Raw genomic sequence first — 47,983 nt, 5'->3', positions numbered from 1 at the left:
AAGAGACACGCTTCGAACGCGGTTACCTGGTAGCGACGGCATAATTGGGTCGGAACATGCTATCGCACACGTAGCCCAATGAGGTTTGCAGGAAGGATCGTGAAGATGGCCTGACAGTCGATCGGCGTTTGGAAAGCCCGGTTTAAAAAATGGCACATGATGCCGAGAAACTTATGGGGCTCTAGACGCGCGGATGTCCATCTTGGCCATGGGGGCGACCCATGAGACCGTATACGTTGACGCAGACTGATCAGAACACCGTAAAATCTTCTTGCAGACGGGCGGGCCATACGTTTTTTAAAATCCTCCACCGCCAATTCGTTCTGGGCATAGTGGCGAGGACGGGCAGACAGCTTGGCAAAGCCCATGGCCTTCAACTCACGTCCCACGGTGCTTTCGTCCAGCGATATCCGATAGTCCTCGAATATCAAGCGTGCCAGGTCCTTCAACCGCCAGCGCACAACGCCGTGAATCGCCGGGATCGGCCCCTTCTCCACAAGACGACGAAGCTCCTGGCGCTGATCGTCGTTGAGTTTCGGACGCTTGCCCGGAGCCTTCACGTTTAAAAGACCCTCAGGGCCTTGCGTGTTAAAGCGCTCGACCCAGTCCCGCACGATCTGCACAGTCACGCCACCAACTCTCGCGGCCTCGCCGCGCGTCGCTCCATCATAAATCTGCGCGAGAGCCAGAAGCCGCCGCGTCTGAGCGGCATCTTTCGACAGCCGCGCCGCCTTGCGCAAGTCATCGCCAACATAATCCGTCCGAAGCCGAAGTGCTGATCCCATGGCAAACCTCCCGTTTGCACCATGGATTCAGATTCATCGCGTTTTGTGAACCCTCAAGAGTCAGCAGCAATGCCGATTGGTATTACCATAGGTAGTGCGGACAAAGCAGCAGAATACATGTTCGAGGAGTGGCCGGGAAATGTCACGATGGATTTACTTCAATTAGCGCAACGCATTTCGGTCATTTGCTGCCGTCAATTTGCTTACCAATTGCGATTTCGACACCATTGCGGCATTCAGGATCGCCTACTGTCTGGCCATCATTTTGGCCGCAGGTCTCGCCTATGCGACCTAACAAGCTGAAAACATCTCGCAGAGTCTCTTCGTCCAAGGTCCGCAACTTTTCGATTGAGGCCAATAGCAGAACCGCTTTTGCTTCAGTCCCACCCCAGAGATGGGGTGCTGCTGGCGCGATAATTTCCTCCGGAGTGGCGTCCAGAACCTCACAGAGATGAATTAGCCGGCATACCGTCAGGCGGGAGATCTTATTTTCGTAGCGGCCGTAAACCTGTTCGCTCAGCCCAAGCAGGGGCGCAAGTTTCGATCGAGGCAGTTTTCGTCTGTCGCGGGCGCCGCGAAGACTGGTGCAGATCTGTTCTTCCAGTTCGGCGCTAAGCACAATTCGCCCATCAAAAGGCTTCCGATAGACAGGTTTGTCTATGCGTGGGTCAACGACCTGCTGTAAACCGAGTTCTTTAATCCATTGCTTCAAAGATGGACCTGCCATTGCTGAGACTGAGGGTTAACGCGCAAGATCTCTTTTATACGGAAAAACGTTAAGGTTAAAACCTGTAACGTTGCATTTTTGATCATTTTTGGCGCATCTTTCTATCAAGCGAATTCGTCAAACGTGCACTAATTTCGCATATTATTATTGTTTTTCAATACATAATTGAAATCGGCACTGGTTTCTCTTGGTGCAAGAAAAAACACAATCGCACCAAATTGGCTATCGCCAGGTTACGCACCGCACTGGCATGGCGTTCCCGACCGATCCGATATCGTGAGAAACGCATCAATGCGATGTCTAGAATCTGTAGGGTGGTTTTCCTGTGGTTTTTGTTCACTGCGACCCCGAAGCGGCTCTCTGTCGCTTAGGTCTGATGATCGACATGCGGGAACGCGAGATAGGCCATCAGCCTCAGAGGGGATCGCCGAAACCCGTTCATAGATGGGCTCCTCCAGATCGTGTTTTTTTGAGGTCACAAGTCGGGACGGGCGATCGGGTTATCCAGCGCTCTCCACGCGTTACGCTTACTGAAAATTGCATACTCAGCTCAAAAAATGAGTCGACTGACATAATGCTTTCCATTTTTTTGCCGAAAAAACGCAAAATATATTTGGCTCACCTTCAAGCGTTCTCACTAAAGGTATCCTATGAAATACCAGCTCGATTCAACTGATTTCAGTACAAATCTTTAGAATTTCAGCCGACCCGGAAAGCTGTCCAGATTGCGAAACACGTGCCAAATCGGCGCGTACGGCAATTTACAACGCCCTATGAGAACAGCATATTGCGTCGCGCCGCCGCTATCTATGGTTGGTATCACAGCTCTCCCTTCTCCCTCATCTCTGTGGGCACGAGATCGCTTCAAATAGGAGGCTAAAGCAAATGAAAAATATCGTGTACGTGTTAGAGTCGGATACCGCCCGTTTTGGGGCGGTTGAGCTTCAGGATGGAAGCATTGCTCCGATCTATGACTTGATTGGTAGCAGGCTAATCGAGATGATCCGCTTTGACGATATGCACTCGCTGTTCGTAGATGAAGAAGCGTTGCGTGACGGGCTAACCGCCTTTACAATCTTTGATGGCTGTCCAAAGCCTCTGGCGGGGAAAATTGTCCTTGTGGGAGGCGACTGCGGACAACCTTATCGTGCCCCATTGATCACGATTGCGGATGCGGCGGCACGCTTCCGATGTTGCCGGCCGGTGCTCGATCCAGTCTTTGCCACGGCCGGCGATATGACGCCAAAGGGTCTTATAGTTGCCGGGGCACTGGCAAGCTTGCAAGTCCGCATTGATCGTCGCTCTCCCGTGCTCGAAGAGAGCGAAAATCGCGGTTTGATACAATAAATCCGACCGCCACGCTCGCGAAAGATCGCGCGGGCATGGCGGCAAAAGCTTAGGTATTCGGTTTCAACTCACTCACTCATTTGCCAGGCGGCAACCCCTTAATGAATTTGCTGCGGTGGCGCTGCCGCTAAATAGGCTGGCAGATCTCAGGGAACTCCGGAAAACGCGCGCACCGTTTGCAGGTCTGAGATGGCGATCCAACGCACCTCGGGTAATCATTGCTCCAGGAGATCAGATCTCAAAACCCAAAATGAGGGGATGGAGTTTACGTCGACCACGCACGGCACAATCCTCCCGCCTCTTGTGATAGCCCCCGGGTCGATGATGACCAGCTGGGAAAGCGGGCTGTCGCTATTCATCCAGCCATCCACGTTTCGCACGCTGATCCTCAACGTCAAGTACGGGAGGAGCATTGCGTTTTCGGTCAAGCGTCATTGGCTCCATGTCCGAGCATCGGCCAATTTGAGAATTTTGTCCGTAAGGCGAACCAAATTTGATCGGTCGAAACGGTATCGAAATGGCATTTAGACTTTCAAAACAATTAATAAAATCAATGCGTTAGTTTAGTCACTATCCCGCTGCGACCTCAAGTAGCAGCTCAAACTCGTACATATCTTGCGCCAAATTGATTTGTTGGGATATGCTTTTCGCGTATCGACCGCAAACATCCCGACGCGTGCGTCGGGTTTGAAATGGAGAGAAAAAACCGGCCAGAAAAAGAAAAACCGCTCCCGAAGCAATCCGGAAGCGGGTCTGTAAGAGAATAAATTAGCCAAAACCTTTCTCGCAGACCCTTCCTTCCTTGTCAACAAAAAACATCACTTTGGTGAACGGCGGAGCTTTGCCTGGTCCCGAACGGAGACGAGGACATGGAAGATATGACCACCTGCCAACGGCCGGTCGGCCGTAAGATAACGCCCCAAAGGGCTGAATTCCGGCGCTGGGCAAAATCGGCAGAAATCGGAATGGTGACGCGTGCCCAATTGGCTGTGCTTGCTCAAAATCTGACCTGCACAGGCCTGATAAATGGAACGGAAAGCCATCTGTTGCTAATATTGATCAACACCGCCCCCGCCGATACTTTCGATACGTCGGGGCGGCCAATCGTGTTCAAATCGAACCGACAATTGGCATTTGAGGTCGGGCGTTCGGCCGGCCGGGTCAGTCGAATGCTTTCCAAGCTTTTCGATCTGGGTTTGATCACGATGCAGGACAGTGGAAACTATAAGCGATATCCCGTCAGAAACAGCGATGGCGTCATAACGGATGGATGCGGGGTCGATCTTCGAATATTGGTCCTGCGATATGGCGAGCTTACTCGCCTCGTAAAAGACATCCGAGCGGAGAAGAGGGCGACCGAAGCTGCCTTGCGACGGTACCGAGGCGCCTTGCGCAATATCCGTTGTGCCCTCGCTGCTGTCGCTGATGTAAGTGCAACAATGCGCCAACGCATTGCCGACCGGGTCGAGCGCATCAGCAATTATATCGGAATTGCTGCCAAAGCATCCAACCGGATGCTGCGTCGTGCGACTGTCCTTCTTGAATGGTCTATGGACCGACTGATGCGGCTTGACCCGCGACCTCAAGACCAACTCGGCGCAGGGAAAACGACATGCGTGCCTGTCGAAAACGACATGCAGAAACAGACTACACCTCCTTATCAATCAAAACGTAGTAGTAATGTTCGAGAGGGTTCGGCTCATGTCGGACAATACAGTTTTCCAAAAGCCAGCGCCGCCAGCAGCTCGGCTTTTGAAGAAACCGCGACCCTTTGGCGAGGCTCAGTCAGCGAGCGAGAACCTCAGCGGCAGGCTCTAATCGCGCTTAAGGATGTCTTGCGGGCGGCCCCGGCCCTCGCGGAGCTTGGATGCACTCCCAAGAGCTTCCAGGAGTTTGTTCGGCTGACTCCGATGCTGTGCCGCTTCGTCGGGATCTCAGAGGATGCCCGCCGTGGCGCCGTGGAGGCAATGGGCGAACAGCAAGCAGCGGTGGCGGTGGCAGTTATTCTGGAAAAAGCAAATCGGCAGGAGGTCAGTTCGCCCGGCGGATATCTGCGCGCAATGGCCGAGCGCGCAGCCGCGGGCAGATTGTATCTTACCCGCTCGGTCTTCGGTCTGGCGGCTCGCCGCGACCTTGAGCAAAGGACTCGAATGGCCGGGCAAACTTAACTGGTGGGTCACGCTCTTAAGCGGTGCAGCGTTCTAGTCGACACTGTTCATGCGCCACGATCAAAGTGAGCGACGATGTCGGCGCATGCGGTGACCGACCGGAAAACGAGTGAGTGTGAGGTCCAGGATTCTATAGTTGTGGCGCTGGTTCCTTTAAAAAGATGATCATGAAAACCACTTTGCGGCGAGATCGCGGTGAAGACCGACGCTGTCCGTTGCCGGAGTGCCTACCAGACAGCCAAGCTTACCTGCGATTGATGTCTCATTAGCTCCCGTTATCTTGAGGCACCATACGCTTCAGCAGCCGAACGAGATCGCGCTTTGCCTCGCTCGGAAGGGTTCTGATAATTCGGTCCAGAGTGAGACGATCCTCGGCTTCCTCAGGCGTGCGCCCCCAAAGATGGGGCGCCGCTTCAAAGAGCATATCTATGGGCATAAAGCCGAGAATTTCACAGAGATGGATCATTCGGGTGACCGTCATCCTTGAAAACGCCCGCTCGTAACGTCCGTACACGGGTGTCGACAGACCGAGCATTGGCGCAAGATCCGCGCGAGCGAGGCCCTCGGCCTCGCGCGTTTTTTTTAAAAATGCGCTGATCAGTTCTTCCATATCTCCTAGCGTCGCAACTTTCCCGTCAAAACCGGGCTTGCGGTAGATCGGCTTGTCGACTTCCGGATCGGTGGTATCTACGAGGCCTCTCGCACTTTTGTAACTTTCTAGATCTTGCGTCACCGCCTGTCCCTATTTTTCAACAATCGCCGGTCAGCGTGGATCGCCGTGGACGGACTTGAACTGCTTGCCTTTGCCCCTTTGAGGTCGTCTTCTGTCCGTTCCGAGGGGAACATTGTCAGGTTATAACAACTTTAGAGAGCTTAGCCAATTTGCTTCAGTAATCCGATGCACGATGAAGTCAAATCACGGCTGCGAGATCGGCGATCTAATTTAATCAGCGACAAACGATTGCTCGCTGGGACCATTTTCAAACCACCACGATCCCCTTGAAATTCAGCGAGAATTCGCGAATACATCCTTCAAGCTCCTTAATGAAGTCAGCGGCAATCGTCATTGGTTCCGATGTGAACGGCCGAGCCAAGGGTCGGCGCATCTTCGTGTCCGCTTATATCCCATTTGGTTAGCAGGAAAAGTAGGACCGTACCCTGGTGATGATTTTCCCAGAGAGCCTTATCGGCTATCCCTCTCCGGTTGTTGCGTAAAACCAAGCGATTTGTGATGGCCGGCTTGCTCGCGCGAAGCGGACGGGATAGTGCCTGTCTTTAAATGACGGAACCGGTCGTCGAGCGCATCGTAAAGCTCGCAGAGCGTCAAAGCGAAAGGCTTACTGCGGCTTTCTGGGGGCTGGGCGGCTATCAGGGAAGCGCTCGTCTTCTCTGGTAGGTCTCGGCCATGCGGTGCCCGATTGACGCGTCAAGAATGCCCGGATTGAATCGGGGCTCGGCCTTGAACCCGACTGAATCGCGCGCCGGATCGGCATCCCCGCGCCACTGGCTTGACGATGCCGAGACGCTCAGCGGACGTGCGGCGAAGGCCGCTGAGGCTGCCGTTGAGGGCTGCGGCATCGTTCGTAACGACACCGCGCTGACCCTGCTCGCACACCGCATCGGCCTTCGAAATAGCAGGTGCGATCGATCTTGCCGGGACATGTTCCGGCTTCCGCTACGCTCGCGGACGGCGCTGTTCGCAGGCAGGGACGACAGGCCATGGTGGCGGCCAATAATCTCAGCCACCGGATCAATCCAGCCGAAGGGCGACCTCTTTTCTTTTCCAGACGCCGCCGGCGCCGGCGTCTTGAGGCCATTAGGCAATACGGAGAAGCCATTCTCGGTTTGGATCTCGCGGTGGACGACAGCCGCTACGATCTGATCTCCTTCCTGTTGGGGGCAGCACCTGGCCCCTCGCTCCAGGCATGGTGGCGGAGGGTTTCCTGATGATGATGCGGGACGGTCGTGCCGTTCAGGCCAATGCCCGAATGTCCGATGTCGTTACCAACGGGATCGGCATCGATCCACAAAACTCCTGCTGACAGGCTCTGAAGCGCGCCTGACGGAAGGTGACCGTCGTTTACGGGCCACGCCATCAGTTCCAGACAAGGACCTGAAACAAGTTGACGTGGGCCCGCAAGACAATGTCCCAGATGAAATGACACGCGGGCGCAAATCGCGATTTTCCGCCCGAAGGCCGCAACGTCCTGCATTGCACAGGTCGCGCCGAGCTAAGATAGTCCGGCAACATGGCCACAGAGCGAACGAAGTGCATCAGGCTTCCGAATGTCGACCATTCGCGCATGTCGCAGGCTGATTATGCTTTGTTCCTTCAACTCGCTCATGGCACGCGATACCGTCTCGATCGTCAAGGCGAGATAGTCCGCAATGTCCTGCCGCGACATGGCCAATCTAAACTGCCGAGTGCCTCCCAGGCGCTCGCAGAGATCCAACAAAAATGTGGCCACCCGTTCAATCGCAGACTGCCGTCCGATAAGCAGAAGGTGTTCCTGAGCACGTTCCATAGCTTCAAGAGCAAGTGCAAGGAGTTCCGGCAAATGCCGCTGCTGAGCAAGGCCCTGTTCAAACGCCACTATTCTTGTCAGGGCGAGCGCTTCGGCAAAGTAACGATGCTGAGAGCCAGCTTCGAAGCCGAACATTTCCCCCGCGACATGGAAGGAGACGACCTGCCTCCCCCCGTTGGAAAGGATGCGACATACCTGAACAGCTCCGGTAGAAACCCGATAGCACTTATCGGCGCTCCCGCCCTGAGCGTATATCTCTTGGCCGCGCTCATATGTGACGGCGATGTGCGCTCCCCCAATTTGCGGCCCCACAATTTTCGTCGGCGAGGTCCAAGGCTGTGCTGCGGGCATGAATTTCGGCTGCATCTGGTATTCCCCATGTTCCGGGGCAAGATTGCCGGTTCTTATGGGAGCGATAAATTCGGTTTTATCACTAAGGGTAAACACTTAACCGGCATCTCGTGCGAATTGCCGGCGATTTATTCCGATCCCTTTCGAAGGGTGTTCATCACTAGAGGCAGCAGCTTGTCGTCGTCATAAGAAATCGTGGCGCCGCCCGGTCAGAAAATAATGCGGGCGAGTCTTTCGGCAAAGACGTCTCGACGCGCAGGATGGGCCCGCTAAGTCCGCGAAAGCGCCTCCAAAGTTGCCTTCGATTATATAATCCCGTCATCGAGCAATGACGATCAATTTAGAGTTTTTGGGAAAACAGATGCCATGACGACCCTTCCCGTTCGCAAGGTTACGGCAGGACCCCGAATGCGGCGAGATCAACACTACGAAGCTAGAAGGGCCCCATCTCCACCGCAACAGCCATACGAACCAGATGCGGGATGCTTTTTGCTCTCATTTTCGACATGACGCGGGCGCGATGAACCTCCACCGTGCGGCGGCTAATATTCAGATCATGTGCAATCGACTTGTTCGGAAGGCCGACCACGACGGCAAGAAGCACTTGGCGCTCCCTCTCGCTCAAGGTTTCGATGCGCGCTTGAATGGCAAGGCTCTCGTCGACGTTAGCGCCATTAACATGTAAATGGTCCGACGCTCGTTCGATCGCCTCAATGATAACGGCGTCTTCGCAGGGTTTCTCTATGAAGTCGACCGCACCGGCTTTCATCGCCTCAACTGCCACCGGCACATCGCCATGTCCGCTGATCACGATTGACGGAATTGAGATCTTTTTCACGCTAAGCTGACGGATGAGATCTATACCTGACATCTCTGGCATTCTGAGATCCGTAACAAGAATTCCGTTGTGGATGCCCGGCGCAAAGGAAAGAAACAAGGCTCCCGATTGATGCACCTTGACGGCATAGCCGTTCATGGTCAGCATGAAGGCAAACGATTTGCGCGCCGGCTCTTCATCATCGACAATATGGATCGTATAGTCAGTCGGTTTCACACGTTTGTCCTTCCGTATAGGCGGGAAGCGTGAACTGGAAAGTAGCTCCGCCAGCCGCGTTTCTTGAGACCGTCATTTCACCTCCATGGGCCTCGACAATACGTTTCGAGATCGCAAGGCCGACACCCATTCCACTTGGCTTTGTCGTGACGAATGGCTCGAAGAGCTCCGCGGCAATTTCTTCCGGAATGCCTTTGCCGGTGTCTTCCACGATAACGGCGACTTCATCCTCCTGCGTGGGCATCGTGCGGATCGTAAGCTCACGATGCTCGACGTGGCGCATAGCTTCTATGGCGTTTCGCATCAAATTAATGATGACCTGTTCGACCTGAACACGATCGACCATCACCATCTCGGCGCCGGGCACGTATTCGAAGACAGTCCTGACGCCTTTTTCTCGGGAACCTACAAGCGCAAGGACGCCTGCTTCCTCCACCAGCGTGCGGATATTTTCGAGGCCCTTTTCCGTTTCACCTGTCGTGACGAACTCTCTGAGATGTTTGATAATTTTTGCCGCTCTAAGGGACTGACGTTCAATCTCCTGCAAAGCGTTTCTCATGACCGTTGGGACATTGTTGTCCATGTCGCTCAAGAGCTTCGTACACCCGAAAGCGTAATTTGCGATCGCCGACAGCGGTTCGTTCAGCTCATGCGCAAGGGCGGATGCCATTTCGCCCATTTCGCTCAGGCGGGCCAATCTTGCCAATTCCGCCTGGATCCGCTGCTGGTGAGCAGCAGCCTCTTCCCGCTCCGTAAGGTCTCTTAGGAAGCCGATGAAAAATAAGCCACCACCCGATTCCAGCTGGCTCGCGGTTAACTTGAGGGGAAACGTCGATCCGTTCTTCCTGCGTCCGACAACTGCTTGATCTGCGAGAACGCGCTTTTCGCCCCTTCCAAGTTGCCGTTGCATATGGCTGCCGTGGACGGCGCGAAAAGGATCAGGCATCAGCAGTCGCAGGTTCGCGCCAACGAGCTCTTGTTCTGCATACCCGAACTGCCGCAAGACGGCGGCGTTGAAGGACACAATTTTACCGTCGCGGGTCGTGATCACCATCGCATCGGGCACTTTGTCCAATATCGATGTCAGATGCGCAGTGGGGGCAATCTCACTCTCGATGATGGCATGTCTCGTCGCCTGCAACACCTCTCCCAGACAAGCAATCAGAAGCACCGCAACGCCAAAGGAAACCAGTTCAAAGACCGTCGCGTAAGCCGCATCGCTCAGCCGCTGAACAAGGACATCAGCGCCAAGCGACATGCCCGCCGCTAGAGAAATCGGCTTTCCGCCGCCGATGATTGCGACCACGAGAATAGCGGGAATGAACGGCAATAGGGTAAGATCGTCGCTGGTGAACTGCGACAGGGCCAATCTCAGTGCGAGGACGCCGAATGGAGCAGCGGCGGCGACACTATAGGCGACGATCGGTCTGCCCCGCCACCGGACAAGCATCCAAGCGAGCCCGCCAGCGCCTTGTGAATGCATTTTGTGATCCACCAGGGAAAAAGGTACTGTCATCATGCCGCGCATCTCGCTGGCAGATCAAAACTAAGCTGAACTCTTTTCATCGAGTATGCTGCGCCTCCTTTGCCTCGGCGCCGCGATTTTGAAAATAATTCAAAGAAATCCGTCGCGCTCTTTGTTGAAGATCAAAGAGCCATGCAAAGCGTGTGCCTAGAATGGCCGCATTCTAGCCAGTACTCCGTAGAAGGATTTCGCATGCAATCGGCACTTATTGAAAAATACGGCGATGAGCGCCTACCCCGCTACACTAGCTATCCGACATCGCCGTGTTTCTCCCCCAACGTTGACGATAGCACTTATGAGAATTGGCTTAGCGCTGTCTCGCTGGAGAAAGCGGCATCGCTTTACGTGCACATCCCGTTTTGTCCGTCGATATGCTGGTATTGCGGATGTCACACCACGAATGCGCGCAATAGCCGACCGATCGTCGACTACCTGCGGATGCTGCGCGAGGAAGTACGCCTCGTGTCCGCAAGGACCGGGGCGCCGGTTAGGATCGACCATCTGCATTTTGGTGGAGGAACGCCAACGACCATCGGGCCGAAGAAAATGTTTGAGCTTATTGAGCTTCTGCACAAGCAGTTCGAGTTCACCGGTTCGGCCCAAATCGCGTTGGAGATCGATCCGAGGACGCTAGATCAGGAGATGGCGACGGTTCTCGGGGAAGTAGGGGTGCACCGCGCTAGTATCGGGGTACAGACCTTTGATCCGACGGTCCAAAGGGCGATCAACCGCACCCAAAGTAAAGAACAGACAATGGAGGCGGTTTTTAAGCTGCGCCGGGCGCGCATCGCCAGCATCAATTTCGATCTTATGTATGGCCTGCCAAACCAGACGGTTCAATCCTGCATCGAAACGGCCAAGGCAGCGATCGAGATGCGGCCGGACCGTTTCGCAGTCTTCGGTTATGCGCATGTACCTTCCTTCAAGAAGCATCAACGGCTAATCGACGAAGCCGCTCTCGCCAATGCGCAAAGCCGTATTTCCCAGGCAAAGGCAATTTCGGAACACCTTGTTGCGGCAGGCTACCGCCGCATCGGGATCGATCATTTCGCCAGGCCGCACGACAGTTTAGCAACCGCGCAGACAGACGGGCAATTGCATCGCAACTTTCAGGGCTATACGACCGATGCTTGTGAGGCACTTATCGGCTTGGGTTCGTCAGCTATTGGCCGCATGCCAGGCGGCTATGTTCAAAACGAGGTACTTCCCAATCGTTACGGAAAGCGGATCGCATCCGGCCGCTTGGCCACAACGAAAGGCTGGCGCTTGTCGGCCGAAGATCGCCTGCGGGCAAGTATCATCGAACGCCTGATGTGCGACTTGCAGGTCGACGTCCCGGCGTTGGCCGTCACATACGGTTTTGACCCACACGCGCTTCTTAACGGCAACCCCAGGCTCTCGATGCTCGAGAGCGACGGAATAATCGAAAACGCGGGCGGCATCATTCGTTTGCGAGAAGACGGGCGCTTCCTGATCCGCGCCGTTGCAGCAGCTTTCGATGCCTATGTGAGGGAATCGGGGCGCCATTATAGCAAGACGGCCTGAGGTTTCTCTTTGCAACAATGCAACGGGAGCCCTTCGGCATGTTATACCGCCGGCAAACCATCTCGTCTTAAGCGACTTGCCGGCCGGCTGGATGAAGAGTTGTTAACAGCCATCTTGCGGGATACCACAGACGAACGCAGATGGAACTCAATACTAATTGGCCGCAGCTCTTCGAGCGAGAGCCATAACGTAGTCATCTGCGATGTCGGCCAAGGTCAAAGCGACCTCCGGCTCCTTCCAACCGGCAGCGACGGCCGTCAGCACGAATTCACGGAATGCCACGGAAAGCACCTCCTCGCCCTCGATGACGCGATATGGATTATTCGCGGCATGTTGAGGGGCGCTGATCTGTATTGTTGTGGGTAGATGAGGTTCCATGAGACGTCCCCTGAAGGTTGACTTGTTGTAGACCTGTCCTGCATTTCTCTCTTAACTGCACTGCGATTATGCTTATTTTCTAAAAGATTAACCGTGACGTGTCGTTAGCCACGCATCCCGAATTTTGCCGCAGCGTCCATTTTGTTTGCTGGTTCAAAATTTTTTCGTTTCAGGCATGGGTGCAGTGTCTCGGCGCTTCGGCTCCCAATGCGCGATGTTGTTTAGGGCACCTCTAGGCCTCTTTACTCCGATCCATCGCCTGGTTCAGCTTAGCATTACAGTTGCGCATTTATCCATGGTCTGAATCTATAGGTCTCCATGATTCGGAGGTCATGGATGATCGGTGCATCAATCGAGACGACGCTGGAGCTTTGGGCATCCTCACTGCGCGAGGTGAAGGGTCGTATGAGCGGATTGTTTACGCAGGAGCGCGTTGCCGCATCGGCAAACCTTTTTCTGGACGGCTTGCTGGGTGACGAGCGGCGCAAGACGGGATGGATGCGCGCGGAAGCGGCTGGCGATCCCGGCCCGTGGCGGCAGCAGGCGATTTTGGGCCGGGGACACTGGGATGCGGATGCTTTGCGCGACATCGTTCGTGTCTATGCGCTTGAGACACTGGCTGATCCTGATGCAGTCCTGGTGATCGACGAGACTGGTTTTCTGAAGCAGGGCAAGGCGTCCTGCGGGGTTGGTCGGCAATATACTGGATCGGCGGGCAAGATCACCAATTGCCAGATCGGCGTGTTCGCATCGTATGTCTCCCGGCATGGTCATGCCTTCATCGACCGGGCGCTCTATCTGCCGAAAGCCTGGACGGATGACCGGGATCGCCTGGCGAGAGCCCATGTGCCCGACAGTGTCAGCTTTCTGACCAAGCCGGCATTGGCGCTCACGATGATCGAGCGGGCGATCGCTTCGGATGCGCCATTTTCCTGGGTGGCTGCCGACAGTGTTTATGGCGTAGGCGACATCGAAATAGCACTCAAGCGAGCCGCCAAGGGCTATGTGCTGGGCGTGAACGCCAACCATCCCTTCCGCTCCTGGGGTAAGCCGCTTGCTGTGGCTGGCACGGCAAAGGACATCGCTAAAGCCTTGCCTGAGAATGCCTGGAGACGCCTGTCGGCAGGCGATGGCACCAAAGGCGCTCGGTTGCATGATTGGGTGTATCTCGAACTGGCCGATCTCGACGCCGATGTTTTCGACGCGGCATTCCCCGGTATCTGGACACGCGGACTGCTGATCCGCCGCAACATCGCCGATGGCGATCTTGCTTTCTTCTCCACATGGTGCCCGGTTGGCACGTCCATGGAAAAGCTGGTGACGGTGGAAGGCCATCGTTGGGCGATCGAAGATAGCTTCGAGACTGCCAAGAACGAGCTCGGTCTCGATCACAATGAGACCCGATCATGGCATGGCTGGCATCGCCACGTCTCTCTCGTCATGCTCGCATTCGCTATGCTGGCGGTGATCCGGTACCGCGCCAACGGTGCGACGCCCCAAAAAAGACCGAGGATGCCGACCATCAAGATCTGATCCGCTGGTCCGTCCAGGAGATCCGGCGCATCGCCACTAGGCTCGCCAAGCGTCGCATAAAGCCAGCCTACATCATCGCATGGTCATGCTGGAGGCGCGCCCATCAGGCTGCCGCTCGACGAGCTCACCTGAAAACTAAAATGCAACTGTAATGTTAGGATTCGCATGCAATAGAGTATCCCTCACCACTGCAGCACTATCCGCCCCGTTCTCGAAGACCGGCGACGCGTTCCACAGTCAGCCGACGATCACCACAAGCGCTATGCTGCCGATTCGCGCCTTCGATCCCCGATGCGATCAAGACTCTGCGGCGCGCGTGACCGCATGGGCTAGGACGGCTGGCGAGGGATAGCGGGCGGTGCCGAGCAGCAGGGTGACCCAATCTGGCTTCCATAGAGATCGAGCACGATCAGCCTCCTTGCATGGGTGTCAGTATCTCGATCCTGTCATAGTCGGCGAAAATATGTTCGTCGCGATCTTCGCGATGAACCAGTTCGCCGTTGGCGGCTGTTGCCAGCCAGTCGCCTTCATGGTCGAGTGCGGCCAAAAGCTGCGAAAGCGTCTTAGCGGCGATGGACTGCGTTTCGCCATTGATGATCAGGTGCATTGGAAACTCCTTTGCTTCGTCCGATCGGAAAAGACGAGATCGGCCGCTTCGGCCGCCATTGTGGGCGCCAGCAGAAAACCGTGGCGATAAAGGCCGTTCACGTGGATGACTCTGCCGTCCCGCATCACGCGCGGAAAATTGTCGGGAAAGGCCGGGCGGATGCCGGCGCCAGTTTCGACCACGGTGGCGTCCGCAAAGGCCGGATGCAGTGTATAGGCTGCGTTCAGCAGTTCCATCGTCGAGCGTGCGGTGATCGCCCCGTCGAATTCCGTCTCGATCATCGTCGCCCCGACCATAAACAGGCCTTCGCCGCGAGGGACGACATAGACGGGAAAGCGAGGATGCAGCAGGCGGATAGGGCTGGCGAGCATGACCTCCTCTGTATGCAGATAGAGCATTTCGCCGCGCACGCCGCGCAGATCGCGACTTTGCCCGATGCGGGCAGCACCGGTGCAATCAACGATATCGGGGAAATCGTCTTCGCTCACATCATCGCTAGTAAAGACGACGCCTGCTGCCGACAGCAGCTCTTTCAACGTCCGTAGCGCCTGACGGGGGTTCAGATGAGCTTCATGTTGGAAGAACAGACCCCTGCGAAAACGCTGTGCAAGGGCGGGATCCAGCTCGGCTATGCCATCTTCGTCCAACCATTCATACCCAGACGTACGGGCCGCAAAGCGGCCGAGTTCGCCCGAATCCCGCTGAGGTGCGGCGACCAGTGTCCCTTTATGAATGACTTGGCCGGGCACGACGGCATCCCACCATTCCACGGCCATTTTCCCCAACGTCATTACTCTCTCGTCGGCGTTTACCCGCTCGCACCAGGGCGCCAGCATGCCGCCGGCGAGCCAGGATGCAGAGCGCCCGAATCCAAGATGCGGGTCGGAGACTGTTACGTGAGCGCCGCGCGCGCACAGTTGACGTGCTACTGTTAGGCCGGCAATTCCGGCGCCCTTAACGAGAACCCGCAATGTCATGCTCCCATAGGCATATAGAGATCGCCCCCTTACGGGCATTTGCGACTACGTAATCCAGCCCCTCCTTTTGCGCCTCGGCGTCGATGTCGTGCGATATTCGTACGAGCAGAATTCGGGCCGCACCTGGATACGAGGCTCAAGTGAACTCTTTGGGTGCTCGGCGGTGCTGTGACTTGCTTGCGAATTTGTCCATTTCTCAAGTTACTCCACTTCGAGTTGACCTTGATCTTCTCATAAAGTTGATGACCAAGTCGGCATGCACGTACCCAGCATCACTAACGCCAACGCCATCCAAACGCTGGTCGAGCCTTGGATGACGCAAGTCGCTAAACACCAAGCGATTTTATGAGGGCCTAGAAACGATAGGTTACGCCCGCGCCAAGCAGCCATGGATCGAGCCTGGCCTTGCCGCTGACGTTGGCCCCGCCGACGTTGGCGTCGAAATCAGGCCTTAGGAAGATCTTTTTGGCGTCGACGTTCACACCCCAGTGATCGTCGATCATATAGTCGAAGCCGGCCTGGAGCGCGACACCGAAGGAGTTCTTGACATCAAGGCTGCGAGCACTTTTTCCCGACTGGTTGTAAAACAGCGTATAGTTGAGGCCGGCGCCGACATATGGCCGAAAAGCGCCAAGGTCGGTGAAATGGTATTGTAGGGTGAGCGTTGGCGGCAGCAGCCAAGTCTTGCCGATCTCGCCGAGCGCTGAAATCGAGCCGCCGCCATGCACCTTAGCGTAGGTTGTGCCCAGGATGAGTTCAGCGGCGATATTCTCGGTGAAGAAATACGAGATGTCGAATTCCGGCACGACCGTGTCCGAAAAGGAAAGATCCGAACCCGGCAAGCCGTCGACGCGCCCAGAGTCAGTAGTGATCACACCAAGCGCGCGCAGCCGCATCTGCCATGGGTTTCTGTTGGCTGCCGCGGGAATGGGAGCCCTACTTGGTGGTGTCGTCAGATCGGCAGCGTGCGCGGTGCTCACGATACCCAATATTGCAGTAGCGATGATGACCCGTATGATGTCCTTGGAAGTCATTCTTGTCTCCTTCGATCTGAAATTCGTGAATCGAGGAGCAGTAACATCGGCTGGCACGTCAGGATTTGAGGCGGCTCAACTAAAGAAAATTGGACTGCCTGTCGCAGACAAACCCTGGCCTTGTGTGGCAATTTCGCAACGTTTCAGTCACTTGAATGACGTTTGGCATGAGACGTGTTGGATTATCCGGGCAGAAAGCCTCGCGCAATTCAACGCGGTTTCGAATCGTCATTTCGGAAAAACCTCTTCGTGTAAGACCGTCTGTGGATTCCAGGCAGTTGGGAATTTAGCAGTTTCGTCGGGTCATCTGCACTGGCGCTTGTCGATTGTTGCGCCCCCTCGGGCGCATTATCCTCACTCACTAAGATGCGCCACGAAGCCCCTTCCAAATCATCATACTGTCCGCTCTTTAGCGACCACAGAAAGCCTCCCAGCCCGAGCGTACCCATGAACAATGCCAGCGGGATCAAATAGATCAGCATATTCATATGGACCCTCCTGCTGAGGCTGCATGTTTGCCATCATGCCTAAGTTGCTCCCGCCGATTCCAGTGGTTGAGTCGCAATGCATTCGTCACGACGATCAGCGAAGACGACGACATGGCGACGGCGGCGATAAGCGGCGTCGCATAGCCCGCGATAGCGATGGGAACAGCGAGCACATTGTAACCGATGGCAAGGGCGAAGTTCTGACGGATCAAAGCTGCCGCGCGCCGCGCGACGCAGATCGCCTCCGGAACCGCGTCGAGACGGTCATTCAGGAAAACCAGGTCTGCCGCCTGTCGGCCAATGTCGGACGCAGTCGCGGGAGCCATCGACACATGCGCCGCCGTAAGTGCCGGCGCATCGTTGATGCCGTCACCAACCATCATGACCTTGTTGCCCGCCTCGGCCAAGCGTGTGCACTCTTCCACTTTCTGTTTCGGATCCAATTCCGCAATCCAGCGATCCACATGCAATAGCCGCGCTGTCGACTCGACGACGGCTTGCCGATCGCCAGACAGGATCATCGTCTGCAGCCCTGCAAGACCGAGCTGACGAATGGCTACGGCTACTCCGGGGCGAAGCGTGTCTTCGAAATAGAATCGGGCAAGTGCGATACCGTTCCTCGACAGAACGACCTCGGAGAGCGAGTCATCCGCTTCTTTTTCTTCTCGGGGCGGGATCGAACAAGCGAACTCCATATGGCCGAGACGATATAGCCCCCTGGCGGTTTCGACTTCCAGGCCCGCGCCCGGTATCTCGACGACGCTGTCGAACCGTTGCCCCTTGCCGCCGGCACTCCGCAGCAACGCCTGAGAGAGCGGATGGCGGGAATGCGCAGCAATTCCGGCCGCGATCGCCCTTTCCTCCGACCCCACATCCACCATCTCGACGAGCCGCGGCTGGCCCATCGTCAACGTGCCGGTCTTGTCAAACGCGACGGCATCGATTTCCGCGAGACGCTCCAAAGCGGAGCCGTCCTTGATCATGATGCCGCGGCGAAACAGGTTGCCTGCGGCAACAACCTGGACGACCGGCACTGCTAGACCAAGCGCGCAAGGACAAGTGATGATCAGCACCGCGACGGCGACAAGCATGGCATGCTTCCAATCTCCACCAAGGGAGCCCCAGGCAAGAAAGGAAAGCAGCGCAAGTAAATGAACCGCCGGAGCGTAAAGGCCGGCTGCACGATCCGCGACCCTGCGATAGCGCGCCCTGCCTCCTTCTGCTGCCTCCATAAGGTTGATGGTTTCCGCAAGCAGCGAGTTTTGCGCCGTCTTCGTCGCGCGAATGGTCAATGACGCCATGAGGTTCATCGCACCAGATCTCACCTCCGCGCTGTTCGCGACAGCAACTGGTATACTTTCGCCCGTGACAATAGAGAGATCCAGCTCGCTCGTACCTGCGGTCACGGCGCCGTCGACGGGGATGCGTTCGCCGGCAGCGATGAAAACATGATCACCGATGCTGATATCTTCAATCGCGGTGTAGCGCTTGCTCCCATCGGCAGCTATCACCAGCGCGCCGCGTGGCGCAAGTCTCGCCAGGCTGTTGACCGCGGCTCGCGCCTTTTGCCGCATGATGTGGTCGAGCGTGCGGCCAATGAGCAGGAAGAACAGCAGCGACACGGAGGCGTCAAACCATGCATGCTCTCCGTGATGGATCGTCTCCCACAACGATACGGCATAGGAGAGCGTGACAGCGAGCGAAATCGGCACATCCATGTTGGTGCGCCCATTCTTCAAGGCATTCCAAGCCGATCGAAAAAAGAAACGGCCGCCATAAATTAGGGCCGGCGCTGTAATCATCGCGGAAATCCAATGAAACAGGTCTCGCGTTGCTGCATCTGCACCGGACCAGACCGATACCGAGAGCAGCATGATATTGGCTGCGGCAAAGCCGCAGACACCAACGGCCAAGAGCAATTGATTGCGCAGACTATTCGTCTGGGGCGCGGCGGGAGTGAAAATATGCGCCCGGTACCCGGCTTCGGTGATCGCGGACAGAATACCCGACGGATCGACGACAGCATTATCAAGGTGCTCGACATAGGTGCAACTGACCCGCCGCGCAGTCAGGTTGACCCGGGCGCGCGTTACATAGGGTAACCTGCATAAGGACCGTTCAATGGTCGAAATGCAAGCGCCACAGTGCATATCGGGAACGCTGAGGTCCAATTGACGAAGGCCCTCCCCCAGCGGATGGCTGGCGAGGACGATCTCCTCGGCACTGGCGCAGCTATTGCTCGTTGTCATGACGCTTTCCGCGTCCATCGTGCAGCAGGTCATTGTCCAAACTCCGCCGTGTCGATGCGCCTAACCTCATGCATTACCGTGACACCGTCTCTGCGCGAGACGGTTTCCACGATCCAGTCGCCTCCCTCAATGCGATGTTTCGCTTCGAAATGGCCTTCGCTTGTCTTCGTCAGTGCAAGCGCGAAGTCCTCCCGGTCGCCCACGGGCCTTCTGAACGTCAGCGTCACGTCGTCAACCACCGCCGGCGACCCGTCACGGTTATGAATATCGTACTGAATGACATCGCGGCGCAGTAACAGATCGCCCGAAATGCCGCTGCTCGCCATAGCACGCATGGCGGCGGCCTTGCCGTTGAATTCCTGGCTTGCCACATAGGTATTTTCCACCACAAGCCCGCTCCAGCTCGTGGAAGCGAGAACTGCCATCGTCACGTTCACTCCGATCACCACGGCGAAGAACGCAACAATGACGATCAGCATATGGCGGCCGGTGAAGGGACCTCCGGTGATAACTTGGCTTCTCATTTCGGCGCTCCCGGCACGTTGAAGGCGGCCCGGTGCGTAGCCCGATCCGCATGATTTTCGTCCTCTATGACGAACAGGAATTCCTTGATTGTTTCCGGCTTGGCCTTTTGCGTGACGAACACTTTGAGCGAGGTGGCCGCGTCCGGATCCACATCGACGGTGAAGTGCCGGCCTTCCTCCTTCGAGAGTTCGGGGATCTTCATCGTCGCTCCCTCCGCGCCGTCCAGTCGGATATCGATTCTCCTCGGCATCGGCACCATATTGAGCACGCGAAGCGTATAGCCGTTGCGGATCGATCCATCGGACTCCAGGACATATTGCGGATTGCGGTCGTGAACCACGTTCAGTTCCAGCCGCTCCCGGAGCGCCAAATGCACGAGCATCGCCACCCCGATCGCTGCCCAAACAGCCGCATAGAAAAGAACGCGCGGCCTGAAGATCACGCGCCAGTTGAAGTGCTGGATATTCTCGATGAAGTCGCCATCGGCGTTTCGCACGAGATGCGGTTGCACAGGGCTCGCGCCACCATTCGTCGCCAGGTTCATGTTCGCGGCATACTCGCTTAGCGTCGCATAGGAGATCACGCCGCGTGGCTTATCGAGCTTATTCATCACACCGTCGCAGGCGTCGATGCACAAGGCGCAGGTGATGCATTCCATTTGCTGACCGTCGCGGATATCTATCCCCATCGGACAGACGGCAACGCAAGCGTTGCAGTCCACGCAATCGCCGGTAGCCAGGCCCGCCGCTTGGGCTTTTTTGGCGTGACGGGAGCGCGGCTCACCGCGCCAGTCGTTGTAGGTCACGACGAGGGAATTTTCGTCCAGCATCGCGCCCTGGATGCGGGGCCACGGACACATGTAGGTGCAGACCTGTTCCCTCATCAGCCCGCCAAGAATGTAAGTGGTCGAGGTGAGAAGGGCGACCGTGGCATAGGCGACGGCCGGCGCCTGGCCCTTGAATAAGGCAACAGCAAGGGATGGCGCATCCGCGAAATAGAAGATCCATACGCCGCCTGTGAGGACGCCGATAAGAACCCATATGCCATGTATGGCGACCCGCTTTGCAATCTTGTCCGGTGTCCAGGGACTCGCATCGAGTTTCATGCGCGCGTTGCGATCACCTTCGATCGCGCGTTCCACGACAAGGAAGACATCGACCCATACCGTCTGTGGACAGGCATAACCACACCATGCCCGCCCCACCGCCGACGTTACGAGAAACAGGCCAAAGCCAGCCATGACAAGCAGACCGGCCACATAGAAGAACTCCTGTGGCCATATCTCGATGAAAAAGAAGAAGAAGCGACGAGAGGCGAGGTCGATGAGAATCGCCTGGTCGGGCGCATATGGACCTCGGTCCCAGCGAATCCACGGAGAAAGATGGTAGATGCCGAGCGTGATCAGCATGACGATCCATTTGAATCGCCGGAACCGACCCTGCGCTCGCTTTGGAAACACTTTCTTTCGCGCGGCATAAAGCGGCTGACGGTTGCGCCGGACACCAACGTCGTCGGCGCCTGTCCGTTCGATGCGATCGTCACCTGTCATGGGAGCTATGGTGAGGATCATCGCATACCATCCTGTTGATGATCCTCATCCTGCATTTGACGAACCAAGCGTTCTCGACGCAAGTCCGGGAGAGAAAAAGCAAGCCTATCGGCTCAATCAAAAGGAGAGCCACACTCCGGGAGGGGGGTGTGGCCCGGAGGAACTACGAGCCACAGCACGAAGGGACGTCCTCCAGGCCCGGAGAATAGCAGCTTGCTAGCTTGCGATCGTTGAGTGAAATCAAAACGCTGCTAACTTTTTCAGTTCTACGAGCAAGTTTTCTGGCTGTCCGAACGCAACCGCATTGCGTAGAGAGACAAGATCGTGATCGACTGCTGACCGTATCGCCATCAGGCCAGGGCACCGAATCCGGGTTAACGGGTGAGCGCTCCGAGGATTGTTTGTAGATATTCGGTATTCCATCCGGCGCGTTTTCTGCGGAGCTTGATGGATTTCTTGTCGGCGACGGCACGCACGAGATTGATGGCGAAGTGTCTGACGATGGCCATGTTGTGGGCACCATGGCCCTTGCGCAGTCGGGATTGGTCGTCGCGGAAGACGACGTCGAGCGTCCAGTGCAGCGCATTTTCGATGAGCCAGTGACCGCGGACGGCCTGGGCGGCGGTCTTTGCGTCGAGACTGGCCGAGGAGATGAAGTAGCGGGTATCGAACCGGCAGCGATCCTTCAACTCGGTGCGGGACTGGACGCGGATCAGCGTCCTTGCGCCGGGCAGGCGCAGTTCGCCGGGAAAGCGCCGGCCTCCTGTCAGCCAATCGGTCTCGCTCGAGACGGTAACGAACCGCTGCTCGATGCGGCCATGGCCCTTGTCGACATCGATATCAGTGTTGAGCGCCCCGTCCGGTGCATCCTCGAAATAGCGTTGCATTTCGGCGCGCAACGTCGGCTGATTGGCCTTGACCGCCAGCAGGTAATCGGCCCCCTGACCGGCAATGGCGGTGGCGATGGTTGGGTTGGTGGCGATCGCATCGATCGACACGATGGCGCCGGCAAGTCCGCCATTTGCGCCAAGCCTTTCCAGAATAACCGGAATTGCCGTCGTCTCGTTGCTCTTGGCATCGACCGCTTCCTGCGCCAGAACCAGCCGCCGGGTCGTCGCATAGGCCGAAACCAGATGTAGCGCCGCCTTGCCCGCGCCGCGGTCATGGCTGCGGCGCGAGGTCTTGCCGTCGATGGCAATGAAATCCGGCTTGTCGGGCCAGCTTTCGCGCACCCAGTCGGTGAAGGCGGCCGAAAACAGCGCCGGATCGATCCGGTTCATCAGGATCGTCAACCAACGCCCGCCCGGAACCCCATGATCATAGGGCAGAAAGCGGCGCAGGAAATCCAGATGCTGTTCGCCCCATTCCGAAATCAAATCATAATCTTCACAGTCGCAGATCGTGCCGCAAACCACCAGAAACAGCACTTCCCGCAACCGGTAGGCGACACGCCAGGGATCGCGAACGTCCTCGATCTCACCGAGATGATCGAGCAACAGCTTCAATCGCGACTTCTCAAATCCCTCCAATGCCACAACGTTCATCACCATGCCCTCCGAATCATCGAGGCCATAGGGAATCAGACTTCTGGCAAGCGGGAAATCGCGTTAACCCGAGTTCGGCACCCTGGCCATCAGGCCATAAAGATTGTGATGCACGTGAATTCGTGATTTTTCTTTTCTATTTTCCACCGCCCAAGGAATGAACAAACACCGTCAACTCCTTCACGGTGGTTTCGCCCAGCCGGGCAGACCAAGCTGGCATAACGCCGTGTTTGGGCAGGGTCACCTGGCGGATGATCGCTTGCTCCCCTCGCCCCTTAAGCCAGATCGCGTCGGCGAGATTTGGTGCGCCAAACTCCTGTTTTCCCCTGTCGTCTTCGCCATGACAGACGGCGCAATTGTCGAGGAATACCTGCTTGCCGGCGTCGGCCGCTGCCGGATCGGAAACTGTGTTGGTCAAGGCCCAAATGTAAGCGGCTACCTGGCGTATCTGGGTGCGTTCGAGTACATCACCGAAGGCGGGCATCTCAGAGACATGCGTCTCGGGATCGGCATCGAAGCGGATGCCATGAGCGATTGTCTGTTGAATGGCGGGAAGACTGCCGCCCCATAGCCAATCGTCGTCGTTTAGATTGGGAAACCCCGGAGCGCCGGTGGCACCGGAGCCATGACACGGCGCGCAATTGACCTTGAAGGCCGAGGCGCCGCCTGCAATTGCAAACTCACGCAGCGTTGGGTCGGCATCGATTTCTTCAACGGATTTCGCGGCGATCAGAACATCGAGGCGAGCCTGCTCAATCTTGGCGTTGTTCATTTCGTGCTGCAGTTCAGCCCGGCTTGAGAACCCGATCAGTCCTTTGGTGGTATCCCTGATCAGGGGTATGGAGGGATAGGCGATGGCATAGCCGACGGCCCAGAGGATCGTGGCATAGAATGTCCACACCCACCATCTGGGCATGGGATTGTTGAGTTCGCGGATGCCGTCCCACTCATGGCCCGTTGTTTCGACGCCGCTGAGTTCGTCTATAGGTTTGTCCGACATCTCAATCGTCCTTTAAAGGTATGTCAGCGGCTTCGTTGGCGCCTTTTTTGCTGCCTGGCCGGAGCGTGAAGGCTATAGCCCCCACGAAAAACAAGGCCAGTGCGAGGAGCCCCCAACTGTCGGCGAAGTGACGCATTGCAGTGTATGTTTCCACGGAGGCACCTCAGCGATAGCCGGTGGCATCGTCGTAAGTCGAGAAATCAACCAGCGTTCCGAGCATTTGCAGATATGCGACGAGCGCGTCCACCTCGGTCAGCCTGGCGGCATCGCCATCGAAATCGCCGACCTTCGCTTTCGGATATCGCGCCAGCAGATCCGTCGTATTTGCGTTTGGATCGGCTTGCGCCCGCATGTCGGCTTCCGCATTCGCCAGCATGTCTTGGCTATAGGGTACGCCGACATCCTCGTTCGCCTTGAGATCCATGCCGATATCCTTAACCGTGACCTCCCTCTCCTTGAGAAAGGCGTAAGTAGGCATGATCGACTCCGGCACCACCTCGCGCGGGTTGGACAGATGCTGGACGTGCCACTCATTGGAATAACGACCGCCGACACGCGCCAGATCCGGTCCCGTGCGCTTCGAGCCCCACTGGAACGGATGGTCATACATGGACTCGGCGGCGAGCGAATAATGGCCGTAACGCTCCACTTCGTCGCGGAACGGTCGGATCATCTGGCTATGGCAGAGATAGCAGCCTTCGCGGATGTAGATATTGCGCCCGGCCAGCTCGAGAGGCGTGTACGGGCGCATGCCTTCCACCTTCTCGATCGTGTTCTGGAGATAGAACAGCGGCGCGATCTCGACGATGCCGCCAATGCTGACCACCAACAGCGACCCGACAAGCAGAAGGGTGGCATTTTTCTCGATGATCTGGTGTTTGGCGAGTATTGACATGTTTCTCTCACTCGGCGGCCTTGGCGATGAAAGCGCTGGGGATCGCGGCTTCGTCGCGCTGGCGGCCCCGGATGGTCATTGCGACGTTCCAGGCCATGATCACTCCCCCTGCCAGATAGAGAGCACCACCGACGGCGCGCAGAAGATAATAGGGGAACATCGCAGCCACGGTCTCTGCGAAGGAATAGACGAGGAAACCCTGACTATTGTATTCGCGCCACATCAGGCCTTGCTGGATGCCGGCGACCCACAGCACCGCGGCGTAGATAACGATGCCCAGCGTGGCGAGCCAGAAATGCCAGTTGACCATACGGAGGCTGTAAAGCCGCTCGCGCCCCCAGAGCTTTGGCGTCAGGTAGTAGATGGCGCCGAACGTGATCATGCCGACCCAGCCGAGCGCGCCGGAATGAACGTGACCGATGGTCCATTCGGTATAGTGACTGAGCGAGTTGACCGTCTTGACCGACATCATCGGGCCTTCGAAGGTCGACATGCCATAAAAGGCGATCGCGACGATCATCATGCGGATGATCGGGTCGGTACGGATCTTGTCCCAGGCGCCCGAAAGAGTCATCAGACCGTTGATCATGCCGCCCCAGGAAGGCATCCACAGCATCACCGAGAAGACCATGCCCAAAGTCTGCGCCCAATCGGGCAATGCCGTGTAATGCAGATGATGCGGACCAGCCCAGATGTACATGAAGATCAGGGCCCAGAAATGGATGATCGACAGGCGATAGGAATAGATTGGGCGGTTCGCCTGCTTCGGTACGAAATAGTACATCATGCCAAGGAAGCCGGCGGTCAGGAAAAAGCCGACGGCGTTGTGGCCGTACCACCATTGTGTCAGGGCACCCTGCACGCCCGAAAATAGCGAATAGCTCTTTGAGCCAAGGAAAGACACCGGCATCGCGAGATTGTTGACGACATGCAGCACGGCGATGGTGACGATGAAACTCAGATAGAACCAGTTCGCGACATAGATGTGCGGCTCCTTGCGCTTCAGGATCGTTCCCAAAAAGGTGACAAGATAGGCGACCCAGACAATGGTGAGCCAGATGTCGACATACCATTCGGGCTCGGCATATTCGCGAGCCTGCGTGATCCCGAGAACATAGCCGGTCGCGGCCATGACGATGAAAAGTTGATATCCCCAGAACACGAACCAACCGAGATTGCCGCCGAAGAGCCGGGCTCGGCAGGTGCGCTGGACGACGTAAAAGGAGGTCATTATCAACCCGTTGCCGCCGAAGGCGAAGATGACGGCAGAGGTATGAAGTGGGCGCAAGCGACCAAAATTGAAATACGGCGCGACGTTCAGATCCGGATAGGCAAGTTGCAGGGCGATCACGACACCGATCAGGAAGCCGATCACCCCCCAAAAGACGGTGGCAATCAATCCATAGCGGATGACCTCGTCAAAATAGGCTCCGTTTTTGGGTTTGGCGCTCACTGTCACGGGGGAAAAATCAATTCGCCGCAGAAGCAGTACCGTGCCCGCTAGCAAACAGAAGAACAGTATCCCCATGTGGGTTGCAAAAAGCTGGTCATGAGCGACCCCCGCGCCGACCAGTGCCAAAAAAGCCCCGACCGCAACCAGCATGGTTTCAGCGGTGTAATTCATGTCATGCTTCCCGATGTACAGACGACCACGCCAAAGGCGGCCGCCTTTCTCGCCACTTTTGGGAACTATTCGCACGTGACGGGCACTCAGTCCTTGATCTCTCTCAACGAACGCCGCGATTTTGTTTGATGATCACCTGATTGCATCCAACTGCGCTTTGATCACCCGCGGATGAGGCGCCCCTCGAGTGCCGCAGCGACTTCGTCCGCGCGCGGATGGACACCGGCGCGCGGGCTTGACGTAGAAATTGATCAAAGATTGCTCGATCTCAAGGAATGTCAGCCCGTTCGCGCCTAAAGCTTCGGGCGGACAATTAATCGGGCTATCGCGAAAGGAGATCAGAAATGGGTTTGAAAATCTGTCCGATCGTCGCAACGGCGATGCTGACCGCATCAGCGATGCCACTGATGGCGGCGGACCACCAAATCCGGATGTTGAACAGGGGCACGGACGGCGCAATGGTTTTTGAGCCAGGTTTCACGAAGATCGCACCAGGCGACACGGTGACGTTTATTCCGGTTGATAAGGGACACAATGTCGAAACGTTCAAAGGTTTGATCCCAAAAGGCGCACCGGAGTTCAAATCTAAAGCGAACGAGGAATATCGCGCAAAACTCGATATGCCCGGGGCCTATGTGGTGAAATGCACGCCGCATATGAGCTTGGGCATGGTGGCCCTCATTCAAGTTGGCGACAGCCCCACCAATCTCGATGCCATCAAGACTGCAACCGTTCCAAATCTCGTGCGCAAGCGCCTTGACGCCGACCTCGCGCAGATTGCCGAATAGTGCCGGCCGCAGGAGAAAGGAGCATGCAATCATTTGCAAATTCCTTGAGGGAAGCCATCGGCAAAGGCGACCTCAAGGCGTATGTATACAGCTACCCCCCAAAACGGACATATAAAGAGCTTGAAAACATTCGATTGAGCGATGTGTGGGATTCAAACGACCAGGCGCCGGTAGCGTTATACATACATGTGCCATTTTGCCGATATAGGTGCACCTATTGCACGCTCTTTCTGACCACGCGGCACACGGAGGATCTTATTCGACGTTATGTCGAAAAGATCTGCTGGCAGATAAGCCTTTATGCAACATTTGCCGGTCACAGATCTGTCGCATCGGTCTATATCGGCGGCGGAACCCCAACTCTCCTGCCCATCGATCGGCTGGCCCAGATTTTCTCTTCCGTTCGAGATGGCTTTCCAAATATCGACCGTTCGACCGAGGTGTGCGTCGAAGGATCTCCCGACACTGTGTCGGGGGAACTGCTTGATTTTTTGAAGAACCAAGGCGTGAACCGGATCAGCATGGGAATCCAAACGATGGATTCCGTCGAACTGAGAGCGTCCGGCCGCCCATATCAGGTTTCTGTGTCGATTTCGTCCATTGAAGCAGTTCGCAAGCGTTTCGATAACTTCAATCTCGACTTGATCTACGGCCTCTTCCGTCAAACGCCGGAAAGTTGGAAGCGCTCGCTGGAGCAGATTTTGTCCTTTCGGCCAACAACCGTTTCGCTTTATCCGGCGATCAGCCGGCCGCTCACTGCTATGCAAAAGCAGCAGCGATCTCGACCGCAAGAATATGTGGAAGACCGCCTCAAATATGAGATCTACGACAGCAATGTCGATTTTATGCAGGACAATGAGTATCGACAGGAATCTTTCACCCGTTTTACCTGCCTTCCAGAAGGCACCAGCGCCTACGGCCAGGAAACCTCTGACTTCCTCGGTGTTCCGATGATAGGCATCGGAGCAGGCGCGCGAAGTTATAACGGGAAATATCACTACAGCCTCGACTATGCCGTCGCGCTGAAGAATGTCGGCAAAGCCATCGACGATTATATACATCTCGAGATGACTAGTCGGAATTTGCTGAAATACGGAGTTATATTAGACGAATCCGAAGAACGGTTGAGATATTTTATACTTAACCTTACGCTCAACCAGCTTTCAGAAGCAGATTATTCACGACGATTCGGACGGGACCTCCGCGCCGATTTTTTGGAGGTGATAGATGCTCTGGAAGTCGAAGGCTGCATCGATTTGCGGGGCGATGGCGCCATTCCCCTGACCCGGAAAGGTTACAAGTACAGCAACCTGATAGCGCATCATCTCTTCTCGGACCACGTGAAAATCCGTGAAGAAAGGTACGTTCCTAAATGAAAAACAGCGAGCGGTTTTGGGAACGAGGCTATTCGGATCCCAACGTCTGGACGATGGGCGGGCCAAGCGTCGAAGTCTATGAGATAGAACAGCAACTGCCAAGAAACGCAATGGTCGTCGACCTAGGATGCGGCGAAGGCAGGAACGCTCTCTTTCTTGCATTCAGGGGGCATGCGGTAACTGCATTGGAACCGTCATCGAGCGCGGTCAGAAAACTGCGATCGGTTGCAGACGAACATTCGTTGAATATCGATGTGATCGAAGGGAGAATCGAGGATTTCGTCCCTGATGAGAGATACGACCTGGCTTTGGCACACTCGTCGTTGCACTTTGTGACCAAGGATGTGTGGGTTCCGTTGATCAACGAGTTGAGACAACGGACCAACGAGGGTGGATTTCACAATTTTACATCGATCATCGGGACTTCCCGGTATCCGGTCCCGTACGAGTGCCGGCACGCGAATTCATTTGATCGGGGCGATCTCGACTCACTCTATGCAGACTGGCAGGTACTACGCTCTGATTTTTACGCGAAATGGGATTCCCATCCCGGGATTGCGACGCATGTCCACGCCGTAGAAAAGTTCCTCTCTAGAAAGGCAGGACCCGACGGCCCTTTGCCATTCACCAAAGTCGACCTGTCGAACAGCGACGCTCTGCCTGGCGATTTGTTCGAAAAGATCCCGCTCGGGATCCACGTTGAGGACCTCAGACTGTTATGCAACCGGCCGACGACGGTCAATCGGATCGAAATGCCCGGACTGAACCTTACCTCGCCAATCGAACTGACCCGCGGCTATGCTGTTGAAGAGTGGTTCTTTGGCAAGCATGCGCTTCAATTCACGCAAGGCGTGCTGACGGGCAAGTACGAGTACTTTACGCAGCCGATCTCGTTGCAAACTGTTCCCAGGGCGTCCAATCGGTATGAGGCAGGAGCCCATCTCGGCCCGCAAAAAACTGATTGAAGTCAGGGCATACGAGGACTGATGAGAGCATGGGGCAGAGCTGGTGGAAAAGAGACCGCGCAAGCGCCGGCCAATCCAGCGCAGTTGGCGGTATGAATCGAATTCTCGTACTCACTACTGCTGTGTTTATCACAGGATTGGCCGAGAACGTTTTCATCGGGGTGCTGCCGAATGTAGCCGGCAGCCTTGGAGTAGGCGAGTCCGAAGCAAGTATCCTCATTTCAGTGTTCTCGGTCACCTACGCGTTCTTCGCGCCGATAGCTACACTGATTTCCTATCGCTTCGATGTAAAACCGACGCTCCTCGCGGCCATGTCAATCTTTGCAGGGAGCAATGTGCCGGTTGTGATCGGTGGATCGGGGCTGCTCCCAATAAGCGCCTCGAGGATCATCACGGCTATGGCTTGCGCGCAGATATCGGTATGCGCCGTCGGTTGTGCAGTTCAGATCGTCTCGGAAAGATATCGAGCTCGTGCCATAGCCTCCGTGTACCTTGGAATAAGCGGCTCGCTTTTTTTGGGGGTACCTCTGGGCGTGTGGATTACACATTTGATTGGTTGGCGCCGCCGTAGGCCTTGCAATGATTGGCCTATCTGTCGTCGCTATATGGCTTGTAATCGTCGTGCTACCGAATGTCGGGTCGCCGAGCAAGCGCTCGCCTTTTGGCAAACTGTATCTAGGGTCCGGACTCACTACAGCCACCAGATGACGGCTGCGGCGAGAGCGACGGCACCCATGAAGTTTTTGATGTTGCGATCGAAGCGGGTGGAGAGGCGACGCCAATCCTTGAGACGGCAGAACATGCGCTCGATGACGTTGCGCTGCTTGTAAACGGCGCGGTCGTACTCGTACTGGACCTTGCGGTTTCGACGTGGCGGGATCACAGCCTCGGTACCGCGCTCGTCGAGCCACTCGCGCAGAGCCTGGCTGTCATAGCCCTTGTCCGCGACGAGCTCCGCGGAGGGCGGCAGGGCTTCGATACACAGCCTTGCCACCTTGCAGTCATGGACGTTGCCGGGCGTCAGGAGCAGGACGTGAGGGCGACCTTTCGCGTCGCAGACGGCATGGAGCTTGGTGTTCCGTCCGCCTTTCGTGCGGCCGATACCATGAGCCAAGGCCCCCCTTTTCCGCCGCCTGCGCAGCGGTGGGCCTTGATGCAGCTACTATCGATGAACAATCGCTCCGGCGCATCTTCGGCGCCGGCGAGTGCGCTGAAGATGCCTTCCCAGATGCCGCGCTCGGACCAGCGAACGAAGCGATTGTAGAGCGTCTTCTTCGGTCCATAGACGTCGGCGCAGTCCGCCCAGCGGCCACCACATCGCAGGGCATGGACGATTCCGCTCAACACGCGACGATCGTCCACGCGCGGCTTGCCCCGCACATCCGTTGGCAGCAGCGGTTCGATCCGTTCCCACTGCGCATCGGAAAACCAAAAGAAATCAGACATCTCACCGCCCTTTCGTCGCGGCAATGAATCATGTCTCAGCGCTCAAGGAAAGCCAATTATGGGTCCGGACCCTAGCTCATTTCCGGGATCGCAATCAGATGATGGCGCAGTGTGTTTCTATTTTGTTCATTGCAGGTCATTTCACCCTCTTCAGTTATTTGACCTCTTACGCCGCGAGCAAGGGGTTCTTCGGGCCACACTGGGAGGCCTTTCTTTACGCCGTTTTCGGGTCGTCGGGCATGGCGGGGGGCGTGCTGGCCGGTATTCTTTCTGACCTCGCAGGTCGTCGGCTCGCGCTGGTCGCGAGCCCTGCAATCTATCTCGTCACAACGTTGCTGCTATGCGTGTCAGAAAGCAGCATCTTTTTTTCGCCAGCCTTTCAATTTGGGGATGCGCGAGCTGGTCGATTTCGCCGATCGTCCAGAGCGATATTGCGGATCTCGGCCGAAGCCCGAGCGACATTATAATCGGTGCGAATGTCACCGCAATGCACGTGGGCGTTGCCGGCGGTACCGTAGTCGGCGGCAGGCTTATTGCAAATTATGACTTGTCGGTGCTGCCGATCGGGGCGGCAGGCCTAGCTGCGATGGCTTTGGCCGCGGCGATCTTGTCGGTCAGAACCTCGCATTGATACTGCGGTGCTGGTCCGTAGTCGCGCGCCCCTACTCGTCGTTATTCTTACGAGCGGGCGTAGAACCATGGCTCCCAGACTCGGCATTGCGCCTCAATCCGAGCAAGCAAGGAACTATGAAGTTCTAAAATTTTGCATTGCAGCATCACATTGATCTGGGGACCTACGATCAAGCGCTCGCGCTCACTGGATGTCTGGAATGACTACAGCGACAAGCTGTCGTCAATGACTGAGCATGCTCGTATTAGTGCGAAACAAACGAGGCGATCGACGTCTTGGCATCCTCTTTGCGTATCACACTTCCATCTCGCAGTTGCGAAATGATTGCGGATTCCGACGATCGCGCGCGCCCTGCTTCCATCCACCCCGACAATGAGGACTTGCTATGGGTGATCTACTAAAAGGAATCTCGAACTTCCGCGGTGCCGTGTTCCCGAACTACCAGGCACTTTACCGCAAGCTTGCGCAAGAGGGACAGCAGCCGCACGCCTTGATGATTTCGTGCGCCGACAGTCGAGTCTTGCCCGAAACCATTACCCAGTCAGGACCAGGTGAGCTGTTCGTATGCCGCAATGCCGGAAATATCGTTCCACCATTTTCAACCGCAAACGGTGGCGTTTCGTCAGCAATAGAATATGCCGTCGTAGCTCTCGCGGTTCGAGACATCATCGTTTGTGGCCATTCCGATTGTGGCGCGATGAAAGGGCTCTGCCGTCCCGAATTGCTAAAGTCCATGCCCAACGTCGCCGCTTGGCTAAAGCATGGTTACGCTGCGCATTCGATCGTTTGCCAAGCCTATCCGGCCGACCTTTCCGAACGTCAAAAGGTCCGCGCTATCGCTATGGAGAACGTCATTGTTCAGCTTGACCACCTGCGCACACATCCTTCCGTTGCAGCAAGGCTTGCGACCAATGACATGACGCTGCACGGGTGGTTTTTCGATATCGAAACGGGAGAGGTGGAGGTTTACGACGGGTCGGCCGCCCGCTTCACAAAGATACGCGAGGACGGGCCGTTACCGGTCGCCGTTACCGGTCGCGATCGGCCGCAAGTCCTAGCCGCAGTTGCAGCGGAGTAGTGCCATGACCAATAACAGCTTCGTTTTTTCGCGCGATTTCGCCTCGTCGCTTGTCGTCTTTTTCGTTGCTATCCCGCTTTGCCTTGGAATTGCAGTTGCCTCTGGCGTGCCTGTTGCCATGGGCCTGATATCAGGCATCGTCGGCGGCATTGTCGTGGGCTTGCTGGCGGGTTCGCCCCTGCAAGTATCGGGCCCTGCCGCTGGTCTGGCGGTCATCGTCTTCGGCTTTGTCGAACAATATGGAGTGGCCATGCTCGGGCCGGTCCTGATCGTTGCTGGACTTTTGCAGATCCTTGCCGCGTTCCTGAAGATCGGATCATGGTTTCGGGCAATCTCGCCCGCTGTCGTTCACGGTATGCTCGCCGGTATCGGCATTCTGATCATCCTCGGACAAATACACGTTTTGATGGGGGCCAAACCGGCTGCGGGGGGCATTGAAAACGTCGTGGCGATGGAACGAACATTCGGACATCTTTGGGGAGGCGGCATGACGAGCGAATCCGTCGACTTGCTTATAGGGCTGATTTCCTTGCTCGCGATGATCGGCTGGGAAAAATTCAGGCCCAACCGGCTGAGGCTGGTCCCGAGTGCGCTGGTAGGCGTTGCCATCGGAACTACATTAACGGCTGTATTGCGGCTACCGATTGCCAGGGTCGAGGTTCCTGCATCTCTAGCAAACAGCATTTCATTGCCGACAGTGGAAAGTTTCGCGAATATGGCTCAGCCTGGAATCGTCGTCACATCGCTGGTGATTGCGGTCATCGCCAGTGCGGAATCATTGCTGTCGTCTGCGGCTGTCGACCGGATGCATGACGGCGCCAGCACACGCTTCAACAAGGAGCTTTTTGCACAAGGTATTGGCAACGGGCTCTGCGGACTGCTCGGTGGTCTGCCGATCACTGGTGTTATCGTACGCTCCTCGGCAAATATCCAAGCCGGGGCGCGTACACGGGCATCGGCTGTCCTGCATGGCGTCTGGATTCTTGGCCTTACGGTGTTGCTGCCGCAATTGCTTTCCATGGTGCCGCTGACGGCCCTGGCCGCAATACTGCTCGTGACGGGTTGGCGGCTGATCAGCCTTCATCACGTGCGCGATCTCTTCGATCATCATGGTTGGCTTCCCGTGGGCATCTGGATTGCGACTGTTGCGATGGTCGTACTGCAAGTCCTGCTCGTGGGTGTTGCTCTAGGTTTGACGCTCTCGATTTTCGAGATCCTTCCTTATCTGCGGCGCAAGCTTGCTATCGATCGAATGGAAGATGCTGAGACGGTTCATCTGACGCTTGGTGGCGTTGCGACTTGCAGGGATGTTCCCGCGCTCCTTAATACTTTGGAATCGCTTCCAGCTGGTTGCACAGTCCGGATCGCCAGCAGCGATTTGCACTATGTGGACCATATCTGCGCAGAGACCTTACGCGACTGGCTTAAGCGGCAGAAAAAATTAGGTCGCACGGTCGATATTCAGCATCCACCCGCCGGCCGCCATCCGCGGCTGGTGCCAATCTTCAAGCGATTGACCGCCGAGACCGCCGACCCGACAGGATAAGTGGCAGGGACTGCTGAACAGCGGATGGGCGAAGACATTCTCAGCCATCCGGACCTTCTGCCGTGATCAACCGCCTCGCAAATTATAATTTAGAGAACCTTGCATGTTTCTCCTTAGATTTTGAGGTCCGTCCGCTGGCCAGCTTAAAAGGAGCGACCGTCGTGTCTGGCTTCGAAATGGCGTGCTGAACGTCGCATTGTTAGGCCGGCCCGCGGTTCGTTTTTGAGCCTTTGCAAGATAGCGAAGGAACAGCTCCGGTGCTTGATTGGCAGCCGGCCGTGTGGTGTTTCTGACAATTCGTGGTTCTTCCTACAAACTCGCCAATACGAACCAGGAACCCGGTGGCGCATCTGCCACTTTCTTGAGTTACACGAGCAGGTCTTCGGAAAAGGCGATCAGGGGACGACGCATCGGCAGCATGGCGCACTGGCGTCTCGCAGCTTCTTATCCGGCGGAAACTCTTCATCATATTTGATCAAGACCATTTACGCCCTCGCCGGGCAATCGCGAGCGCCGTGCCTTTTTGACTACTACATAGGCGATTGCGAGCAATACGAACCACAGCGGCGTAACCTTCAAGGCGATAGCCGTGTCCGGCTTCTGCGCCAAAGCCCACAAGATAAAGGTGAAGAAGCCGAAGACCATCGCGACAGCGGCACGTCCGCCGGGCATTTTGAAGGTCGATTTTTCGTGTAAGTCAGGCCGCTTGCGGCGATATTGCAGGTAAGATGCAAGGATGATCGACCAAATAAAGATGATAAGCACTGCAGAAACCGTCGTGACGATCGTGAAAGCCTCGATGACATTGTCTCCGGAATAAAGCAGGCCGATCCCCGCCAGCAGAAAGACGCACGAGAAGAACAAGGCATTTACCGGGACCTTCCTTCGGTTCAACTTGCCGAATAAGCCCGGCGCCAGCCGGAGGGTCGCAAGTCCGTAGACCATGCGCGATGTTGAATATATGCCTGAGTTGGCACTTGATGCCGCCGAGGTCAGTACGACGAAATTCACCACATGGGCGGCAATACCGAGGCCGGCAAGCGAAAACATAGCGACAAACGGGCTCGAATTCGGATCGACTTGATTCCATGGAATGACCGTGAGGATGACGAACAGGGCACCGAGATAGAAGAGTGCCACACGGACCGGAATCGAGTTGATTGCCTTCGGCAGGTTGCGGGTCGAGTCTTTGGTCTCTGCCGCGGTCATTCCAACGAGTTCGATACCCGCAAAGGCAAACACAGCAATTTGGAAACCGGCAACGAAGCCGTGGAAGCCGTTCGGAAAGAAGCCGCCATGCAGCCATAGATGCGAGACCGATGCCCTGCTTCCATCGGGCAGTGTGAGGCCTGTGGAAAGCATGTAAGCACCGGTAACGATAAGCGACACGATGGTGACGATCTTGATGAGCGCAAACCAGAATTCGATTTCACCGAAATTGCGTACGGTCGGCAGGTTGAGGGCGAGAAGCGTGAATATAAGACCAAGCGCCGGTATCCAGAGCGCCATATCTGGGATCCAGAATGACACGTAGCTGGAGACGGCCACGACGTCGGCCACCCCGGTCACAATCCAGGAGAGCCAGTAGGTCCAGCCGGTGAAAAATTGCGCCCAGGGGCCGAGATAATCCCCGGCGAAATCCGCAAACGAACGATAGTCCGGATTGGATAGCAGGATTTCTCCAAGCGCACGCATGACGAAGAACAGCATGAAGCCGATGATCGCATAGACGAGCAAAATCGAGGGCCCGGCGAGCGAAATGGTCTTTCCTGATCCCATGAAAAGACCGGTTCCAATTGCGCCTCCGATGGCTATAAGCTGGAGGTGCCGGTTGGACAGATGACGTGCAAGATGATCATCCTCTTTTCGATGAGAATCTACGGAGTTCCGTGGTGCTACATTCATTGACTACCTCTCGTCCTTCATGATCGACGCGCCGATGATCGGCCAAACCTCACGGGCGCCAGCAGACAACATCATCCAAGTCAGAGAGCCACTGGCACAGCTCGCGCCAAGACGACTAAGATCCGACGTTCAGCACGGAATCATTAACAGGCAAGGCGAGGAAAACGCCCGGTTCTATACCCGCTTGAATGCCACGACGGCATTCGTGCCACCCATGGCGAAGGCGTTGCTCAGCGCTACGTGTACCTTCCGCTCGCGCGGCACATTGGGAGTAAAGTCGAGATCGCAAGCGGGATCCGGCTCGCGGTGATTGGCGGTCGGCGGCACGACGCCCTCGCGCAGAGCCATCACACAGGCGATCATCTCGAGCGCGCTCGACGCGCCGAGGCAATGCCCATGCACGGATTTGGTTGAAGAGACGGACATTGAGTGGGCATGATGCCGGAAGACACGTTTGATCGCTTCAGTTTCGATCTGATCGTTGGCTCTGGTACCAGTGCCATGCGCATTTACATAATCCACGTCCTCAGCATTCAGCTCAGCATCTAAAAGGCAGGCTCGCATCGCTGCCACTGGCCCTTCGACGGAAGGCGCAACGATGTCGAACGCATCGGCGGAATGACCAGCGCCGGCGATTTCAGCAAGAATTGGGGCACCGCGCCGTGCGGCATGTTGATAGCTTTCCAATACCGCCATGGCCGCACCCTCGCCTAATACCACGCCTCTTCTGTCGGCCGAGAAGGGGCGGCAGGTATCGGGTGCAAGTATACGCAGTGCTTCCCAAGACTTCAGCACGCCCCACACAAGCGGGGCATCGCTGCCGCCAGCAAGCATGACGTCGGCGCGGCCAGGTCTAATCTGATCCACCGCCGAGGCGATGGCATGGTTGGCCGAGGCACAGGCTGACGTGACGCCGAAAACCGGCCCCCTCAAGCCAAGGCTCATGCTGACGTGAGCGGCGGCAGCACTCGGCATAACCTTGGGTGCAGTAAGGATGGCAGCCCGGCGAGCGCCATCTAAAAGAAGAGCACGATAGTTTGCTTCGATCGCTTCCCAGCCGCAGACGCCGACACCTACTGTCGCACCGATGCGATAGGTATTTCCTTCGTCGATGGAGAGTTCGGCATGTCTTGCGGCTTCGCGTGCGGCAATCACGGCAAGCAAGCTGAAGCGGTCCATTGAATTGGATTGCTTCGAATTTAGGCCATGCTCCGGTAGCGTCTTGATCTCGGCGCCGATCATGCCCTTCAACTCGTGAAGTTCTGAATTGGCAATTGGGCCGATAGCTGAACGCCCTTCGCGCATTGCGTCCCAGATGGAGGCGTGGTTGGTTCCGAGCCCGCATAGGCCGCCTATTCCAGTGATAACGACGCGCCTGTCCATTCAAGCCTCCCTTGCTATCAAAGCGCGGACGGCTTCAATGAGATCGCCAACACTTTTAAGATTTGCCCAAGCTTCGGCGGTGTTAAACTCGATGCCGATGTCATAGGCTTGCTCTAGATCCCAGAGGATATCCGCCAGTGTTATCGAATCGATATCGAGCGAGCTCAGTTCGGTCTCAGTCGTTATTTCGTCGTCGCTCAAGGAGGGATCTTTGTCGGTGCCGTGCGCAGCAGCGTTTTTCTTGATCATGGCGATGACGTTATCTGCGATTTGATCTGGCATATTGTCTCCTATCGATTTTTGTTACGACGCATAGGTGGCACCAGGGCGCCTGCCTCTTCCCTCGAAATGGAAGGAGTGCATTGGCCAAACACGCTCTAACGAGCGGCCCTGATCAGCCTCTCAGCAAGATTTGTCTGGCGAGCGATGATCTCAGATCCTTCATAGGAAAGGTGACCGCTATTTCGGTAAAGGAATTTGCCGTCAATCTCGGTTTTGCATGTTGTGCCGTCGCAGAGAAAGTCGTGGTAGGAAACGACTTCTACGTCGGCCTTGAGCGCCACTTCGTTTAACAGCTCGAGGGTACGGGCGCGTCTGCGACGGTATTCACTGACATCTATTTTGCAGTCGCTGTAGCGCCCAAGCATAATGCTTCCCCTCGCCTTCCTCTCCAGGCAATCGCCAATGTCGAAGTTTCCGACTGGCGGAGGAGCAACCACAACCACGCGCTTGCCTAACGCGCGAACACCTTCGACGAGGGCCTTAATCCCCTCAATGGTTATATATTGCGAGACCTTGGCATCGGTGAAAGTCTCACCGTTCCTCTTAAGCACCATATATTCATTCGATACAGGCGTATCGAAAGGGCTTGAAATAGCCACCGTACTGATCTCCGGCCGATTTTTCAAAACGGCCAAAACACGGTCATTGAAGTCAATGCAATCCTCGCCGAAGGCACGAGAAAAGGGTGACGCTAACTCCTTTGAAACCGCAGCAACGCCGATGGCCGGGAAGCATCCGCTCATTGTGAGCTGAGCTAGTCCGCCTTCGCCGATTGTTTTGGCTAAGCCGGGAACCAGCGCCATGGCAAATGAATCGCCCCAGACCAGCAATTCTGGTCTGTTTGTGGTCTGGCAGCTCTTGGGGACGTCCTGAGGAGGCGGACCGGGTTTGAAATCACACGCTCTCGCGAGACCGTAGTTGATCCGCCGGATGGTGGCAAAATCAAACTTGTTCTCGGTTGTGGCTATGGCAACGGAGGGCGAGAAGGCGAGAAGGACCGATGCGGCCGCCAATCCTGAGACCAGCCGGAGACGAGACATGACGTACCCCCGTCGGAATGGCTCCTCCACGAACGAGTAAAGCGCCCAGCTTCCAACAAATGAGAAAGCAACGGCCGCATAGATCGCAAGCGCCGGAGGCTCCGCCAGCCAAACAGCTCTCATATAGACAAGCACGGGCCAGTGGATCAAATAGAGCGAGTAAGAGATGTCGCCAATCCTCGCCATGCCTCGCACGACAATGTTGTCCCGGGTGCGCGCAAGCAGGAAGGTCAGAGTTGCCAAGCAAATCAAAGCGGCATCCACGACTGGATGAGCGAAACCCATTGGGGCAAGGAGGAGAAGCGCGAGTGCTGGGAAACGTAACTTCACAAGCACGGCAGACACCACTGGCATCGTTGGAAGCAATGCGCCAAGTGAACCAATGGACATTTCCCAAGATCGGGTCGGCAGAAGATAAAACACAGCAGATGGGTTCTGGGCGACCAGATAAAAACATAGCGCAAGGCTAGCGACAAGGAACGCCGCTATTCCGATGAGCCACCATCTCCTCGGCGCCAAAGCCAAGAAGAGAGGCAGCAGCAGGTAGTACTGTTCTTCGACGGAGAGCGACCAAAAATGCAGGAGGGGCATCGTTTCGGCGGCGGGGCCGAAATAGTCCACTTGGTACCAAGGAACGATGTTACTGGAAAATGTGAGGGCCCCTATGACCTGATTGCGGAACTCCTGCAGCCCCACGTCCGAAAGCAAAAACGGCGAGGCGACCGTCGTAAGCGCAATGACGATGTAGGCCGCCGGCAATAGACGCTTCGCACGTCGGTAATAGAACTCCGAAAAGCTGAAGCGCGATTGCTCAAGCTGCGTCCGGACCAGCTTGGTGATCAGAAAGCCGGAAATTACGAAAAATACGTCAACGCCAAGATAGCCAGCTGTAAACGGCCCAATACGTGCATGATAGAGGACGACCAGCAAAACAGCCAAGCCACGCAACGCTTGGATATCGGTTCGAAATTCACGCGGCATTGGAGGGACCTGATGTAATTCTCTACTAATTAGATTCGCGATCGTTTGGCCGCAGGGTGGCTTTTAGGTTTCCCCAAGCAAGCCCGCGCTTGGATCAACTCTGATGTTGACCATGAACGCGCTGCTGCCTAGGTGCACTCGACGTATGCGGCGCATTGGCAACCCAGAAGCGTCATAGCTCCGGTCCATTGCGATCGATCATCGAACCAGAAGGCCAATCGGACATTGATCGTCCAATCGGTAGAACGACGACAAGTGCGTCATCGATGCGTGTGGGCGGCTTATCGAGGCGCGGCTCTTGTAAGGTGGACCGCACGCGAACGTGCGGAAAAACCGTCACAGGACCGTAACGGCCGAACCTCCGGATATGTCTTTGCAACTCCGGCCGAACCGTGCCGAATGCAAACGGAACGGCGAGATCCTGGAGTGTTGGAAGCATGGCTCGGATTGAATGGCTTATTCCGAGTCTTTCAAGATCGGTGCGTATCCCGTACAATCCCAACTCAGCCACCGGCAGGTCTATTCCGTCAACTTTAATGAAGCGGCGTAGCAGTCCCAGATGAGCGGCGATCCCGTCAACGTCATAGCCGATGAGGCGAAGTTCGGGTCTCGCTCCGGCCCAGCTTCGACTTCCCTCGAATGGTTTTGCATTAAAGGCCCCGGTTGGTCCATAGGTCGCTCGAAAGAACTTGGCGAGTTCGACATGATCGGCGAGTTCCAGCTCGTTTTCCCAGCATAGTCTCCACCGCATTTGAGAGCACATGCAAAGATCTCCTCTCCCGAGTGTTTTTTGAAGCAGCTGTGCGATGAAAGGCACCGGGTTGAGGGCGCCTAAAAGGCATTCGTCTGCCGCCGGCTGTAGCCCTCATGCCCATAGGATCGCTCGTGGCGCTGGGTTCCTTACTGTTCGGCTTTGCAACCAAATACTTGTCCATTCGCGAACCGCTTGCGATAGCCATCAATGTATTTGATAGTAATCAAACGATGTTCCTTTTTAATGGATCATAACGCTTAATTCGTAAAATCGATTATTTGGATGTGGCGCATCCATGCGATGAATGGATTGCATCCGATAAGTGCGACTAAAGTCCTTATTGAACTCAATGGGCCAACAACGGAGCGTCCGCTTGCACTGTGAGAAAGACTGCTCACACTTATTCGAATCATCATAGTGCTGGATGGCGATGGCCAGCAGTGCCGGCCATTTCGGGAATGGAGGTGTAAAGCGCTCTGCATAAATGGATAGGACGAAAAATGGAAGAAAGCATTGGGATCGACAACCGGGGTGACTTTGGTATCTGGGCTATTGAAGTTGCCAAGCAGATTGTCGGCGAACAGGGTTTTGATCTCGCCAAAGGCTGCGCGTGATGGAACTGAAGACGCAGTCCGGCAAGCAGGCAATGCTCTCGGGCAGGCTATCACCACTGCGCTCATGGACGTCTACGACGGCCTCCTTGAAGGCGCGCGAGACTAAGCCCTCGCAACATTGACGGTGTAGCAATTCGCTCCGGAATGCCCCGTCCGAGCACAGCTGCCTTCACGAATCATCTTCAGCAACGCTGATTAAGAAATTAAGAACGTCGTCGGCTTGGTTCTCTTGTCCCGGGATGAGCTTCGGTCGGCAGCACAGGACGGGCGAACAATGGGATCGAAAGCGGCATACGGCTCGCGATGCAGGCTGTGATCCACTCTGGTGTTCGCCGGCTGCGGCGTGGTTGATACCATGACACCGATTGCTGATGGGTCGGCCGAGGGAATTGCCCCCCTGCATTCTTGCCAATCATTGCGCTCGATCGACAGGCGCCCTGTCATTCCACGTGGCAAGCAATGACGGGGCGGGTGCGCTGACGCGGGTGGCAGTGGTGCGCCAGCGACAGGGCGCCCGGTCTATACCAGACAATCGGTCCGGGAGGAATCCTGTTCGCGAAAAATGAAGATGGTCATAGAGGAGGCATGCAATGATCCGAAAAGACATCGATATCGCTCAATGACACGGGAGAGCGGGGCAGTTAAGGAGACTGCCTGAGGCGCGCACGGCAAGCCGCCACACGCATCCAATCATCTGTCGCGCGAGAGATCATCTGCGCAAGATTGAATGGCCCACCACAGTTTGTGGTTGCCGGCGAGAGCGGGGCTGCATACCCCTGACGCGCTTTCTCGTGTGAGAAGGGCTTTCCCCGTAACTTGCCTTGTACATCGCCGAGAACCGTCCGAAGTGAAGAAATCCCCATTTCAAGCAAATTTCCCTCGTTGTATGCCCGTTCGCCGGATCAAGTAACTCCACCCGCGCCGCCCGCAAACGAAGCATGGCCAAATACGCGGCCGGCGTGGTCTCCCGGAAGGCACGGAACCCGAGTTGCAATGCGCGTGTCGACACCCCCGCGGCTTTCGCGACCATCGGCATTCTGATCGGCTGGCTGATATTGGCTTCCATATATTCAATCGCGCGCCGGACATGCCTGGGGGCTATCATGTAGGGCTTCCTGTCGAGCAGGTGCGAAAGCTTGTGCGGGACAAAGCGTACTATCAGGTCGGCCAAAGCTTGAGTGACGTGCGCCATTGCGATTGGGGATCGAACTGAGGGATCGCGCAACCCACGAATGACGGTCTCCGCGAGAGAGCCGATCATTTGACCGGCCGACGTCGACGTTTCCAATTCCGGCAGAAGGTCCAATGATCCACTGAATGGCGTCTCGAACGTTTGATCAAGCGTCTGCAGAATCACATTCCAGTCGAGCAAAAGCTCGTCAATGACGTTCGATCGGCCATACATCACAACGCTCTCTGGCTCAAGATTGTTGTATAGGAGCAACTTACCGGGTCGAGCGGTGGCTTCGCGCGAGGCGTAGGTCACTCCCATGCCTCCGCTACGCGGTAGCACAATCGACAAATGCTGCACAGCGTTGATGGTAGGCTGGATTTGAAACTCAAACTCGTGTTGATGAAAACCCTTGATCACGGTGGCATAGTCACAGGTCGAAAAATCCAGACTCCACTGGAAGTCATCGACAGGGCTGACCAGCGCGGCTTTATACTCACCAAAGGCAGTACCGAGTGTTTCGATCATGCCATCAAATGACGATCCACCACGCTTAAATGTCAAATGGGGGCTGCTGCTTTGAAACATCCGATACGCCTGTTCGTGGTTGCAATTGGGATACTACACTCTTGGCGAGCCTATTTGCGGTTAGTCGCCGCGGTAACGAATTCAGCTCATAGTCCCATGAAGCCCTGGAAGTCCATCCGCACCTCGTCGTCGTAATAGGCCCAAATCCGCCCAGTAATCTTGTGGGCGGCACCCACTCAAAGACGTTCAGTTTCATTTCGGTCTCCTAAATGTCACTTTCGCGACACATCGAAGGACTTGCTACGCGGCCCGCCTCCTGCAGAATTATCTCACGCATCCAGGTGCTCGCCGGATCGTTTTCATGCGAGGCTGGCCACTGGATGCCCTCGGTGAACGCCGGAAGAGGTATTGGACTTTCCACAATTCGCAAGGGCATAGATGGTGCGAGATGCTTCACCAGTCGCAGAGGCAGAATTGCGAGCCTGTCGGTGCCCAATAGCGCTGCGGGCACCATCCCGAAGCTCTGAACGGCAACTTCGACACGCCTTTTGACACCTCGTTCCGATAAATAAAAGTCCTCAAGCGACTGCTGTTGACCAACCCCAGACTTAGCTGTGACGTGGCCCATCGCCATATACTCTCTGACCGTAAGTTGACCAGATAGTTTCGTATTCGTCGTACAGCCAACGGACACGAACTTTTCGTCGAACAGCTTCGCTCTGGGATGTGCGCTTGACATAAACAATTCCGGAAGAATTAGAAAATCGGCTTTGCCCCGCCGCAGAAGCTGGTCCGGATTATCTGGGAGCGGAATTAACTCGAAACTGACAGCGGGAGCTTCCCTTGCCAGACGCTTTATGATTTTCCGGAAGAATACTGTCGTCATGAAATCACAAAGCGCGATCGTAAAGTGTCGCTCCGGTTCGTCTAATGCGAAGCTATCTGCAGAAATAATGTTGAGTTGAATGTGCTGTAGTGTCTCTCGGACCGCGGAGGCGAGGCTTTCCGCACGTGGCGTCAGGATAAGTTTCCGGTTCTGCATCGTAAACAGGTCATCGCCGAAATAGTCGCGCAGCCGGCGGACGGCGGCACTCATTGCAGGCTGACTGAGATTGATGCTGCGCGCCGCTGCCGAAACGTTGCGTTCCGTCATCAAAGCGTCAAATGCGACGAGAAGATTAAGATCAAGACCCTTGAAACGCATACCGATTTAGCCCCAGAATTATCGTGAGGGTTGAAAAGAACAGTAGTGTTCCGATGTTTGCGGGCAGATCTGACGTCGTGACCTTTCAAAGCAAGATCAATCATTATCGCAAAGACTATTGAGTGCGTAATACGGATATCTTAGGATTGAATTGACCAGTTTTGATTGTAGGCAACCTCACATTCTGGACATTATGGCCTACTGCCTGCCGTTGCATTTTTCACAGTCTTCAGGGTGTTGAGTTTGGCTTCGTCCAGTTTTTTCTGACGGCACTTTGATGGTGCCGCATGGTTTCAACGTCCAACTTCTTGCGTGTCAGATGCTGGACAGGACGGGACCGAACTGGCACATCGTTAATTTCAGTGGGCGAACTTGCCTGGAACGCGGCTTCGAACGAGCTACTGGAAGACATGTCGACACCGTGCTTCAAAAGGGATTCGGGCACGCCGTGCCTCCTGACTGCGACGTGTCTGCCCGGTCGGGTTCAGCTTGCGTTCCAGCAAAATCGCGCAGCAACACCCGGAAGCGCCGAGAGCCCGATCGCTCATCGTCGCTAAATTGTCAGTTGTTTAAAGAAAAGCTCAATTGGCTTGCTCTTCCCTCCAGGCGGTCACAATTTTGCAAAGCCAAATTGCACTCCGCGAACATGTGGGAAGAAGCCCGCGGCGGCCTCCAGAACTCGCTTGAGGAATTCGACATATCAGAGTGCCGGGCACGAAAAATATTCGGTTGCTTGAGTGGAATCACCAACCGCAAAAGTCCAATCGAAGGGCTGCGAGCGGCGACCCTCCCGGACAGGCAAAACCATGTATCCGATAAGGGGCAAAGCGTCGTGGCAAATCATCCTATCTTTTGCATTTGCCGCGACTTGTCATGAAGAAGCTCGTTGATCGAGAGCAGCCCCTAACTTCAGATTGCTGAGATGCGCCGCGGCAGGAGCTTGGCCGGCTCGGCGATTCCTAACGAGGGATGCGCTGTTTAGCGTGTAAATTGATGCCGTGGATGTGTGCTATTCAAACAATCGATTTTGCGAATTGATGGCGGTGCTGCATCAGGCGGACCATTGATTGCAGAGAACCTGGGGCGTCGACGGCACAAGAGTGACGCTGAAAGCAATCAAAAGCAGTCAGGAGAAGCCCTGCCGAGAACTATCGCGCAATCAAAAACCGGAGATGAAGCATGCGTCTTACACTTGCCGCCGCGGCGGTACTTTCCACTTTATCTTTGCAGCAAGCCGTCGCTGGCACTGTAAACTGCGCTCCGATCACCGAGCAGCAGGTAGCAGAATTGTTCGATCGCTGGAATGCGTCGCTCAGAACACTCGACTCCGAAAAAGTTGCCGCGAATTATGCGGAAAATGCGATCCTGCTGCCGACGCTGTCGAACACACCGCGCCTGACACACGAGCAGCGAGCCGCTTATTTCGAGCACTTTCTCAAAAAGCGGCCGAAAGGATCGATCGATCTGCGCGTGATCAGGATCGGATGTAACATGGCAACGGACAGCGGCATTTATACTTTTTCATTCGCCGATGGCACCAAAATTCCCGCACGTTACACCTACACCTATGAATTCATGGACGGAAAATGGATGATTACAGCCCATCACTCCTCATCGATGCCTGAGACATAGGGATGGCTCGAGCACGCGTGCTGGCGATATGCCAGCACACGCTTGCGGTGAACTCCAGCTCATCACTCCAAGCCAGAACTTTCGCCAGCAACACTTGCCTCACTGTTCTTTCTTCCCAACGAAAATCGCTGGATCGTATGACGGGCCATAACGTGAGCTTGAAACCGCCGAAAGGGTCATGGCATGAAGGTCTATGCCGGCGTCATCTTTGAAAAAGCGGCTTCCGGCGGCCTCGTCGACACGTCGTCTCCGTCGTTCTTGCAAAAGCACTGGTCGAAATTGCCGGCGAGGAAGAGGCTGCCGCGGCCCGTCACCTTTTGAGGCCGTTTCTGTCAACCGGCGCCAGGGGCCGAACAGATTCTCCGCCCTTAGCCGGCGCAGCGATCAATCAGAGTACAAATTCAAAGCGTTCGACCAGAGCCCACTCTCAGCAACGGTGCCCGCCTCCTCGGAGAGGCCGATCGCGGGACGGCTCCTCCTCCTTGACGCAGTGCATTGTGGAGCTACGCATCCATCATGCCAAGCGACAAATGGGATTCAAAACATCGAGATGATTGGGCGGCGCGCTTGTCCTATGTCGGACATTGTCGAAAGGACAACGTTGCATTTGGCTTCAAGGCGTTGGGTCATCGTCACAATCCGAATTTAAGCACAAACGTCTTTCGGCATTCGAACTAAGGACAGCTCATTTCAGCGACGTCGATGATACGCAAGTCCTGGATCGTTCACTCGACTGGAATGACCTTTGCGTTTGCGATTTAAGGGCGGCGGGAACGGGCGACCGGCATTGGAAGACGGGAAGCCATGATGCCTGGCGGCGAAAAAGCACCCCTCGAGCGCAGAATCCCATCTGATCGAAAGGAAGACGACGCGTGAAATCTGGACATGATAAGCCGGACTGGAGACGAAAGTCATTGCGCGCCTCATCATCAACTTTCATCTCGAAAAAACATAGCGAGGCGCATTTACCTTGGTATACCATCTATCCAACGATACAGGAGTTTTCCTCTGCAATCGGCGCCCATACGTATGAGGAATGGCTGCGGAGCCTGCCAACCGATGACGCTGTTTCGCTCTATCTGCACATTCCATTTTGCCGCTCGATGTGCTGGTATTGTGGTTTTCCAACGAGCATCACTCGTCTGGATAATTTGATCATCCACTATCTAGCAATGCTCCGTGAGGAGATCCGCTTGGTCGCCGAGCAAGCGCCGAAGGCACTTGGCGTGAGCGACGTGCACTTCGGGGGCGGATCCCCGACCATCATGCCGCCAGCAGACTTCCTGTCGCTAATGGAACTTTTGCGCGGCCACTTCGCGTTCGAGAAAGCGGCTAACATCGCTATCGAGGTCGACCCGCGCACCTTCACCACCGATATGGCCGAAGCCTTGGAGAAAGCCGGTGTGAACCGCGCAAGCGTTGGTGTGCAGAGCTTTGATCCCATCGTACAAAAGGCGATCAACCGGGTTCAGAGCGAGGCGCAGGTGATGACTGCCGTCCAGAACCTTCGCCTGCATGGAATAGGGCGCATCAATTTCGACCTGATGTTTGGATTGCCCTATCAAACAGTCCAGTCCTGTCGCCAGAGCGCGAAGTTAGCTATTGAGATGCGTCCCGACCGTCTCGCGGTCTTCGGTTATTCGCACGATCTATCCTATAGAAAAAATCAGCTCCTGATTGACCGGGCAGCATTGCCCGATATAGCCGGGCGCGCTGAGCAGGCCTCGGTCATGGCCGAAACGTTAGCCGCTGCCGGCTATCTGCAAATCGGGCTCGACCATTTCGCGCTGCCGGATGATGAGCTTGCATTAGCGGAGAGAACTGGTCGTCTGCGGCGCAATTTGCTTGGTTACTCGGCCGAAACACGCCCAACTGTGATCGGCTTCGGCGCGTCGGCCATCGGTCGTTGCGGCGAAGGCTACGTTCAAAACGTATGCGGCGTCCACGCCCCATCGATTTTTCAGTTGCAGTGATCTGAGGTTGATCTACGGCCCGTCAAATGAGCTCACCGAAGAGTACCTGACGAGCTCATTGTGAGGCCTTGATGCGGGCGGCGTAGGCCCAGGGCATGAGGGCATCGATGTCTTTTGCTAGGTGGCCGTTTGCGAGGCTGACGAAGAGATCGCACAGATAGGCGTAGGGTTCAACGCTGTTCATTTTACAAGTGCCGATCAGGCTGGCAAACCGGGCCCAGTTGCGGCCCCCTTCATCGAAGCCGGGTTCATAATG

39 protein-coding genes and 4 pseudogenes are annotated in these 47,983 nt (G+C 56.0%); 15 read left to right on the top strand and 28 right to left on the bottom strand.

Annotated elements, in window-relative coordinates; genetic code table 11:
* Positions 1-59: 59 nt before the first annotated feature.
* A complete protein-coding gene (locus tag PH547_RS31280) occupies positions 60-785 on the bottom strand; it encodes a helix-turn-helix domain-containing protein (RefSeq protein WP_120764250.1) in 726 nt (241 codons plus the stop codon).
* A 181-nt stretch (positions 786-966) separates the two neighbouring features.
* Positions 967-1,512, bottom strand: a complete 546-nt coding sequence (locus PH547_RS31275) for a helix-turn-helix domain-containing protein (protein ID WP_004125942.1) — start codon at positions 1,510-1,512, stop codon at positions 967-969.
* Between the two features lie 885 nt (positions 1,513-2,397).
* Between PH547_RS31275 and PH547_RS31270 the strand changes: the two genes are divergently transcribed.
* Both PH547_RS31270 and repC read left to right on the top strand, forming a co-directional pair.
* Complete coding sequence (locus PH547_RS31270; protein ID WP_004125939.1) at positions 2,398-2,859, top strand: DUF3846 domain-containing protein; 462 nt, start codon at positions 2,398-2,400, stop codon at positions 2,857-2,859.
* Between the two features lie 869 nt (positions 2,860-3,728).
* A complete protein-coding gene (repC, locus tag PH547_RS31265; protein WP_184805587.1) occupies positions 3,729-5,027 on the top strand; it encodes a plasmid replication protein RepC in 1,299 nt (432 codons plus the stop codon).
* A 265-nt stretch (positions 5,028-5,292) separates the two neighbouring features.
* On the opposite strand, the gene PH547_RS31260 is transcribed toward repC, so the two are convergent.
* A complete protein-coding gene (locus PH547_RS31260) occupies positions 5,293-5,760 on the bottom strand; it encodes a helix-turn-helix transcriptional regulator (RefSeq protein ID WP_004125932.1) in 468 nt (155 codons plus the stop codon).
* A 986-nt stretch (positions 5,761-6,746) separates the two neighbouring features.
* Here PH547_RS31260 and PH547_RS31255 point away from each other — a divergent pair.
* Complete coding sequence (locus PH547_RS31255; RefSeq protein ID WP_154668707.1) at positions 6,747-6,974, top strand: hypothetical protein; 228 nt, start codon at positions 6,747-6,749, stop codon at positions 6,972-6,974.
* Positions 6,975-7,258: 284 nt separating this feature from the next.
* Here PH547_RS31255 and PH547_RS31250 read toward each other — a convergent pair whose 3' ends face one another.
* The 3 genes from PH547_RS31250 to PH547_RS31240 form a co-directional block, all read right to left on the bottom strand.
* Positions 7,259-7,918 carry a helix-turn-helix domain-containing protein gene (locus PH547_RS31250; protein WP_184805585.1) on the bottom strand — a complete coding sequence of 220 codons (660 nt, stop codon included), beginning with the start codon at positions 7,916-7,918 and terminating at the stop codon, positions 7,259-7,261.
* Positions 7,919-8,336: 418 nt separating this feature from the next.
* Positions 8,337-8,957 (bottom strand): response regulator FixJ, encoded by a 621-nt coding sequence (fixJ, locus tag PH547_RS31245; RefSeq protein ID WP_004125927.1) that lies wholly within the window; start codon positions 8,955-8,957, stop codon positions 8,337-8,339.
* Positions 8,944-10,440 carry a PAS domain-containing sensor histidine kinase gene (locus PH547_RS31240; RefSeq protein WP_184462165.1) on the bottom strand — a complete coding sequence of 499 codons (1,497 nt, stop codon included), beginning with the start codon at positions 10,438-10,440 and terminating at the stop codon, positions 8,944-8,946. The genes fixJ and PH547_RS31240 overlap by 14 nt, the downstream gene beginning before the upstream one ends.
* A 234-nt stretch (positions 10,441-10,674) precedes the next feature.
* Here PH547_RS31240 and hemN point away from each other — a divergent pair, with 234 nt between their 5' ends.
* Positions 10,675-12,027 (top strand): oxygen-independent coproporphyrinogen III oxidase, encoded by a 1,353-nt coding sequence (hemN, locus tag PH547_RS31235; protein ID WP_004125924.1) that lies wholly within the window; start codon positions 10,675-10,677, stop codon positions 12,025-12,027.
* 153 nt (positions 12,028-12,180) lie between these two features.
* Here the strand turns inward: hemN and PH547_RS31230 are convergent, their stop codons facing one another.
* A complete protein-coding gene (locus PH547_RS31230; protein ID WP_004125917.1) occupies positions 12,181-12,405 on the bottom strand; it encodes a hypothetical protein in 225 nt (74 codons plus the stop codon).
* A 318-nt stretch (positions 12,406-12,723) separates the two neighbouring features.
* On the opposite strand from PH547_RS31230, the gene PH547_RS31225 reads away from it, so the two are divergent.
* Positions 12,724-13,938 (top strand): IS701 family transposase, encoded by a 1,215-nt coding sequence (locus PH547_RS31225; protein ID WP_184805583.1) that lies wholly within the window; start codon positions 12,724-12,726, stop codon positions 13,936-13,938.
* A gap of 409 nt (positions 13,939-14,347) precedes the next feature.
* Here PH547_RS31225 and thiS read toward each other — a convergent pair whose 3' ends face one another.
* The 12 genes and pseudogenes from thiS to ccoN form a co-directional block, all read right to left on the bottom strand.
* A complete protein-coding gene (thiS, locus tag PH547_RS31220; RefSeq protein ID WP_004125916.1) occupies positions 14,348-14,545 on the bottom strand; it encodes a sulfur carrier protein ThiS in 198 nt (65 codons plus the stop codon).
* Positions 14,536-15,516, bottom strand: a complete 981-nt coding sequence (thiO, locus tag PH547_RS31215; RefSeq protein ID WP_184805581.1) for a glycine oxidase ThiO — start codon at positions 15,514-15,516, stop codon at positions 14,536-14,538. The genes thiS and thiO overlap by 10 nt, the downstream gene beginning before the upstream one ends.
* 359 nt (positions 15,517-15,875) lie before the next feature.
* Positions 15,876-16,556 (bottom strand): OmpW/AlkL family protein, encoded by a 681-nt coding sequence (locus PH547_RS31210; protein ID WP_004125911.1) that lies wholly within the window; start codon positions 16,554-16,556, stop codon positions 15,876-15,878.
* A 347-nt stretch (positions 16,557-16,903) separates the two neighbouring features.
* Positions 16,904-17,044 (bottom strand): annotated as a pseudogene (ccoS, locus tag PH547_RS31205) (cbb3-type cytochrome oxidase assembly protein CcoS); the annotation flags it as partial.
* On the bottom strand, positions 17,041-19,326 hold the full coding sequence (locus PH547_RS31200) for a cation-translocating P-type ATPase (protein WP_004125906.1): 2,286 nt from the start codon (positions 19,324-19,326) through the stop codon (positions 17,041-17,043). The gene PH547_RS31200 and the pseudogene ccoS, both read right to left, overlap by 4 nt.
* Positions 19,323-19,817, bottom strand: coding sequence for a FixH family protein (locus PH547_RS31195; protein ID WP_184805579.1), 495 nt, complete (start codon positions 19,815-19,817; stop codon positions 19,323-19,325). The genes PH547_RS31200 and PH547_RS31195 overlap by 4 nt, the downstream gene beginning before the upstream one ends.
* The gene (ccoG, locus tag PH547_RS31190) at positions 19,814-21,388 is read right to left on the bottom strand and encodes a cytochrome c oxidase accessory protein CcoG (RefSeq protein WP_120764289.1); all 1,575 of its coding nucleotides are present in this window, start codon (positions 21,386-21,388) and stop codon (positions 19,814-19,816) included. Before ccoG ends, PH547_RS31195 begins: the two co-directional genes overlap by 4 nt.
* A 353-nt stretch (positions 21,389-21,741) precedes the next feature.
* Positions 21,742-22,911, bottom strand: coding sequence for an ISAs1 family transposase (locus tag PH547_RS31185; RefSeq protein ID WP_028755415.1), 1,170 nt, complete (start codon positions 22,909-22,911; stop codon positions 21,742-21,744).
* A 136-nt stretch (positions 22,912-23,047) separates the two neighbouring features.
* The gene (ccoP, locus tag PH547_RS31180) at positions 23,048-23,911 is read right to left on the bottom strand and encodes a cytochrome-c oxidase, cbb3-type subunit III (protein WP_004125903.1); all 864 of its coding nucleotides are present in this window, start codon (positions 23,909-23,911) and stop codon (positions 23,048-23,050) included.
* Between the two features lies 1 nt (position 23,912).
* Positions 23,913-24,065 carry a CcoQ/FixQ family Cbb3-type cytochrome c oxidase assembly chaperone gene (locus tag PH547_RS31175; RefSeq protein WP_028755102.1) on the bottom strand — a complete coding sequence of 51 codons (153 nt, stop codon included), beginning with the start codon at positions 24,063-24,065 and terminating at the stop codon, positions 23,913-23,915.
* 9 nt (positions 24,066-24,074) lie between these two features.
* Positions 24,075-24,806, bottom strand: a complete 732-nt coding sequence (gene ccoO / locus PH547_RS31170) for a cytochrome-c oxidase, cbb3-type subunit II (RefSeq protein WP_004125901.1) — start codon at positions 24,804-24,806, stop codon at positions 24,075-24,077.
* A gap of 7 nt (positions 24,807-24,813) precedes the next feature.
* Positions 24,814-26,430, bottom strand: a complete 1,617-nt coding sequence (gene ccoN, locus PH547_RS31165) for a cytochrome-c oxidase, cbb3-type subunit I (RefSeq protein WP_004125900.1) — start codon at positions 26,428-26,430, stop codon at positions 24,814-24,816.
* A 344-nt stretch (positions 26,431-26,774) separates the two neighbouring features.
* On the opposite strand from ccoN, the gene PH547_RS31160 reads away from it, so the two are divergent.
* The 4 genes and pseudogenes from PH547_RS31160 to PH547_RS33890 form a co-directional block, all read left to right on the top strand.
* Positions 26,775-27,218 carry a pseudoazurin gene (locus PH547_RS31160; protein WP_004125898.1) on the top strand — a complete coding sequence of 148 codons (444 nt, stop codon included), beginning with the start codon at positions 26,775-26,777 and terminating at the stop codon, positions 27,216-27,218.
* A 23-nt stretch (positions 27,219-27,241) separates the two neighbouring features.
* On the top strand, positions 27,242-28,594 hold the full coding sequence (locus PH547_RS31155; protein WP_184805572.1) for an STM4012 family radical SAM protein: 1,353 nt from the start codon (positions 27,242-27,244) through the stop codon (positions 28,592-28,594).
* Positions 28,591-29,559, top strand: coding sequence for a class I SAM-dependent methyltransferase (locus tag PH547_RS31150; protein WP_004125894.1), 969 nt, complete (start codon positions 28,591-28,593; stop codon positions 29,557-29,559). The genes PH547_RS31155 and PH547_RS31150 overlap by 4 nt, the downstream gene beginning before the upstream one ends.
* A gap of 29 nt (positions 29,560-29,588) precedes the next feature.
* Positions 29,589-30,110, top strand: a pseudogene (locus PH547_RS33890) (MFS transporter); the annotation flags it as partial.
* A gap of 140 nt (positions 30,111-30,250) precedes the next feature.
* Here PH547_RS33890 and PH547_RS31145 read toward each other — a convergent pair.
* A protein-coding gene (locus PH547_RS31145; protein ID WP_425349206.1) for an IS5 family transposase occupies positions 30,251-31,005 on the bottom strand; the annotation gives its coding sequence in 2 pieces (ribosomal slippage) (positions 30,251-30,661 and positions 30,664-31,005; 753 coding nt in all).
* A 98-nt stretch (positions 31,006-31,103) separates the two neighbouring features.
* Here PH547_RS31145 and PH547_RS31140 point away from each other — a divergent pair.
* The 3 genes from PH547_RS31140 to PH547_RS31130 all read left to right on the top strand — a co-directional run bounded on the left by PH547_RS31140 (position 31,104) and on the right by PH547_RS31130 (position 34,260).
* On the top strand, positions 31,104-31,472 hold the full coding sequence (locus tag PH547_RS31140; protein ID WP_184805569.1) for an MFS transporter: 369 nt from the start codon (positions 31,104-31,106) through the stop codon (positions 31,470-31,472).
* Between the two features lie 549 nt (positions 31,473-32,021).
* A complete protein-coding gene (locus PH547_RS31135; RefSeq protein ID WP_004125890.1) occupies positions 32,022-32,714 on the top strand; it encodes a carbonic anhydrase in 693 nt (230 codons plus the stop codon).
* Between the two features lie 4 nt (positions 32,715-32,718).
* On the top strand, positions 32,719-34,260 hold the full coding sequence (locus PH547_RS31130; protein ID WP_184805567.1) for a SulP family inorganic anion transporter: 1,542 nt from the start codon (positions 32,719-32,721) through the stop codon (positions 34,258-34,260).
* A gap of 465 nt (positions 34,261-34,725) precedes the next feature.
* Here the strand turns inward: PH547_RS31130 and PH547_RS31125 are convergent, their stop codons facing one another.
* The 5 genes from PH547_RS31125 to PH547_RS31105 form a co-directional block, all read right to left on the bottom strand.
* Complete coding sequence (locus tag PH547_RS31125) at positions 34,726-36,165, bottom strand: amino acid permease (RefSeq protein WP_004125885.1); 1,440 nt, start codon at positions 36,163-36,165, stop codon at positions 34,726-34,728.
* Between the two features lie 174 nt (positions 36,166-36,339).
* Entirely contained in the window at positions 36,340-37,548 is a 1,209-nt protein-coding gene (locus tag PH547_RS31120) for a beta-ketoacyl-[acyl-carrier-protein] synthase family protein (RefSeq protein WP_120764296.1), read from the bottom strand.
* On the bottom strand, positions 37,549-37,830 hold the full coding sequence (locus PH547_RS31115; protein WP_004125878.1) for an acyl carrier protein: 282 nt from the start codon (positions 37,828-37,830) through the stop codon (positions 37,549-37,551).
* Between the two features lie 95 nt (positions 37,831-37,925).
* Positions 37,926-39,851, bottom strand: coding sequence for an acyltransferase family protein (locus PH547_RS31110; protein ID WP_184805565.1), 1,926 nt, complete (start codon positions 39,849-39,851; stop codon positions 37,926-37,928).
* A gap of 172 nt (positions 39,852-40,023) precedes the next feature.
* Positions 40,024-40,614 carry a NodA family N-acyltransferase gene (locus tag PH547_RS31105; protein ID WP_004125869.1) on the bottom strand — a complete coding sequence of 197 codons (591 nt, stop codon included), beginning with the start codon at positions 40,612-40,614 and terminating at the stop codon, positions 40,024-40,026.
* 491 nt (positions 40,615-41,105) lie between these two features.
* On the opposite strand from PH547_RS31105, the pseudogene PH547_RS31100 reads away from it, so the two are divergent.
* Positions 41,106-41,325 (top strand): annotated as a pseudogene (locus PH547_RS31100) (hypothetical protein).
* A 603-nt stretch (positions 41,326-41,928) separates the two neighbouring features.
* Here PH547_RS31100 and PH547_RS31095 read toward each other — a convergent pair.
* Both PH547_RS31095 and PH547_RS31090 read right to left on the bottom strand, forming a co-directional pair.
* Complete coding sequence (locus tag PH547_RS31095) at positions 41,929-42,978, bottom strand: AraC family transcriptional regulator (RefSeq protein WP_004112928.1); 1,050 nt, start codon at positions 42,976-42,978, stop codon at positions 41,929-41,931.
* A gap of 205 nt (positions 42,979-43,183) precedes the next feature.
* A complete protein-coding gene (locus PH547_RS31090) occupies positions 43,184-44,122 on the bottom strand; it encodes a LysR family transcriptional regulator (RefSeq protein WP_004112925.1) in 939 nt (312 codons plus the stop codon).
* A 1,179-nt stretch (positions 44,123-45,301) separates the two neighbouring features.
* On the opposite strand from PH547_RS31090, the gene PH547_RS31085 reads away from it, so the two are divergent.
* Both PH547_RS31085 and PH547_RS31080 read left to right on the top strand, forming a co-directional pair.
* Positions 45,302-45,754, top strand: a complete 453-nt coding sequence (locus tag PH547_RS31085) for an SgcJ/EcaC family oxidoreductase (RefSeq protein ID WP_004112919.1) — start codon at positions 45,302-45,304, stop codon at positions 45,752-45,754.
* 914 nt (positions 45,755-46,668) lie between these two features.
* Positions 46,669-47,685 (top strand): annotated as a pseudogene (locus tag PH547_RS31080) (radical SAM protein); the annotation flags it as partial.
* Between the two features lie 97 nt (positions 47,686-47,782).
* On the opposite strand, the gene PH547_RS31075 reads toward PH547_RS31080, so the two are convergent.
* The coding region (locus PH547_RS31075; RefSeq protein ID WP_285170303.1) for a transposase domain-containing protein at positions 47,783-47,983 on the bottom strand (201 nt) is incomplete at its 5' end.

Source organism: Rhizobium cerradonense, assembly GCF_030182455.1.
Lineage (GTDB): Bacteria > Pseudomonadota > Alphaproteobacteria > Rhizobiales > Rhizobiaceae > Rhizobium.
Note: the sequence above shows the minus strand (reverse complement) of the source record. Positions and strands in the feature narration are given on the sequence as shown.

What these genes read in the sequence shown, in the direction of transcription:
- PH547_RS31280 (WP_120764250.1), bottom strand. Translation starts at nt 785, where the DNA reads ATGGGATCAGCACTTCGGCTTCGGACGGATTATGTTGGCGATGACTTG.
- PH547_RS31275 (WP_004125942.1), bottom strand. Translation starts at nt 1,512, where the DNA reads ATGGCAGGTCCATCTTTGAAGCAATGGATTAAAGAACTCGGTTTACAG.
- PH547_RS31270 (WP_004125939.1), top strand. Translation starts at nt 2,398, where the DNA reads ATGAAAAATATCGTGTACGTGTTAGAGTCGGATACCGCCCGTTTTGGG.
- repC (WP_184805587.1), top strand. Translation starts at nt 3,729, where the DNA reads ATGGAAGATATGACCACCTGCCAACGGCCGGTCGGCCGTAAGATAACG.
- PH547_RS31255 (WP_154668707.1), top strand. Translation starts at nt 6,747, where the DNA reads ATGGTGGCGGCCAATAATCTCAGCCACCGGATCAATCCAGCCGAAGGG.
- PH547_RS31250 (WP_184805585.1), bottom strand. Translation starts at nt 7,918, where the DNA reads ATGCAGCCGAAATTCATGCCCGCAGCACAGCCTTGGACCTCGCCGACG.
- PH547_RS31240 (WP_184462165.1), bottom strand. Translation starts at nt 10,440, where the DNA reads ATGCATTCACAAGGCGCTGGCGGGCTCGCTTGGATGCTTGTCCGGTGG.
- hemN (WP_004125924.1), top strand. Translation starts at nt 10,675, where the DNA reads ATGCAATCGGCACTTATTGAAAAATACGGCGATGAGCGCCTACCCCGC.
- PH547_RS31230 (WP_004125917.1), bottom strand. Translation starts at nt 12,405, where the DNA reads ATGGAACCTCATCTACCCACAACAATACAGATCAGCGCCCCTCAACAT.
- PH547_RS31225 (WP_184805583.1), top strand. Translation starts at nt 12,724, where the DNA reads ATGATTCGGAGGTCATGGATGATCGGTGCATCAATCGAGACGACGCTG.
- thiS (WP_004125916.1), bottom strand. Translation starts at nt 14,545, where the DNA reads ATGCACCTGATCATCAATGGCGAAACGCAGTCCATCGCCGCTAAGACG.
- PH547_RS31210 (WP_004125911.1), bottom strand. Translation starts at nt 16,556, where the DNA reads ATGACTTCCAAGGACATCATACGGGTCATCATCGCTACTGCAATATTG.
- PH547_RS31200 (WP_004125906.1), bottom strand. Translation starts at nt 19,326, where the DNA reads ATGACCTGCTGCACGATGGACGCGGAAAGCGTCATGACAACGAGCAAT.
- PH547_RS31195 (WP_184805579.1), bottom strand. Translation starts at nt 19,817, where the DNA reads ATGAGAAGCCAAGTTATCACCGGAGGTCCCTTCACCGGCCGCCATATG.
- ccoG (WP_120764289.1), bottom strand. Translation starts at nt 21,388, where the DNA reads ATGATCCTCACCATAGCTCCCATGACAGGTGACGATCGCATCGAACGG.
- PH547_RS31185 (WP_028755415.1), bottom strand. Translation starts at nt 22,911, where the DNA reads ATGAACGTTGTGGCATTGGAGGGATTTGAGAAGTCGCGATTGAAGCTG.
- ccoP (WP_004125903.1), bottom strand. Translation starts at nt 23,911, where the DNA reads ATGTCGGACAAACCTATAGACGAACTCAGCGGCGTCGAAACAACGGGC.
- ccoO (WP_004125901.1), bottom strand. Translation starts at nt 24,806, where the DNA reads ATGTCAATACTCGCCAAACACCAGATCATCGAGAAAAATGCCACCCTT.
- ccoN (WP_004125900.1), bottom strand. Translation starts at nt 26,430, where the DNA reads ATGAATTACACCGCTGAAACCATGCTGGTTGCGGTCGGGGCTTTTTTG.
- PH547_RS31160 (WP_004125898.1), top strand. Translation starts at nt 26,775, where the DNA reads ATGGGTTTGAAAATCTGTCCGATCGTCGCAACGGCGATGCTGACCGCA.
- PH547_RS31155 (WP_184805572.1), top strand. Translation starts at nt 27,242, where the DNA reads ATGCAATCATTTGCAAATTCCTTGAGGGAAGCCATCGGCAAAGGCGAC.
- PH547_RS31150 (WP_004125894.1), top strand. Translation starts at nt 28,591, where the DNA reads ATGAAAAACAGCGAGCGGTTTTGGGAACGAGGCTATTCGGATCCCAAC.
- PH547_RS31140 (WP_184805569.1), top strand. Translation starts at nt 31,104, where the DNA reads ATGATGGCGCAGTGTGTTTCTATTTTGTTCATTGCAGGTCATTTCACC.
- PH547_RS31135 (WP_004125890.1), top strand. Translation starts at nt 32,022, where the DNA reads ATGGGTGATCTACTAAAAGGAATCTCGAACTTCCGCGGTGCCGTGTTC.
- PH547_RS31130 (WP_184805567.1), top strand. Translation starts at nt 32,719, where the DNA reads ATGACCAATAACAGCTTCGTTTTTTCGCGCGATTTCGCCTCGTCGCTT.
- PH547_RS31125 (WP_004125885.1), bottom strand. Translation starts at nt 36,165, where the DNA reads ATGAATGTAGCACCACGGAACTCCGTAGATTCTCATCGAAAAGAGGAT.
- PH547_RS31120 (WP_120764296.1), bottom strand. Translation starts at nt 37,548, where the DNA reads ATGGACAGGCGCGTCGTTATCACTGGAATAGGCGGCCTATGCGGGCTC.
- PH547_RS31115 (WP_004125878.1), bottom strand. Translation starts at nt 37,830, where the DNA reads ATGCCAGATCAAATCGCAGATAACGTCATCGCCATGATCAAGAAAAAC.
- PH547_RS31110 (WP_184805565.1), bottom strand. Translation starts at nt 39,851, where the DNA reads ATGCCGCGTGAATTTCGAACCGATATCCAAGCGTTGCGTGGCTTGGCT.
- PH547_RS31105 (WP_004125869.1), bottom strand. Translation starts at nt 40,614, where the DNA reads ATGTGCTCTCAAATGCGGTGGAGACTATGCTGGGAAAACGAGCTGGAA.
- PH547_RS31095 (WP_004112928.1), bottom strand. Translation starts at nt 42,978, where the DNA reads ATGTTTCAAAGCAGCAGCCCCCATTTGACATTTAAGCGTGGTGGATCG.
- PH547_RS31090 (WP_004112925.1), bottom strand. Translation starts at nt 44,122, where the DNA reads ATGCGTTTCAAGGGTCTTGATCTTAATCTTCTCGTCGCATTTGACGCT.
- PH547_RS31085 (WP_004112919.1), top strand. Translation starts at nt 45,302, where the DNA reads ATGCGTCTTACACTTGCCGCCGCGGCGGTACTTTCCACTTTATCTTTG.